A 55,146-nucleotide genomic window follows, 5' to 3' on the forward strand; every position below is an offset into this window, starting at 1 on the left:
TGCACGGCGAGGACCTGCGCGGCGCGCCCTTCATCGAGCGATTCGGCCATCTGCGCACGGTCGCGCCGTCGATGCCGTGGATCAGCCTGCTCGAACTCGAGCTCACGGCCGAGGGCAAGCGCCGCCGTGCCGCCGAGCTGCTGGCCGCGCACGGCGAAGGCTATGTGCTCAAGTCGCTCGACGCACCCTTCGCCGCGGGCCGCAGCACGAGCAGCCTGAAGTTCAAGTTCAACCAGAGCGCGACCTGCGAAGTGATCCGTGTGAACGCCCAGCGCTCGGTGGCCGTGGGACTGCGCGACGTTGGCGGCGAGATGGTCGACCTGGGCAACGTGACGGTGCCGCCCAACGAGGCGCTGCCGGCCGTGGGCACGCTGGTGGAGGTGCGCTATCTCTACCGCTATGCCGGCGGCAAGTTCGAGCAGCCGGTCTACAAGGGGCAGCGGCCGGACATGACCTCGGAAGACGCTGTGTTGTCGCAGGTCACGCGCATCAAGGACCGAAGCGCGGCGGCTGGCGACGACGACGCCTGACGCCGGCCATTCAGCCTAGCGCCGCGCGCAGCCTGGCAGCGAGCCGGTTGGCCTCGGCGGCGGTCGCGATGTTGGTGAAGCCCATCAGCAGGCCCCGCGCGCCGGGCCCCGAGACGCCGCGTGCCGACAGCGGCTGGCAATTGAGCCCGGCCTGCTGCGCGCGACGGGCCAGCGTCACGTCGTCTTCCTCGTGCCCGTCGAAGCGCGCGATGAGGTGCATGCCGCCGCTGCGCAGGTCGACGCGCACCGAATCGCCGAAAGCCTTCTGCAGTCCGGCCACCAGCATCGCGCGGCGGCGCGCGTAGAGCAGGCGCATCTTCTTCAGGTGGCGCGGGAAGTGGCCCTCGCGCATGAAGTCGGCCACCGCTGCCTGCGTGCTCTGCGGGCTGCCGTTCGACCATGTGCGCGCCGCTTCCTCGAAGCGCGGGCACAGCGATTCGGGAACGACGAGGTAGCCCAGCGCCAGCCCGGGGAAGAGCACCTTCGAGAAGCTGCCGGCGTACAGCACGCGGTCGTGGCCATCCAGGCTCTTGAGCGCGGGCAGCGGTGCGCCGGCGTAGCGGTACTCGCCGTCGTAGTCGTCCTCGACGATCCAGGCGTTCGCCTTCGAGGCCCAGTCGAGCAGCTGGAGCCGCCGCGCGAGCGTCATCGACACGCCCAGCGGTGCCTGGTGTGAAGGCGTCACGACAGCCATCCGGGCTTCGGGCGCCTTGCGCAGGCCGCGCGCGACGACGAGGCCGTCTTCGTCCACGGGCACCGGCACCGTGCGATGGCCGGCGGCGCGCAACACCTCCTGCGTCGGCGGAAAACCGGGGTCCTCGATCCATACGCGCTCGTCCTTCTTCAGCAGCGTGCGCGCGACGAGCGCGAGCGAGGCGCGGTAGCCGCCCGTCACCAGCACCTGCGAGGCATGGCACGAGACGCCGCGCGACACCTGCAGGTAGGCCGCGATGGCTTCGCGCAGCGGCGGGTAGCCGCCGGGGTCGCCGTAGAACATGTCGGCCGCGTTCATGGCCCGCGCGCGGCGGGCGGCGAGGCGCGACCACAGCTTGCGCGGAAACGCATCGAGCGCCGGGATGCCCAGCTGCATGAGCGGTGGCTCGCCCGGGTGCTTGAGCGCATCGGGCGCCGGCTTGTCGATGCCGCGGGGCGGCTCCCGCCTTGCCGGCCGATGCTGCGGCAGCGATGGCGACACCACCGTGCCCGCCTGTCCGCGAGAAGAGAAATAGCCTTCGCCGGTCAGCTGGTTGTAGGCGGCCTCGATGGTGCCGCGCGCCACGCCGAGCTCGGCCGCGAGGCTGCGCGCCGAGGCGACGCGGTCGCCGGGGCGCAGCGTGCCTTGCTCGATGGCGCTGCGGTAGCGCTCGTAGATCTGCCGGAACAGCGGCGTCTTCCTGGCCCGGTCGATTCCCGGTACGTCCTTCGGTGCTTGGGGCTGGGTCATCATGGCCTGGTCGTTTTGGCGAATCTTGGCTCTTTTGGATGGGGCATCGTAGACCTAAGCTCGTCCTCATGGACAGCCTGGAAGGAAGAATGCAATGAGCGAGAAGGTATTTCTGGCGGGAGCGACCGGCGCGGTGGGCGTCGCGCTGGTGCCGATGCTGATCGAGGCGGGCTACACCGTTCACGGCAGCACCCGGCGCGCGGACCGGGTGGGCGCATTGGAGGCGATGGGCGTGCACCCGGTCGTCGTCGACGTGTTCGACGCGGCGGCCCTGCGCGAGGCGCTGGTGCGCATCGCGCCCTGGGGCGTGATCCACCAGCTCACCGACCTGCCCAAGGACCTGGACCCGGCCCGCATGGCCGATGCCGCCGTGCTCAATGCGCGAGTGCGCACCGAGGGCACGCGCAACCTCGTGGCCGCGGCGCAGGCGGCGGGCGCGAAGCGGCTGGTGGCGCAGAGCATCGCCTGGGCCTACGCGCCGGGGCCGAAGCCCTTCACCGAAGCGCAGCCGCTGGACATCGGGGCCGAAGGCGCGCGCCGCGTCAGCGTGGGCGGCGTGGCCGCCCTGGAGCAGAGCGTGATGGGCGCACATGGCATGACCGCCACGGTGCTGCGCTACGGCCAGCTGTACGGGCCGAACACTTCGACCGAGACATCCAGGGGCCCGAGCCCGCTGCATGTGGAAGCCGCCGCGCGAGCCGCCTTGCTGGCGCTGCAGCGCTCCATGGGCGGCATCTTCAACATCGCGGAGGACGGCAACGAAGTCAGCAGCGAGAAGGCGAAGCAGGCGCTGGGCTGGCGGGCCGAGGCGCGGTCGGGAGCCACGCCGTGAATGCGCTGCCGCTGTTGATGCAGCGCCGCGCGGGCATCGGCTTTGCCGCGCTGGCGTTCATGGCGGCGGGCTGGGCCTTGCTGCCGCATGCGAGCAGGCAGTCGACGGCGCGGCTCATCGACGACATCTGCAGCACCGTGAGCCGCCCGATGTTCTCGTCGGCGCCCGCGCCCGAAGGCTCCGCCGCCGCCGCGCGGCCGCGCACCTCGGTGAAGGTGATCTCCTGCGAGGCGCTGCCCCATGTGCCCGGCAAGTCGGTGACCACCGCCATCGTCGACTTTCCGCCCATGGCCTATTCACCGGCGCACCGGCACCCGGGCTCGGTGACCGCGATCATTCTCGAAGGCACGGTGCGTTCGCAGCTCGCTGGCGGACCGGCGGGCGACTACAGGCCGGGAGAAACCTTCTTCGAGCCGCCCGGCACGCTGCACCTGTTCGCGGAGAACCCCGATCCGGTGAAGCACGCCAGGCTGGTGTCGGTGTTCGTGACCGAGGAGAACTGCGGCCCGCTGGTGCTGCCGCCCTGATCAGGCGGTCGCTTCGAAGGCCGCGTGATACGCGACTGTGCCCGATGGCATCGTGCCGTTCAGGAGCAGCGCCTGGAAATACTGCGGCGGTACGCCGGGGTAGACCAGCGCGGGCGTTGCCGCGAAGCCGAAGCGGCCGTAGTAGGCCGGCTCGCCCAGCACCACGCAGCCGGCCGCGCCCAAATCGCGCAATGCAGCCAGCGCCTTGTTCACGAGCTGCGTGCCGATGCCTTGCCCTTGATGTTCGGGCGCAACCGAAACCGGCCCGAGCCCGTACCAGCCGGGCGAGTCGTCCGAGATGCGCACCGGCGATATGGCGACATGGCCGACGACTTGCCCGCCGGCAATCTCGGCAACGAGCGAGACGGAAAGCTGGCCGGCACTGCGCAACGCGTTGACGATGAATTGTTCGGTGCGGCTCGAGTGCCCGGCATCGAGAAATGCCGCGGCCGTCACTGCCTCGATGGCTGGCGCGTCGGACGCCGCTTCGTTCCTGATCGTGATGTTCATCGTGGTCTTGCGGCTGCCGGCTATCGCATCTTCTCGCCGTCGCGCACCGATTCGACAGCGCCGTTGTAGAACCGGACGATGCCGAGGAAGTTGCCCTGGCCCCGGTGGTACACCCAGTCTTCCATCGGCACGCACTGCTGCGTCACCACCTGCTGCGCCGGGCCGCCCGGGTAGGGCGAGAGCACCCACGCCACCTGCGGCCGGGGCACGCAGACGAACTCCTTCGACATCGGCTCGCCGCATTTCTGCACCACCGAGAACTTGGAATCGCCCACGCCGGAAAGCGTGCCGCCGCAGCTCAGCGACTGGGCCGATGCGCCGCCGGCATGCATGAGGGCGAGAAGACAGAAGAGGGCGCTTGCGGCGAATGTGCGCATGGTGCGAATGGACTCCTTGTGCGGGCTGGGACCGTGGCCGGCTCCGATAGTTTCCCCGGGCTTCATCAGGACCTCGGCCCGCGCAGTCTGGCGACTCCGAAGCCCAGTGCGATGGCCGCGCAAAGAAAGACAAGCAGCGTCAGCCAGATAGAGCGCGTGAACGCATAGGTTCCCAGCGCCGCGCCCGATGACAGCGCGACAGCCAGCCATTCGAGCACCGGGTCGATCCAGCTCCTGGGTTTGCTCTTGCGTTCCTCCGCCTGCCGGGCGTTTCCTTGTTTGCGAGGCGCTCGCTGCCTCGGGTCGGGAAAGATGGCTCTCACCGCCGGCGTGGGCCAGGGGCCGTCCGGCGAGGCGCCGATGCCCGCGAGCTGCCAGACCGGGTCGGTGTCATGGCGCGAGAGATCGGACACGAGCCCGGCGAGCGCGCCGGTGTCGTTCAGCTTGTCGACGAGGGCCAATTCGGAGCGAAGCCACGGCTCGGCATCGGCGGCATCGGGCAGGCCTTCGGTCCGCAGCAGGATGTGGTCCGCGAAGCCTTGCGCGGTCCAGGCCTCGAAGCCTTCGTAGAGAGGCCTGTATCGCTCGCCGATGGCCGCGACGATGGCTTCGCGCCGCGCAGCGAGCCGCGACAGCGCCGTGGCCTTGTCCGTGACTAGATAGGGGTAGGCGGCTTCGGGGCCGTAGTCCTGCAGGCACTCCTCGCGTTCGATGGCGCTGTCTTCGTCATCGATGTCGTAGGCCTCGACGAAGCGTGCGTGGCGAATGTCGCCTTCGCTGAAGAGCGCCCGCCAGAACAGCGGGAAGAAGGCGTTGGCCTCCAGTTCCCCGCCGTGGCCGAAGAAGCCGCGCCACTCGTTGCGGCTGCCTTCGGGCATGCGTGGCAGCTTCGAGCTGGAAAGGTAGACGGGGTGGGACATCTTTTTCTTCTTCGCTCCAGGATGGCCCCGGGAGGGGGCGGGCGCCATCTTACGGGCGGGTGCGCGGATTACGCCCTTGTAATCCGCGCGAAAGGCGGTGGCCGGATGGGCTTTCCAGAATCCGGTGCGTCGGTTTGACTTCTTTCTTATTCATTCGCCAATCGTCCATCGCGTCCATCGTCACTTCAAGGAGCATCGAATCATGAAACACGCATTCCTCGCCACCTCCGCCTTCGCAACGCTGCTGGCTTTGTCCGCCACCGGCGCGTCGGCCTCGGGCTCGCACAGCGACGCCATCGGCAAACCCGGCGTGGCCGCCAAGGCGACCCGCACGGTCGAGGTCGACATGACGGACAGCATGCGCTTCACGCCCGCCGACATCATGGTCAAGAAGGGCGAGACCGTGCGCTTCGTCGTGAAGAACTCGGGCAAGCTGAAGCACGAGCTGGTGCTCGGCACTGCGCAGGAACTGAAGTCGCACTACGCCGCGATGATGAAGAACCCCGAGATGGAGCACGCCGAGCCGAACATGGTGACGCTGGCGCCGGGCAAGACGGGCGAAGTCGTCTGGCAGTTCACGAAGGCAGGGAAGGTCGATTTCGGCTGCCTGCAGCCGGGGCACTACGACGCGGGCATGAAGGGTGTGGTGAACGTGGCCAGCGCCGCCGGCAAGTAGGCCGAGTGAACGAGGCCCACGTCGGGCGGTTCAGCCTCCGACGGGAGAGCACAGCTCGACCAGTGTGCCGTCGGGGCAGCGCACGTAGGAGACCACTTGGCCCCATGGCTTGGCAACTGGCGGCGAAAGCTCGGATGCGCCGGCCTCGATGGCACGGTCGTGTGCCGCCTGGACATCGTCCGTCACGAAGGCGACCTCGATGCCCAGCGGCTTGACCGACTCCGATGCCGCCACATGCCCTTGCGGAAAATTCGAGTCCGCAAATGCATGCGCGGCAAAGGCGAGTGTGGTCTCCCCCGTGGCCAGTTCGCCGTAGGTGCCGGATTCGTGGAGGAACCTCCTCGCGAAGCCGAATGCCTGTTCAAAGAACTGCAGGGAGTGGGTGACGTCGGGAACGTAGATGACGGTGTAGCCGAACTTCATGGTCGATGGTGCGTGCATGGGTGGTGAGCGACAGAAACGGAATTCCGCCGAGCCGCACTCTACTGAGCTACACGCGCGCATCGACAAGAATCCCCTTGAGTCCCAAGCGTCTCCTCCTTGCTTTCAGCTTTGCCGTGATTGTTTCCACCGCATGAACACCGCGGTTCTTTTTGCTTCGGGTTTTTACCTATCCGCGGGCTCACAATTCATCTCACAGACCAGCCCACGACAAACAAGCCAGTCTGGATGAACAGGCCCCGAGCGAGGTGGCTGCCCCCGAGAGGGACGGCGCCCCACCCAAGACCGGTTCGAAACCATCCCGTATGCAAAGAACTGAATTGAAGGAAATCCAAATGACCGCCTCGAAGCTCCTCTCCGCCATCTCCCTCGCCCTGCTGGCCGCTGCCGGTGCCGCCCATGCCGAAAGCTATGACGGCGTGCATCAGCTGACCTCGGCCGCCAGCCGTGCCGACGTTGCCAGCCAGGCTGTGGTCGCCGCGCGCAGCGGCAACCCGTATGCAGACGGCGCCAACCAAGGCCCCGTGCAACTGATCGCATCGACCACCAGCCGCGCCGCCGTCCGTGCCGAAGCAGTGGCCGCTGCCCACAGCGAGAACCCGTATGCCGAAGGCGTGACCTCGCGCGTCGCGCCGGTATTGGCCAGCGGCCTCGATCGCTCCACCGTGCGTGCCGCTGCCCGCGCGGCGGCCCGCGGTGACGCACTGCCGCTGTAATCGACCCCAGCGCTGGAAGAAGCGCAAAAGAAAAAGCCGGGCCCTGCGAAAGCGGGGCCCGGCTTTTTGTTTGCTTTGCTGAAAGATGCGTGCTCGCGTGCAATGGTCAGTAGACGCGCTCTTCGATCGGCCCGACGCGATCGGGATAGAAGGCCACATAGTCCTTGAGCTGCGAGACCGAGTCGTACGGCGACTCGTAGGTCCACACCGCATTCACCGAACGCTCGCCGCCGGCCGGGATGCTGTAGTAGTTGCACTCGCCCTTGTACGGGCAGTAGGTTGCGTGAGAGGTGCGTTCCAGCAGCGACATCTTCACGTCCTTGCGAGGGAAGTAATGCACGGTGCCGAAATGGGCTTCACGCACTGTCAGCGCCTCGCGGGTATCGGCGACGATGCAGCCATCGACCGACACCACCACGCGCAGCGGGTTCGGTGTGATGGTGATGGGATGGTCGGGGCCGGGGGTCTTGATGGTGCGCTCTGCTGTAGCGAACATGGAAAGCTCCTTAGTCCTCAGGTCAGATCGGGTGACACAAGAATCGGGGGATGCGCATATTGCCGCGACCGGATGTCGATTTGAAGTCCCCCGAAAATCAGCCCATTCCCGACGTGGTTAAAGGCCGAATGCCCGTCAGAAGCGCTCTGCAAGCCTTTCGGCTTCATTTCGCGCCCGGGCCAGCGAGGCCGCGACAGCCTGCGGCGATGCGAGCGTCGGTGCCGCCGCTATCTCGGCAACGTCGTGGATTCCGAGGAAGCCGAGCCAGGCGCGCATATACGGTTTCTGGAAATCCTTATCGTGCGACGGCATGCCTACCGGATAGTCGCCCGCACTCGAATAGACGAGGGCTGCACGCTTGCCGCGCAGCAGTCCGCTATAGCCTTCCTGGGGCGTCCAAAACCAGTTCTCGCCGGGCAAGGTAACGATATCGATGTAGTGCTTCAGTATGTAAGGAATGCCGAAGTTCCACATCGGAAGGCTGAAGACGTATTTGTCCGCGGCATTGAAGGCGCGCGCGAACTGCACGGCGCTCTGCCAGCGGCGCCTCTGGTCCTCGGTGGCACTGGTGGAGCGCAGCACCGCGAACTTGGCTTCGATCATCGTGGCGTCGAAGGCGGGCAGGTCCAGGTCCCAGAGGCGCAATGTCTCGACTTCCACCTCGGGATGCAGCGCCCGATGTTGCTGAAGGAAGTAACGCGCCGTATCCGCGGAGCGCGATCTCTCGCCGGAAGGTGATGCCTCGATGTGCAGGATGCGTGTGGTCACGATTGTGTTTCCTTTCCGCATCACCCATTGACCAGGCGCAGGCCCACGGTGCCGCCGATCACCATTGAGATGCATGCAAGCCGCGCGGCGGAGAGCGCTTCGCCGAAGAAGAGCACGCCCATGAGCACGACGCCCACCGAGCCGATGCCGGTCCAGATCGCGTAGGCCGGCCCCAGCGGCAGGTAGCGCAGCGCCCGTGCCAGCAGGTAGATGCTGAGCAGCGCGGTCAGCACGCCCACCACCGAGGGCACGAGCCGCGACCAGTCTTCCGATTGCTTGAGCGCGGCGGCCATCGCGATCTCGACCAGGCCCGCTGCCAGCAGAAATATCCAACCCATGAAAAAACTCCTTCGTTGTCGTTGGTTGCTGAAAAGAGGAACCGGATAATTCCGGCCCGGGCACCGAGCTACAAGTACGCACCTTCTGGTAACCATGGGAAATTCAAAGATGCCGTCGAAGAAGAACCTGGATGTGGCAGAGGCGGAGGCAGAAGCCGAGGCAGCCTCCGCCGACGTGTGGAGCGCGGACTGCCCCTCGCGCCGCGTCCTGGAACTCATCGCCAACAAGTGGGCGCTGCTGCTGATTCCGCTGCTGCGCGGCAAGCCGCAGCGCAACAACGAACTGCTGCGCAAGGTGGGCGGCATCTCGCAGAAGATGCTCACGCAGACCCTGCGCGACCTGGAGCTCAACGGGCTGGTGCTGCGCGAGGATCACCAGACCGTGCCGCCGCACGTCGATTACAGGCTGAGCCCTCTGGGCCTGTCCCTGAGCAGGACGCTGATCGCGGTCGACCGATGGGCCGAGGCCAATCATGCGCAGATCGATGCCGCGCGGGAGGAGGCGAGAAAGTGAAGATGAAGAACCCGCTCCCGTTTCTTGCCGTCTTTCTGTTCGCCGCCGCTCTCTCCGCGGGCGCATGGGCGCAGCAGCAACAGGCATGGCCCTCGAAGCCGGTGCGCGTGATCGTGCCCGCGCCGGCCGGCAGCTCGCTCGACCTGATCGCCCGCACGCTCGCCGACCGCCTGCGCGTGATGTGGAAGCAGCCCGTGGTGATCGAGACCAAGGCCGGCGCCGGCGGCCTGATCGGCATGGACACCGTGGCCAAGGCGCCGCACGACGGCTACACGCTGGGCATCGGCTTCAACGGGCCGATCGCCTTCGGACCCTACATGTACGCCCGCATGCCCTATGCGCCGGCGCGCGATCTCATCCCGATCGTGCTCACCACCTCGCAGCCCAACGTGCTCGCGGTGCAGGCCGACAACCCCGCGAACACGCTGCCCGAGTTCGTCGAATGGGCGAAGAAGCGCGGCAACAGGTTCAGCTACGCGTCGGTGGGCGCGGGCAGTTCGTCGCACCTCACGATGGAGCTGTTTCGCAGCGCGACGCACATCGAGGCGGTGCACGTGCCGTACTCTGGCTCGCCGCCGGCCGGTCTCTCGCTCGCGGCCGGCGACACGCAGGCGCTGTTCACGGTGGCGCCCGCGCTGCTGCCGCTGATCCAGGGGCAGCGCGTGAAGCTCATCGCCATCACGAGCGCGAAGCGCTCCGAGCTCATGAAAGACCTGCCGACCGTGGCCGAGTCGGGCTACCCCGGATTCGAATCGCTGGCCTGGAACGGCCTTTTCACCGCTGCCGGCACGCCGCCCGAAGTGGTGCAGCGCATCAACGCCGACGTCAATGCCGTGCTGCAGGAGCCCGCGGTGCGCGAACTTCTGGCCAACCAGGGGCTGGTGGCGGGCGGCGGTTCGCCCGAGGAGTTCAGGGCCTTCATCGATGCCGAGGGGCGCAAGTGGGGCGCGATCATCGCGAAGGTCGGCATCCGGCTCGACCAGTGAGCGGCAGGCGAGTCAGGGAAGCCGAAGGTTGATGAGCGACACTCCTGCCCCATACGGCAAGCCCCATCGAGGAGAGAAGAACATGGAACAGCAGCAACCCGCGACGCAATTCCCGCGCGACATTTACACAGAGCCGGAACCCGATCCGAACACGCTCGCCAACCTGGGCCCGCTCACCGCGCTGGCCGGCATCTGGACCGGCTCGGCCGGCCACGACGTGAGCCCGAAGGAGGACGGCCCCGAGGCCGAGGCCTACATCGAGCACGCGGAGTTCCAGCCCATCGATGCGCAGACCAACGGCCCGCAGATCTTCTACGGCCTGCGCTACCACCTGCGCATCGTCAAGCCCGACGACGTGGAGACCTTCCATGACCAGGTCGGCTACTGGCTCTGGGAGCCCTCCACCGGCGCGCTGATCCAGACGCTCACCATTCCGCGTGGCCTCACCGCCATGGCCACCGGCCGTGCGAAGGCCGACGACCGCATCTTCAGGCTCGAAGCCGTGCGCGGCAGCGAGAACAACGGCATTGTGGACAACCCCTTTCTGCAGCATGCGTTCAAGACGCTGCGCTACGGCATCGAGGTGACGGTGCACGACGACGGCAGCTGGTCGTACGAGCTCGAAACGGTGCTCGAAGTGCTCGGAAAGCCCGAGCCCTTCAGCCACACCGACCGCAACACCATGCGCAAGATCGGCGAGCCCACGCCGAACCCGACCGCGCTCGCCGCGATGAAGGCGCAGGCGGAGGCCGCGGTGGAGTCGGTGGTGGAAGCCGCAGTGGAGGCGGTGGCGGCGACCGGGAAGGCAACGGACAAGGCGACAGGGACGGGCACCGAGGCTGGCACCGAACCAGCCTGAACCGTTTTCGATTCCTCCTGAGGCGGCGAGCAGCGCTCGCCCGCCTTCAGTCCAGCCGCAGCGACCCGAGCCGCTCCACGATGAGGTCGTGCAGCGTCTGCGCCGCCACCGACAGGCTGCCCTCGCGCCGCTGCACCAGGTAGAGCGTGCGCGTGAGCGAAGGCAGCGGCAGCGGCCGCGTCACCAGCGTTTCGCGCTGGAAGTGGAAGAGCGTGAGCGCGGGCACCACGCTGATGCCCAGGCCGGCTTCGATGAGGCCCATCACAGTGGCGAGGTGTTCCACCTCGAACACCGAGTTCAGCCGCTGCGGATGCAGCGCCGCGTCGAGCGCCTGGCGCACGCTGCTGTTGCGCGTCATCTGGATGAACGGGTGCGGCGCGATCTTCTTCAGCGTCAGGCGCGGTTCGTGCGCGAGCGGGTGGTCGGCGCGGCACACGAGGTGGAAGCGGTCGGTGCACAGCCTGCTCGCGCGCAGGTCGCTGTCGGCCGTGCCGCCCGCGCCCGAGGCGGCGAGCGCGAAGTCGGCCTGGCCGCTGCGCACGAGCGCGATGCAGGCGTCCGACAGCGCATCGTCCAGGTCGACGCGGATGCCGGGCCACGCCTGCATGAACTCGGCGAACACCGAAGGCAGCCAGCCGGCCGCGAGCGAGGGCAGGGCGGCCACGCGCACACGGCCCTTGCGGCGCTCCACGTGATCGGCAAGGTCGTCCATGGCGCTGCCCATGTCGTCGAGCAGCCGGCGAGCCGAGCTTTCGAACAGCCGGCCTTCGGGCGTGAGCTGCACGCTGCGCGTGTCGCGATCGAACAGGCGCGTGCCGACGGCGTCTTCGAGCGTGCGGATCAACGCGCTGAAGGCGGGCTGCGAGAGATGGCTGCCCTGCGCCGCGCGCGTGAAGTTGCGGTGCTCGGCCAGCGCGAGAAAGGCGCGCAACTGGCGCGTGGAGAGGTCGGGCGTCTTTCGCATGTCTGTCCTGTCTCTGGTGCCGGTAGCTGGCTTCTTATTTGAAAAGCAGATCAATCGATCCGTATTTTCGATTTTACGGATGAGAACACGCTGCCTACAGTGCACGGCGATGAATCCCATAGACACGCCAACGCTGCTGATCGGCTGCGCCGCAGGCTTCTCGGGCGACCGCACCGACGCCGCCGGACCGGTGGTCGACACGCTGATCGCGCGGCTGGCCGCAGGGCCCGAAGGCCGGCGCGCCTTCCTGATCTTCGAGACGCTGGCCGAACGCACGCTCGCGCTGGCCCAGCTGCGCCGGCGCGACAACCCCGAGGCGGGCTACGAGCCGCTGCTCGACCCCATGCTGCGGCCCGTGCTGGCGCGCTGCCTGGCGCACGGCATCCGCATCGTCAGCAACTTCGGCGCGGCCAATCCACGTGCCGCTGCCCGGCACATCGCACGCATGGCGCGCGAGTTGGGCGCGAGCGCGCCGCGCATCGCGGTGGTGGAGGGCGACGACCTGTCGGGGCCCGAGCATCGCGCGATGTTCCAGGAAGCTCTGGGCGCACGGATGGAAGGCCTGCGCGTGGTCAGCGCCAATGCGTACATCGGTGCCGAGCCCATCGCCGCTGCGCTCGACGCGGGCGCGCAGATCGTGGTGTGCGGCCGCGTGGCCGATCCGTCGCTCACGGTCGGCCCGGCCATGTCGCACTTCGGCTGGCGCGCCGACGACTGGAACAGGCTCGCCCGCGCGACCATGGCGGGCCATCTGCTCGAATGCGGCGCGCAGGTGTGCGGCGGCTACTTCGCCGATCCGGGCTACAAGGACGTGCCCGGCCTGGAGTCCGTCGGCTTCCCCATCGCCGAGATCGACGCCGAAGGCCGCTGCACCATCGGCAAGGCCGACGGCACCGGCGGCCTCGTGAGCGAGGCGACGGTGAAGGAGCAACTGCTCTACGAGGTGCACGACCCGGCCGCCTACCTGACGCCCGACGTGGTCGCTGACATCTCCGAGGCCGAGGTGCACGCGCTCGACGGCGCCGACCGGGTGGCGCTCTCGGGCGTGCGCGGCCATGCGCGGCCTGAGCGCTACAAGGTCAACGTGTGCCATGAAGGCGGCTGGCTGGCCGAGGGCGAGATCTCCTACGCCGGCCCGCGCGCCGAGGCCCGCGCGCGGCTCGCGGCGGAAGTGCTGAGAAAGCGCCTCGACGGCCTCTCGCTGCGCGTGGACCTCATCGGCGCGCTGAGCATCTTCGGCGACGACGCCGGCCGCGCGCTGGCGGACACGCCCGATGCCGGCCTGCGCGACGTGCGCCTGCGCGTCGCGGCCTCGCACACCGAGCGCGCGCAGGCCGAGCGGCTGGCGCGCGAGGTGATGGCGCTCTACACCTGCGGCCCGGCGGGCGGCGGCGGCGTGCGCACCGCGCTCACGCCGCGGCTCAATACGCTGTCGTGCCTGCTGCCGCGCGAGGCGATACCGGTGCGCTTCGAGCTGCTCTCGCAGGAGGAACTGGCATGAAGAACGCGGCAGACACCATCGAAGTGCCGCTGTACCGCGCCGCCCACGGCCGCACTGGCGACAAGGGCGACCGCTCCAACATCAGCGTCATCGCCTGGCATGCGCAGCTGTATCCCATGCTGGTCGAGCAACTCACGCCCGAGCGCGTGGCGGCGCAGTTCCACCACCGCTCGCCCTCGCAGGTGCAGCGCTTCCTGCTGCCGAAGCTCGGTGCGATGAATTTCGTGCTCGACGCGGTGCTCGACGGCGGCGTCAACGACGCGTTGAACCTCGATGCGCACGGCAAGGCGCTTTCCTTCCTGCTGCTCGACATGCCGGTGCGCGTGCCGCGCGAATTCGAGCCGCTGCTGGCGGGGCCGTAGCAAAGACCTTCCCCTTTCTTTTTTCATCTGACCCATACGGAGACAAAACAATGAAGCTGTTCCCCCTCGCCGCGCTGACGGCCGCCATGGTGGTGGCATCGCTGCCTGGCCACGCACAGACTTTCCCGGAGAAGCCCATCACCTTCGTCGTGCCCTTCGCCGCGGGCACCGCCACCGACCAGATCGCGCGGGCGCTCGGCACCCAGATCACCGCCGAGACGAAGCAGGCCGTGGTCATCGACAACAAGGCGGGCGCCAGCGGCTTCATCGCCTCGCAGAGCGTGGCGAAGGCGCCGGCCGACGGCTACACGGTGCTCATCACCACCAACACCACGCACGCCGCCAACGAGCACCTGTTCAAGAAGCTGCCCTACGACCCGGTGAAGGATTTCGCGCCCGTCGCCGCGCTCGGCAAGGGCGGCCAGATCATGGTGGTGAACCCCAGCTTCCCCGCGAAGAGCGTGGCCGAGTTCATCGCGCTCGCCAAGAAGGAGCCGGGCAAGTACAGCTTCGGCAGCGGCAGTTCATCGAGCCGCATGGCGGGCGAGCTGCTGCAGCAGATGGCCGACATCAGGCTGCTGCATGTGCCTTACAAGAGCAACACGCTCGCCGTGACCGACCTGCTGGGCGGGCAGATCAACATGATGATCACCGACACCGCCACCGGCCTGCCGCAGGTCAAGGCCGGCAAGCTGCGCGCGCTGGGCTTCTCCAGCTCCACGCGCTCGGCGCTCGCGCCCGACGTGCCCACCATCGCCGAGGCGGGAGTGAAGGGCTACGAGATGGGCTACTGGTTCGCCGCCTACGCGCCCGCGAAGACGCCGCCGGCCGTGGTCAAGCGGCTCAACGAGCTGCTGGTGAAGGCCGCGAAGAGCGAAGCCGCGAAGACCGCGTTCTACGAGCCGACCGGCACGGAGGTGTTCACCAGCTCGCCCGAGGAACTGGCGAAGTTCCAGGCCGGCGAGTCGCAGAAATGGGGCCGCATCGTGAAGGCGGCCGGCATCGAGGCCGAGTGATCTGACGGCCCACGCGCCGTAGCGGGGATCGGCGCCGCACGCAGACAAAGACCCACAACGAAGGAGACAAACCATGAAACGCTGGAGCCTCAGGGCTGCCACGGTGGCTTCGGCCGCCCTTTTTCTTCTGAGCGCCTGCGGCGGAAGCGGCGGAGGAGGGGGCGGCCTGCTGCTGCCGCCGTCCACCGGCACGCCGCCTGCCACCACGCCGCCCGCAGCCGCCACGGCGCCGAAATACAAGCTCGCCATCACCGCGACGGAAGACGTGGCGGGCACCTTCGGCAGCGTCGGTGCCTACGAGAAGATCACCGGTACCTTCACCGGCGAGGTCGACCCGAAGGACGCGCGCAACGCGATCATCCAGGATCTGCAGCTCGCGCCGCTCAACGCCAACGGCAAGGTCGAGTACACCTCCGACTTCGTGCTCTTCAAGCCCAAGGACATGAGCAAGGCCAGCGGCGTGCTGCGCTACGACGCGCCGAATCGCGGCAACATCGTGAACCTCGATCCGTACTTCGCCTCGCGCGGCTACGTGTTCCTCACGGCCGCATGGCAGGGCGACGTGCCGGCGGCGGCCGGCAAGCTCACGCTGAAGGTGCCCGTCGCGAAGAATGCCGACGGCAGCAGCATCACCGGCACCTATCGCGCCGAACTGCTGCCCACCGCGGCCACCAACGATTCGCTGCCGCTGCCCGGCGGTCCGTTCAACGCGGCGATGCAGGCCTACCCGACCGCCAGCCTGGACAACACGAAGCCCGGCTACGTGCTCACGCGCCGCATCAACGAAGGCGATGCGCGCCAGCTCATTCCCGTGAGCGACTGGAAGTTCGCCAAGTGCAGCGCCGCCACGCCATTCCCGGGCACGCCCGACGAGACGAACGTGTGCCTGAAGGACAAGTGGGACCCGGCCTACCTGTACGAGCTGGTCTACGTCGCGAAGGACCCGAAGGTCATGGGCCTGGGCCTCGCGGCGCTGCGCGACATGATCAGCTTCTTCCACCGCGACGCGAGCGACTCGTCCGGCACGGCGAACCCGGTGGCCGCGGCGATCAAGAACACGATTGCCTCCGGCGTCTCGCAGTGCGGCAACTTCATGAAGACCTTCGTGCACCTGGGCTTCAACGAGGACCGCGCGGGCCAGAAGGTGTTCGACGGCGTGTTCGCGCAGATCGCGGCGCGGCAGACCAACATCAACATGCGCTTCTCGATCCCGGGCGGCGGCGGCGGCGTGCGTGCCGACCACACGGCCTTCGGGCAGGCCGGCACGCGCGGGCTCTCGAAGGACTACGTGGACGACGTGGCCCAGCGCCGTGGCGGCATCCTGTCGCGCTGCGAGGCCAGCGGCACCTGCCCGAAGCTCTTCATCGGCTTCAGCGGCACCGAGTTCTACGTGCTGCAGGGCTCGCCGCTGCTGACCGACGCCTGGGGCACCACCGACCTCGTGCAGCCCGCGAACGCCCGCGTCTACTACTACGCGAGCACGCACCATCTGCTGGGCCTGGCCTCGCTGCCGGGCCCGAGCGCCGGCGCGCTCTACGCGACCAACGGCAATGCCGGCGTGATCCCGGTGGTGCGCGCGCTTTACCAGAACCTGGAAGACTGGGTCGTCAAGGGCACGACGCCGCCCGACAGCCAGGTCCCGAAGATCGCCGAAGCCACACTCGTGCGGCCGCAGCAGGTCAAGTTCCCGGCCATTCCTGGCGTGAGCTACACGGGCCTGGTCAACAACTACTCGCTGCTCGACTGGGGCCCCAGCTACCGCCCGCAGGACGAGAGCGGCATCGCAACCCAGGTGCCGCCGGCCTACCTGGGCCGCGACTACGCGATCCTGGTGCCGCAGGTGGACGCCGACGGCAACGACCTCGCCGGCATCCGCAGCCTCGACGTGGCCGTGCCGCTGGGCACGAACACCGGCTGGAACTACACGAGCGTGCCGGGCCGCATCGACCAGGCGGGCCTGTTCGGCTCGTACTTCCCGTTCGCGAAGACGGCCGCCCTGCGCGGCGCCGATCCGCGCCCCTCGCTGCAGGAGCGCTACACCGACCAGGCCGGCTACGTGGCCGCAGTGACGGCGGCCGCCAACGACCTGGTGGCGAAGCGCTTCATGCTGCGCGTGGATGCCGATGCGGCCATCGCGAACGCGGTGGCGAATCCGGTGCTGCCCTGAGGCTGGCTCAGCCGGCGGTGTGCGCCGCGAAGCCCGTCTTGCCCGGCGCGATGTGCTCGCGCAGGGTGAGCGCGGGGATCTCGTAGTCGCCGGCATTCTGGCGACGGAACGGAATCGGCTCGGCGGTGAAGAGCGTGTCGAGCCGCTCGCCCAGTTCCTGCGTGATGCGCGCATACGCGGCCTCGTCGACCTTGTGGGTACGGTGCACCACGTAGGGCGGCAGCACGTCGAAGCCGGGGTAGTAGAGGATGCCGTGGTGGATCGGGAAGAGCAGGTCGTCCATCGGCCCGTTGATGCCGCGCGGCGCGTAGTGGGAGGCCCAGCCGCCGGTGGTCACGACCAGCATGGCGCGCTTGCCGGCCATGACGCCTTCGCCGAAGCGGTCGCCCCAGTGGGTGTCGGAGTGCTCGCCGACGCCGTATGCGAAGCCGTAGGCGTAGATGCGCTCGATCCAGCCCTTGAGGATGGCGGGCATCGAGTACCACCAGAGCGGGAACTGCAGCACCACCGCGTCGGCCCAGAGCAGCTTTTCCTGCTCGGCGGCGATGTCGGCGGTCTGCGTGCCGGCCTGGAAGGCCTGCTGCGAATCGAGGGCGGGGTCGAAGCGCGTGGCGGTGTCGCGCGCGGGAAAGTCGTCGGCGTCGAGCGCGGGTTTCCAGCGCATGGCATAGAGGTCGGACACGCGCACCGTGTGGCCGGCGGCCGTGAGGCGGTCGACCATGAAGCGGTGCAATGCGCCGTTGAGCGAAGCTGTTTCGGGATGGGCGAGTACGAGCAGGACGTTCATGATTTCTGGAAGGTTCGAGTGGAGATGCCCTCAGGTTAGGTGCCGTGGCGATATATTGGAAATGAATAGTCTGAATTCCAGGAATTGCCATGAACAATTTCAGCCGCCTCGACCTGAACCTGCTGGTCACGCTCGACACCCTGCTGGCCGAACGCAACGTCACCCGCGCGGCCGAGCGGCTGAACCTGTCGCAGCCCTCGGTGAGCGTGCAGCTCGCCAAGCTGCGGGAGGTGTTCGGCGATCCGCTGCTGCTGCCCGCGCAGCGCGGCATGCGGCCCACCGCGCGGGCCGACGAACTGCGCGAGCCGCTGCGCGAAGCGCTGGAGGCGCTGGGCCGCGCGGTGGCGCCGACCCGGCCCTTCGAGCCGGCCGGGGCCAGCACCACCTGGCGCGTCGCCGCGGCCGACTATGCCGAGTCGGCCATCCTGCTGCCGTCGCTGGCCGGGCTGCGCGCCGCGGCGCCGAACACGCGGCTGGCGGTGGTGGAGGCCGTGCCTTCGCGCATGGCGCGCCAGCTGGAGAGCGGCGAGATCGACCTGTTCTTCCACACCAGCGTGGGCGCGCCGCCGGGCCTGCACGCGCGGGTGCTCTTCAACGAGCGCTATGTGCTCGTCGGCCGAGCCGGCCATCCGCGTCTGAAGCGCCGGCCGACGCTGGCGCAGTTCTGCGCGCTGGAGCACGTGGTGGTGTCGCTGGCCGGCGGAGGCTTCGCGGGGCCCACCGACGAGGCGCTGGCCGAGAGGGGCCTGGCGCGCCGCGTGGTGCTGTCGGTGCCGCACTTTCTCTTCATGATGTCGGCGGTGGCCGGCACCGACATGGTCGCGATGCTGCCCGAGCGGCTGGCGCGCAGCGCACCCGGGCTGAGCGTGGTGCAGGCGCCGCTGGAGGTGCCGGGCTACGAAATGGCGATGCTCTGGCACGAGCGCCGGCATCGCGATCCTGCGCACCGGTGGCTGCGCGAGCAGATCGCGTCGAGTCTCTGAGCCGTCAGGCCACGCCCAGGACCCTGCCGGCCCCGGCCGTGCGCTCCAGCGGGAGCCAGAGCACGAAGCGAGTTCCTGCGGCGCCGGCCTCCCAGCTCACGGTGCCCCCGATTTCCTGCGCGCGACGCTGCTGGTTGCGCAGGCCGCGGCCGCCGCGGCGCAGGGCTTCGCTCACGTCGAAGCCGCCGCCGTTATCCTCGACGATCACGCACACGCCTTCGTCCACCACGGTGGTGCTCACGCAGATGGTGGTCGCGCGCGTGTGGCGCAGCACGTTGGCCACGCACTCCTGCACGATGCGCAGGATGTGCAGCGCGCCGTCCGGGTCCAGCCAGTCGAGGGCGGGCACGGGCTGCACTTCCCACTGGAGCGTGATGCCGGCGCTCTCGATGCGCGGCGCGAGGCGGAAACGCATGGTCGCCAGCAGCAGCAGCAGGTCGGCGTCGACGCTTTCCATGGAGTCGATCACCAGCCGCAGGTCTTCCATGCAGCCCTTGAGCACGTGGGAGATCTCGGCCTCCGTCATGGCGCCGCGCTCCACCGAGCGGATCGCGCTGATCAGCGATGAGCCCAGCCCGTCGTGCATGTCCTGCATCAGGCGGCGGCGCTCGGCGCTGAGCATGTGCTGGTTCTCGCTCGCGCGAAGGCGCTGGTAGCTCTGCTCCAGCTCGGCCTCGCGCTCCTTCAGCCGCAGCGCCAGCCCCCGGTTGAGCCGGCCCACCTCGGCGAAGGCGCCGGTGTAGCGCTGGAACATGATGTACGAGAAGACGAAGAACAGGCTGATGATGGCGTAGGGCGACATGTACACGCTCTCCGGGCTCACCAGGTTGTTCTGCAGCAGTCCGTCGTAGGAAGTGAGCGCGAGCGCGAACACCGTCCAGACCGCCACCAGCCGCCCCTCGGTCTGCTGGGTGACCAGCGACTTGCGCAGGTTGACGGTGAAGATCAGCACCGCCACGGGCAGTACCGCCAGGTTGAGCAGCGGCGTGAACAGGTACAGGCTGACGATCTTCGACGACAGGTGCGGCACCGTGGAGACGCTGCAGGCCACGGCCAGCGTGACCGCGATGCGGGTGAGCCACACCGAGGGCTGCTGGTGCAGGCGCTGCAGGAAGAGGTGGATGAGGATCACCAGCCAGAGCAGGCTGGAGACGGTCATCCATTCGAACCATTCGTCCGAGATCGGTATGTAGCTGCCGCCCGCGTAGTAGTGCAGCGTCCTGAAGAAGGCGAGCGCCGAGATGGCGAAGAACAGCAGGTAGAGCAGCTCGCGCCGACGGCCCACCCAGACCGCGAAAGCGAAGGCGCCGACCGCGAGGAAGGCGGCGCTGCCCATGAAAGGCAACTGCACCTGCAGCAACTGGCGGATCTGGTAGCGCCAGCTCAACGACTCTTCGCTGCCCACCCAGACGGTGGAGAAGCCGCTGCCGCTGTTGCGCAAGCGGTCGATGCGGATCAGCACGGTCTTCGGCGGCGGCGTGTCGGCGGTCGGGTTCAGCGGCAGCAGCAGCGGATGGTTGTAGCCGTTGTGGATGGGGCTGCCATGCGACTGGTAGAGCAGGGCGCCGTCGCCGTACACCGCGATGTGGCCCAGTGTCTTCCAGCGCGGGAGATAGAGCAGCTGAGGCTCGCGCACCGAAGCCCTGACGGACAGGTCGATGCGGTACCAGTCGGTCACGGTGCGTGCGCCGCTGCCTTCGTCGGGCACCAGCTCGCGTCCCACCGTGTGCGGGAGGCTGACCTTCCTCCAGCCTTTTTCGGGCAGTGCCGCCTCCTGCGCGTTGCGTGGAGGCGCGGTGTAGCCGCTGCCCGGCACGGAAAGCAGCTCGGCCCGGGTGATGTGGACGGCTTCGTCGGCTTCGAGTGACTGCTGCGCAACCGGCTCGGCGGCATTCGCGCAAGGCAGGAGTACCGGCGCGGCGGCCAGCAAAAGCTTTGCGATCCACCTGCCGATTCGCCAACAGCTCTTGCTGCCCCACCTCATAGATCGCTTTGCCTTGGAAGTCGCTTCTTTGTGGTTTGCAGCGGCCTGAAGCCGTTGCGGTTCGGCTCCATGCCATGGAGCCCGGGTCTCGCCCTCGCGAGCCGCGCGCAATTATGTTCTTGGGCAAATACGCGTGCGATTACGCCTGCTAACACGCCGGCGACCCCGGGCGAAGTGCGCGCGGGGAGCGGAAGAAGGCCGGCGCGGCATAGGCCGTCCGTCGAATGCACAGCGGCGGCGGCAGTCCCTAGCATGGGCATGCCGCGCTACCTTCTCCTTCCTGCTTTCATTTCTCTTCCAGGCCCGCCGATGAAACAGTCTGCCCTCATGGTCTTGCTTGCCCGCCTGGCGGCCGGTGCGCTGTTCTCGGCGGCCGCCGGCTCCTTCGCCGCCGAGCCGGCCAAGGACAACCCCCTCGTCGGCCGCTACGAAGGCTCGGTGCTCGACGGGTACAAGGCCGCCGCCTACGACGAGGTCGGCCTGATCAAGGAGCCGTTCCAGAACTGGGGCGGCGGCAAGCCCGACCTGCTCAAGGTGGAGGGCAAGGTCACGCTCTATCTATACAGGCTGCCCAAGGAGCGCTCGCTGCTGGAAGTGCAGCGCAACTACGAGTCCAGCCTCAAGGCCAAGGGCTTCGAGATCGTGTTCAGCTGCGGCACCGCCAACGGCTCGTGCTACAAGCCGCGCGACGGCAGCGTGGACACCACCACGCCCTACGACTTCGCGCTGGCCTTCGACCAGCCCGAATGGCCGCGCCTGGGCAGCCGGGGCGACTATGCGCGCAACTATTTCGCAGTGAGCGGGCGCTATCTGCTCGCGCGGAAGACCGGCCCCTCGGGCACCGTCTACGCCAGCATCGCGCTGGCCGAGCACAACGCCGAGGTCGGCAACCATGCCTTCGTGCGCGTGGTGGAGAGCAAGGCGATGGAGGAGAACAAGATCGTGTTCCTCGACGCCACGGCCATGCAGAAGAGCCTGGCGGAGACGGGGCGTGTCAATCTCTACGGCATCCTGTTCGACCTCGACAAGGACGTGATCCGCCCCGAGTCGCAGCCCACCCTCGACGAGATGACCAAGCTGATGCGCAACAACCCGCCGCTGAAGCTCTCGGTGGTCGGCCACACCGACGCGCAGGGCGAGGCGAAGCACAACGACGATCTTTCGAAGCGCCGCGCGCTGGCGGTGATCTCTGTATTGGTGAAGGCCGGCGTCGATCCGCGCCGCTTCACCACCCGCGGCGCGGGCGCCTCGGAGCCGGTGGCGCCCAACGACAGCGAGGCGGGGCGGGCGAAGAACCGCCGGGTGGAGCTGATCCGGCTCTGAGCCCGGCCGGGCGGGGCGCCTCAGATGATGGGCACGCTCGCTTCCTTCAGCACCCGCAGCACGAAGTGCGACTTGCTGTGGCGGATGCCCGGGATCTTGTAGAGCTTCTCTCGCAGCAGCCGCTCGTAGTCGCGCGTGTCGCGCACGGCGATGCGGATGTAGTAGTCGTAGTCGCCCGAGACCAGGTAGGCCTCCTGGATCTCCGGAATGGTCGCGAGCGTGCGGCCGAAGTCGTAGAGCGTCTCGTCGGTGTGGCTCTCGAGCGTGACCTGCACGATCACCGAGTCGTGATAGCCCAGCTTGGCCGGGTCGACGTCCACCGTGTAGCGCTTGATGACGCCCGTGGCCTCCAGTTTCTTGATGCGCGTCCAGCAACTGGTGGGCGAGAGGCCGACCTCGTTGCCGATCTCCTGCAGGGTCTTGCGCGAGTCGAGCAGGAGCACCCGCAGGATCGCCAGGTCGGTCTTGTCGAAAGATCCTTCGCTGTCGCTCGGTGTTTGCCGATTGGTTTTCATGAATCGAGCTTAAAGGGCCAAAAGAAAGATGCATATTCTGCGCCCGAAACGGAAGAATTGACGGCATGCGACTGCTCGACCTACCCCCCACGTCCTCCCCGTCCCTTCACCCCGACACGACGCCGGTTCGCATCCGCAACGGCGCCGAAGCCCTGCTCGACACCCTGGTCGAGTGCGGCGTGGACACCATCTTCGGGTACCCCGGCGGCGCGGCGCTGCCGCTGTACGACGCGCTGCACGGCGAACCCCGGCTGCGCCACGTGCTGGTGCGCCACGAGCAGGCGGCCGTGCACGCGGCCGAGGGCTATGCGCGCAGCACCGGCCGCGTGGGCGTGGTGCTGGTCACCTCGGGGCCGGGCGTGGGCAACACCATCACCGGGCTGCTGGACGCGATGAGCGATTCGGTGCCGGTGCTGTGCATCAGCGGGCAGGTCGCCACCGCCGTCATCGGTACGCAGGCGTTCCAGGAAAGCGACGCGCTGGGCATGTCGCGCCCGGTGACGAAGTGGAACCGCCAGGTCCGTGCCGCCGACGACGTGCCCGCGCTCGTGCGCCGCGCGCTGGAGATCGCTTCCACCGGCCGCCCCGGACCCGTGCTGCTGGACGTGCCGAAGGACATCCAGCTCCAACGCCTGGGCCGTGCCCCCGAGCCCGCCCCGCTGCGCGCCCTGCGCACCAGCCGTACCGCCTTGCCGCCGAAGGCCATGGTGCAGCGCGCGGCCGACCTGCTTTCCACCGCGCGCCGACCCGTCATCTATGGCGGCGGCGGGCTGGTCAACTCGGGGCCGGCGGCCTGCGAGGCCTTCACGAAGCTGGTGAACCTGATGCATGCGCCGTGCACGCTCACGCTGATGGGGCTGGGCGCCTTTCCGGCGTCCGATCCGAAGTTCATCGGCATGCTGGGCATGCACGGCATGCTCGAAGCCAACCTCGCGATGCACGAGGCCGACCTGGTGGTGTGCGTCGGCGCGCGCTTCGACGACCGCGTGACCGGCAAGCTCGACGAGTTCTGCCCGCACGCCCGCAAGATCCACATCGACATCGACCCCGGCAGCATCAACAAGGTGGTGCGCGTGGACGTGCCGATGGTGGGCGATTGCGCCGCGATCCTGGAAAGCCTGCTCGCGCTGCTGCCCGCCGAGGGCTTTGCGCCCGAGCGCCTGGCGCCGTGGTGGGAGCGCATCGAACGCTGGCGCGCCGTCGACTGCCTGGCCTTCGAGCCGAAGGCCGGCTCGATCCTGCCGCAGCAGCTGATGTCTTCGCTGCAGCGCGCCATCGCCGGGCTCGCCGGGCGCGACGCCATCGTGTCGACCGACGTGGGCCAGCACCAGATGTGGGCCGCGCAATACCTGCGCTTCGACAGCCCGCGCCGCTGGCTCACCTCGGGCGGTGCCGGCACCATGGGCTACGGGCTGCCCGCCGCCATCGGCGCGCAGATCGGCCACCCCGGCGCCCTGACCGTGTGCGTGAGCGGCGACGCCTCGGTGCTGATGAATATCCAGGAGCTTTCGACAGCGGTGCAGCACCGCGTGCCGGTGAAGCTGGTGCTGAGCAACAACGGCTACATGGGCATGGTGCGCCAGTGGCAGGAGCTGAACCACGGCAACCGCCTGAGCCACAGCTGGAACGAGGCGCTGCCCGACTTCGTGGCGCTGGCCAAGGCCTTCGGCTGGGGTGCGCGGCGGGTGAGCGACCCGGCGGAGCTGGAGGATGCTTTGGCCGAGTGCCTTGCCAGCGAGGGCCCGTTCTTCCTCGACGTGCAGGTCGAAGCGCAGGAAAACTGCTTTCCGATGATGCCCTCGGGGCATGGGCACCACCGGGTGATGCTGGCGAAGGACCGGTGGTACGAGGAGGTCTGAAAGTCTTGTCCCCTCTCCCTCTGGGAGAGGGCCAGGGTGAGGGCGCTGTGCCATCGATGAGGCGCGGCCTTGGCGTTGAGGCCGATGCCCTCACCCCAACCCTCTCCCCGAGCGGAGAGGGAGCAGTGCGCGTCAGACGCTCTGCAGCCGCACGTCGTTCGCCGGAATGGCGCTGAGCTCGGCCCAGTCCATCTCCTCCTCCAGTTGGTGGTAGGTGTCGTCCTCGATCTCGCCGGCGCGGCGCAGCGAGTCGAGCGCCTCCCGCTGCGCGCGGATGGCCACGGCGCGCAGCCGGTCGTGCGCGGTCTTGGCCTGCGGCTGGCGCTGGTCCTGCGCGAGGACGCGCGCGGCGCGGTATTCGTCGCGCACCGCATCGGCTTCGCGGCCGTCCTCGGCTTCGATGGCGGCGAGCGCCGCGTCCATCATCGCGGTGCGGGCGAGCGAGAGTTCCCTGTCCAGCGAGTCGTCGGGCTCGATCTTCAGCGCGCGGATCAGCGGCCCGATGGTGAAGCCCTGGATCACCAGCGTGCCCAGCACCACCGCGAACGCGCTGAGCACGATGAGATCGCGCCCCGGAAAGTTCGCTGGCAGCGCGAAGGCGGTGGCCAGCGTGACCAGCCCGCGCATGCCCGACCAGCCGACCAGCAGGCTGATGCGCTTGGAGGGCAGCGCAACCTTGCGTCCGCGCGCGATCAGCCGCAGCTTGTACCGGCGCATCGCCGCGCCATAGATCAGCACCCACGCCACCCGCACCGCGATGACCAGCACCAGCACGAGGCCTGCGAACTCCAGCGCATGCGCCAGCTGCGGCCCCGACAGGCGCGTGATGATGCCGCGCGCCTGCAGCCCCATGAGAAAGAAGGCCAGCACGTTGAGCGTGAACACCACCGCGCCCCACACCGCGTAGGAATGCACGCGGTCGCGGGGCGCATGGCGCTTCGGCGCGAACTGGCCCAGCGTCATGCCGAAGGCCACCACCGAGATGATGGGCGACAGGTGCAGCCGCTCGGCCACGATCCACGCGCCAAAAGTCATCACGAACTGGAAGATGATGGCCGAGCGCGTGCCCGCGAAGAGTGGCGCGCCGAAGTGCAGATTGAGCTTGGCGAAGGCGAAGCCCACCAGCGCGCCGCCCGGCACCGCCACCAGCAGCATCGGCAGCGAGCTCGTCATCGGCACGTGAGCGGCGCCGGCCGCCGACACCGCCACGCCGAACACCAGCAGCGCCACCGCGTCGTTGAGCAGGCTCTCGCCGTTGATGAGCGACAGCGTGCGCCGCGGAATGCGGAACTGCTGCATCACCGCCGCCGCGGCCACCGCGTCGGGCGGCGCGACGATGGCGCCGAGCGTGATCGCCGCGGCCAGCGGCAGCCCCGCGAAAGCCCAGCCGGCCCACGCGACCACTGCGGTGGTCAGCAGCACCGCCACCAGCACCAGCGAGACCAGCGACATCCAGTTGCGCCGCAGCTCGCGCGGCGAGGTGTCGAAGGCCGAGTCGAGCAGGGCGGGCGCGATGAAGAGCGCGAGCGCCAGGTGCGGATCCAGGCTCACGTGCGGCACCCAGGGCATCGCGCCCAGGCATACGCCGGCCAGCGCCAGCATCGACGGGTAGGGCAGCGCGAGGCGCCGCGAGAGCTGCAGCAGCAGGCAGGCGGCGATCAGCATGACGAGCACGTTCTCGAAGACGTCCATCGGGGCCTCGGTCTTGGTGTTGTTTGCCCCGAATACTAAGAGGTCGGGTTGTCGCGCCCGGCAAAAGAAGAAGGGGCCCGTGCGGGCCCCTTCCTCGTCAACGCATCAGCGCATCAGGACTTGACGAACGCCAGCAGGTCGGCGTTGAACTTGTCCTTGTGCGTGTCGGTCAGGCCGTGCGGCGCGCCGGGGTAGACGATCAGCTTGTTGTTCTTCACCAGCTTGGCCGAGGCCAGGCCGGCGGCGCCGATCGGCACGATCTGGTCGTCGTCGCCGTGCACGATGAGCGTGGGCACGTCGAACTTCTTCAGGTCTTCGGTGAAGTCGGTTTCCGAGAAGGCCTTGATCGAGTCGTAGGTGTTCTTGTGGCCGCCCATCATGCCCTGCGCCCACCACGAGTCGATGAGGCCCTGCGACACCTTCGCGCCGGGGCGGTTGAAGCCGAAGAAGGGGCCCGAGGGCACGTCCTTGTAGAACTGCGAGCGGTTCGCCAGCTGCGCGGCGCGCAGGCCGTCGAACACTTCGATCGGCAGGCCGCCGGGGTTGGCGGCGGTCTTCAGCATCTGCGGCGGCACGGCGGAGATCAGGGCCGCCTTGGCCACGCGCTTCGTGCCGTGGCGGCCGATGTAGCGCGCCACCTCGCCGCCGCCGGTCGAGAAGCCGACCAGGATCGCGTTCTTCAGGTCCAGCGTCTCGATGACGGTGGCGAGGTCGTCGGCGTAGGTGTCCATGTCGTTGCCGTTCCACGGCTGGCTGGAGCGGCCGTGGCCGCGGCGGTCGTGCGCCACGGTGCGGAAGCCCTGCGATGCGAGGAAGAGCATCTGCGATTCCCAGCTGTCGGAGTTCAGCGGCCAGCCGTGGCTGAACACGACGGGCTGGCCGGTGCTGGGGCCCCAGTCCTTGTAATAGAGCTCGGTGCCGTCCTTGGTGACGATGATGTTCTTGCTCATGGTTTGCTTTCCTTTCGAAGAGGCGTTGGCCGCGCCCGATGCGGGCGCGGCGGCGGATGCGGCGGATGCCGCGCTGGAGAAGCCGGTGCCCACGAGGGCGCCGGCTGCGACGCAGGCTCCGCCCAGCAGCAGGCTGCGGCGGGTGGGAGCGGTGGAGTCGATGGTCCGGGTGCGTTGTTCGGTCATGGTGCTTTCCTTTTGCTGGCAGGTCGAGTGGTGAAGTGGTGCGATGCGGTAAATGTCGTATGAATTAATATCGCATGCGATGTATTTGTCTTGAAAAAGCAGGAACGGCGAAGCTGCTGTGCATCACGCGTTCCTGTCGAGGCTTGTGCGCAGGCCCAGCAACCGGGTGCGCAGTTCGCCGATCTGTTCGGGGGAGAGCTCCATGGCCTGCGCCACGCAGCCCGGCAGCCCCTGTGCCCTGGCGCGCAATGCGCGCCCATCGGCCGTGAGCGACACGATGACCTGCCGCTCGTCCTTGGGCGAACGCACGCGCTGGATGAGTCCACGCGCTTCGAGCCGCTTGAGGAGGGGGGTGAGGGTGGTGGTTTCGAGCGCCAGGCGCGTGCAGATCTCGGAGACGTTGATCTCGTCCTTCTCCCACAGCACCAGCATGACGAGGTACTGCAGGTAAGTGAGATCGAGATCACGCAGCAGGCCGCGGTACACCTTGTTGAGGCTCAGCATCGTCGAGTAGACGGCGAAGCAGAGCTGCTCGTCCAGCGCCAGCGCATTGCTCGCCGGGGCGTCGGTGGATGGGGCGGTGATGCGCTTGGCAGGCATGGCGCGAATATTAGATCGCATGCGATCTAATGGCAAGCAATATTTATCGGCCGGACGATTTCTCAGGCTGGCGACTTGCGCAGGCCTCCAGGAGGCACGCCGAACCGGTCCCTGAAGCTTCGGCTGAAATGGCTCGCGTCGCCGAAGCCGTTGCGATAGGCGATCTGGGCCACGCTCAAATGGTCGAGCCGCCTGTTCCGCAGATCGTCTTTCGCGCGCTCCAGGCGGCGCATGCGCAGGTACGCGCCATATTGCGTGCGCTGCGTCTCGAAGAGCCGATGCGTGAGCCGCCTCGAGATGCCGAGCTCCCTCGATACCGCATCGACCGAGAGTTCCGGATCGCCCAGGTGCGCCTCGATGAAGGCCACCAGCCGCTGCCAGCGGTCGCGCTCGCGGTGCTTGCCGTCGGCCGCGTCTTCGTCCACCGATTCGCAATAGGCCGCAGCCAGCAGCGAGACGAAGGACTGCTCGGAGAAGTACGCCAGTGCCGGCAACGCCTGCGCATTGCCCGGAAACACATGCCCCATGTGCACACGGGCCGCCTCGGCCAGGCGCGAATCCGCCCGCGAGATCGAAGGCACGAAGCGGTCGTGCAGATCGGCGTAGATGCCGAAGAACCGGTCCGACGGCACCCGCAGCACCACCAGCCTGCCGGGCGTGGTCAGTGTGCAGGCCGAAGGAAGCCGCGTGGTGCGGAAGGTGATGTCGCCCTTGCGGAAAGGCATGCAGCGCCCGCCCTGCTCGATGGTGCCTTCGCCCTCGACCGCGATCATCGCGAGCACATCGCCCGCGCCGCCGATGGAAGCCAGCGCCGTGTCATGGCGAACCGCCAGCGGCGTGGAGGCGAAGCTGATCGCCAGCCCGCCGCCCACGAGCCGGCAGGCCTCCAGGCTCATGCGCGGGTTGCTGTCCCGCACGCTGAGCTCGCCGGGGTACACCAGCGAGTCGAGCGCATTCGAGTAGCCCTGCACGTCGCCCATGTAGAACGGACGGAAGCATGGCGCGAAGCTCAGGTCGGAGGCTGCTGCTGTGTCGTGGTGCATGGCTGTGTTTCCTGCCGCCGATGCGCATGCTTCGTGCCAGGCAGCGTCGGCAGGGGCAGTCTAGGCGGCCGACATCCGATCCGGGGCTGAGGCTTTCCACTAGTTGGCACGCCGGATCAATGCGCGTGCACCCACGCGCAAGAGCAAAGCGGGGGCTGCTTCATACATTGGCCGCACCCCCCACGAATGCACACAGGAGCCAACGCGTGAGCGACGACACCCGCACCACAACCCACGAAAGCCCCGCGCCGTCCCTCGACGGCCTCAGCTACGGCAATTGGACCGAGGCCGAGAAGCTCGCGCTGAGCTGCCGCATCCTCGCGAAGGAAGGTCATTGCGAAACCCTGGCCGGCCAGATCACCGTGCGGCAGCCCGACGGCAGCTTCCTGACCACGCCGCTCGCGCACGCCTTCAGCGAGATCCGCCCCGACTCGGTCATGCGCATCGACGATTCGCTGCGCGTGCTCGAAGGCCGCGGCGTGCCCAATCCGGCCGTGCGCTTCCACCTGTGGGTCTACAGGCGCAGGCCGGACGTGAACTGCGTGATCCACACGCATCCGCCATACGTCTCCGCGCTGTCGATGACCGGCGAGCCGCTGCAGATTGCGCACATGGACGCCACCCCGTTCTTCGACGATTGCGCCTTCCTGCCCGAGTGGCCCGGCCTGCCGATCGCCGACGTCGAGGGCGAGATCATCTCGGCCGCGCTCGGCACCAAGCGCTGCGTGCTGCTTGCCAACCACGGTTTCCTGGCCGCCACGCCGACCATCGAGGAGTCGCTGTACATGTCGGTGCTCATCGAGCGCGCGGCGCGCAACCAGCTGATCGCGCAGTCGGCCTACGGTCGCCTCAAGCTGGTGGACCCGGCACTGGCCAGGGAGTCGCACGACTTCCTGCTGCAGCGGAGCATCGTCAACGCCAGCTTCGCGATGTTCGCGCGGCAGATCACCGGGGAGCGCCCATGAACAGCATCGCCACCCCGTTGCAGGGCACCGTGGAGAAGAAAAAGCACCAGAGCGTCTGGAAGATCGGCGCCGCCACCATGGTCGGCACGGCCATCGAGGCCTTCGACTTCCTCGCCTACGGCACCGCCGCTGCGCTGGTGTTCAACAAGCTTTTCTTCCCCAACTTCGACCCCACCGTCGGCACGCTGGCGGCTTTCGGCACCTTCGCCAGCGGCATGCTCGCCAGGCCGCTGGGCGGCATCATCTTCGGGCACTACGGCGACCGCCTGGGCCGCAAGTCGATGCTCACGCTGAGCCTGCTGATGATGGGCATCTGCACGGTGCTGATCGGCCTGCTGCCGACCTACGAGTCCATCGGGCTGTGGGCGGCCGTGCTGCTGGTGCTGCTGCGCATCGGGCAGGGCCTTTCGTTCGGCGGCGAGCTCGGTGGGGCGATGCTCATGGCGGTGGAGCACGCGCCGCCGCGCTGGCGCTCGCTGGTCGGCAGCATGCCGCAGATGGGCGCTCCCATCGGCGTGCTGCTGTCCTCGGGCGCCTTCGCGCTGGTCACGCAGCTGCCCGAGTCCAGCTTCATGAGCTGGGGCTGGCGGCTACCCTTCCTTGCGAGCGCGGTGCTGATCGTGCTGGGCGTCTTCATCCGCATGAAGGTGGACGAGTCGCCCGAGTTCATGCAGGTCAAGGTCCACCGCAGGACGGCGGTGCTGCCGGCGCGCGAGGTGGTGGTGGCGCACCTCAGGCCCTTGCTGCTGACCATCGGCGGCAAGCTGGCCGAGGTGACGCTGATCTACACCGTGCTGGTGTTCTCGATCTCCTACGCGACCAGCCGGCTCGGCTTCTCGCGCTCCGATGCGCTGCACGCGCTGATCGCCGGTTCGGCGGCGATGGTCTTCACCATTCCGGCCAGTGGCTGGCTCGCGGACAAGGTGGGCGCGCGGCGGCTCTACGTCTTCGGCGGACTGCTGCTGGCGCTCATGGCGGTGCCGCTCTTCCAGGCCATCGGCAGCGGATCGCTCACGGCCTATACGGTGGCGATGGTGCTGGCGCTGTCGCTCAACTACCCGCTGATGTTCGCGCCGCAGTCCAGCCTCTATGCGGCGCAGTTTCCGCCCGAGCTGCGCTACTCGGGCATCTCCATCGGCATCCAGTTCGCGGCGGCCATCGGCGGCGGGCTGGCGCCGATCATCGCGGCGACGCTGGTGGCGAACTATTCGAGCATCGTGCCGGTGGGCGTCTACGTCGCGGTGCTGGGCGTGGTGGCCGCGGGGTCGGCCTGGCTGATGCGCCCTGTCGCGAACGAATGACCGGCCGCCCTCAGGAGTGCCCGTCCACCCGCATCTGGAAGAGGAAGTAGGGCGGAATGCAGGCGCCTTGCCCCTCGGGCTTGCCATTGGCCTGCGCGCAGATGTAGTCGTCTCGGCAGGACTGCTGCGCCGAACAGCTGCGCAGGTTGCCGGGGCGCGTGTGCTTGGCCAGGCATTCGCCGAAGGGCTTCTTCGCGGCCAGGCAGCTGCTGAAGTCGCTGAGGATCGCGATGCCGCCGCAGGTGCCGTTCGGGTCCCTGGGGTCGCAGGGGCCGGAGCACATGCCGCCCGGAAAGCCGACCGACGTTTTCTCGCACACCGAGGCCGCGCCTTCGCAGGCAACGGGCGGCAGCTTCTCGGCGCGATCGGTCCACGCGTTGGCCGACTGCGTGATGCGCGTGGGCTCGCAGCGCGCGCCGACCGTCGCGCGTCCGGCGGCGGCATCCGCTTCCATCGGCTCGGCCAGGGGCCGGAACGGATCGGGCCGCGGCGTGGAGAGCGCGGCCCGCACGTAGCTTTCGCGCCGCGCGAGCTCGTCCTGCACGTGCGGCGAGTGCGGCACCGCCAGCGCGTTGCCGGTGGTGAAGGTCCGAGAGGCGCCGCGCCGGTCGACACCCAGCAGGTGGAAGCCCGCGACCGCGCGGCTCTGGTGGCAGCCCATGCAGCTCAGGTCGTCGAGGCGGCGCAGCACCGCCTGCGGCGACTGAAGCGTGCGGCTGCCGGGCACGGCCTGCCATTCGCCGGGCGCGAAGATCTGCGCGAAGGGCCGGTTGGCCAGCCGTTCGAGTCCGCGCGGCGCGACCGAGATGGCTTCGGTCGCGAGGAACCTGTCGGGAATCTGCAGCGTGGCCTCGTCCAGCGCGCGCAGGTTGGCGGGTTGCCGAAGCCACTGCTGCAGTTCCTTGCGCAGCGGGGCATTGGCCTTGAGCCTGGCGACGTCGGGCGTGTTCTCCAGCGGTGCGATCTCGAAGCGCCTGGCGCCCGCGTTCCAGCGGAAGGCGCGCAGCATGTATTCAGCGTGGCCGCCCAGGTCGGGCCGCACCGCCGAGGGCCAGCGCACGCTCTGCAGGTTGGTGGTGAGCTGCGCGATGCGCGCGTGCTCCAGCCGCTTCGGCGCGAGCGGGCCATCGGCCGAGGTCAGCCAGCGGCCCAGCGCCTCGTCGGCCATCGCGGCCTGCGGCGGCTGCCATCGCTTCGCGGCGGCGGCGCAGCTCCCGTCTGCATCGGGCGCGTCGCCGCGCAGTTCGACGTTGACAGTCATCGGCAGGCGAGACTGCATCGCGGCCGTGCGATAGGCCAGCCGGTACACCAGCCGCGTTTCGCCGCAGGCGCCGCTCTGGAAGGGCCGGCGGTCCATGCGGTTGGCGACGCCGACCAGCTCGAAGAAGGCATCGGGGCTCGCGAGCCAGCGCGCGTCGAACAGCCGGTGCGGATAGCGCGAGATGCCCACGCCCGCCTGCCTGTCGCGCCGCTGGATACCGGAAAGGCTGGCGCCCAGCGGTTCGGTGATGGAGCGCCAGGCCGGAGTGCGCATCAGCGCCTCGTTGGCGGTGACGCCATCGGTGGACTGCGCCGATTCGCCGTACATCCAGCGCGCGAAGCCGGCGCCGGATTTCTCGGCAGCCTGCAGCGCGGCGGGCGAGGTGACGAGCAGCACCGGCTCCGCCGCTTGCGCCATGGGCACAGCGGAAGCGAGCGTCAGTGCGAGGAGGGCGGCGGGCAGGTGATGTCGGATGAGCGGCACGCGGCCGATTGTGCCGCCGTGCCGCCCGTCATCACGCGAAGGCCCGACCCGCTTCGGGCATTGCCTGTGCCGTGTCCAGCGCATCCAGCGCCGCCAGCGGCCGCGGCGTGGCTGCGAGCAGCGCCTGCGTGTACGCATGGCGCGGATCGTCGAACACCGCGTCGCGCGCGCCTTGCTCCACGATGCGCCCGCGCTCCATCACGATCACGCGGTCGGCGATCTGCTCCACGGCCGCGAGGTCGTGGCTGATGAACAGGCATGCGAATCCGTGGTGCTGTTGCAGGCTCTGGAACAGCTTGAGCACCTGCGCCTGGATCGTCATGTCGAGCGCCGACACCGGCTCGTCGGCCACCACGAAGGCTGGGCGCCGCACCAGCGCGCGGGCGATCGCCACGCGCTGGCGCTGGCCGCCCGAAAGCTCGTGCGGGTAGCGCGCGCCGAGGCCGTCGAGGCCGACCTCGTCCAGCGTTTCCTTCACGCGCCGGGTGCGGGCCGTCGCATCGAGCTCGGGCAGGTGGCGCAGCGGCTCGGCCACGATCTCCTGCACGCGCATGCGCGGGTCCAGCGAGGAGAACGGGTCCTGGAACACCAGTTGGCAAGCCAGCCTGAAGCGATGCAGTGCGGCGCGGCCGGCGCTGCGAACGTCCTCGCCGCGAAACAGGATCTGCCCGGCCTGCGAGGGCGCGAGCCGCAGGATGGCGCGGCCCAGCGTGGTCTTGCCCGAGCCGCTGCCGCCCACCAGCGCGACCATCTCGCCCGGATGGATGTCGAGGTCGAGCGAGTCGATCACGCGAACCGGCGCGTGGCGTTTGAAGAAGCCGGCGCGTGCGCCGGCGTAGCTCACGCACAGGCCGCGCACCTGCACCAGCGGCTGCCGCTGCTCGGCGGGTTCGGCCTTGGCCGCCTGCCGGCGCGGCAGCGCGTCGACCAGCTTGCAGGTGTAGGGCTGCCTCGGTGCCAGCAGGATGCCCGGCACCTCGCCGGTCTCGACCAGCCGGCCCTTCTCCAGCACGATGGCGCGCTGCGCATAGCGCCCCACCAGCCCGAGGTTGTGCGTGATGAGCAGCACGGCCGTGCCGTTGTCGCGCGCCAGGCCCACCATCAGGTCGAGCACCTCGCGCTGGCTCAGCGTGTCCAGCGCGGTGGTCGGCTCGTCGGCGATCAGCAGGCGCGGCTTCAGCAGCATCACGCTGGCCAGCATGATGCGCTGGCGCATGCCGCCCGAGAACTCGTGCGGATAGGCGTGCATGCAGCGTTCGGGGTCTGCGATCTGCACGCGGCGCAGCATGTCGACGATGCGCGCGCGAATCTCCTGCGCCGGCAGCTGCGTGTGCATGCGCAGCCCTTCGGCCATCTGCTCGCCGATGCGGTGCACCGGGTTGAGCGAGACCATCGGCTCCTGGAACACCATGCCGATGCCCGGCCCGCGGATGGGGCGCATGGCCTTCGCGTCGTGCGTGGCCAGGTCCTGCCCGTCGAACACGATGCGCCCGCCGGTCTGCGCAATGCCAGGCGGCAGCAGCTGCAGGATGGCACGCGCGGCCATCGTCTTGCCGCTGCCCGATTCGCCCACCACCGCGAGGAACTCGCCCGCCTTCACTTCGAAGGACAGGTCGTGCACCAGCGGCTGGGCGCCGTTGCGCAGTTCGATCTTCAGGTGCTCCACCGACAGCACGGTGGGGTTCGATGCGGTGTTCATGGCTTCTCCGTCCGCGGATCGAGCCGGTCGCGCAGCGATTCGCCCAGCAGGTTGATGCCCAGCAGCGTGAGCGCGATGCACAGGCCCGGCACCACGCACAGCCACACGGCCGAGGCCATGTAGGGCCGCGCGCTCGCGAGCATGTTGCCCCAGGTGGGCGCGGGCGGCGGCACGCCCAGGCCGAGGAAGCTCAGTGCGCTTTCCGACAGCAGCACCCAGCCGAACATGCTGGTGGCCAGCACCGCCACCGGCGCCATGCAGTTGGGCAGCACGTGGCGCCACATGGTGTAGAGCTCGCCGTTGCCGATCATGCGCGAGGCCTCCACGTACTCTCGCTCGCGCAGCGACAGCACCGTGCCGCGCACCACGCGCACCACCGAAGGCGCATAGGCCATGCTCAGCGCCAGCACGATGCCCCACTTGTTGGCGCCGACGATCACCATCACGCCCAGCGCCAGCAGCAGCCCCGGGAAGGCCAGCAGCGTGTCGTTGAAGGCCATCAGCACGCGGTCGGTCCAGCCGCGCACGAAGCCCGCGACCACGCCGACCACCAGGCCCATGGCAGTAGCCAGCGTCACGGTGAGCAGCGCCACCAGGCAGCTGGTGGCCGCGCCCTGCATCGCGCGGCTGGCTACGTCGCGGCCGAATTCGTCGGTGCCCAGCCAGTGCGCCATCGAAGGCGGCTGCAGCTTGGAGCGCAGGTCGATGCCCAGCGGGTTGTAGGGCGTCCACAGCGCGGCGGCCACGGCGACGGCCAGCAGTACCGCGACGAGCGCGCCGCCGATGAGGGTATGGGTCTTGAACTTCGTCTTCACTGCACAGTCACCCGCGGGTCGAAGAGGGGGTAGCACATGTCGACGATCAGGTTGATCACGACGTAGATGCAGGCGGTGAAAAGCAGGCAGCCCTGCAGCACCGGGTAGTCGCGCGCGAAGATCGAATCGATCATCAGCCGCCCCAGGCCGGGCAGGGTGAACACCGTCTCCAGCACCGCGATGCCGCTGAGCAGGTGCCCGAGGATCAGCCCGATCATGGTGAGGGTCGGGTTGAAGGCGTTGGGCAGCACATGGCGGCGCAGCACCTGCGATTCGGGCACGCCCTTGGCGCGCGCATGCGTCACGTATTCGAGCCGCAGGATCTCGATGGTGCTGGCGCGCGACATGCGCGTGAGCACGCCGGTCTCCACCAGCAGCAGCGTCGCGATCGGAAGAATCACGTAGAGCACGCCCTGCGAGAAGTTCTCCGACATCGGCACGTAGCCCACCACCGGCAGCCAGCCCAGGTACTGGCCGAAGAACATCAGCAGCAGCAGGCCCAGCCAGAAGCTGGGCATCGAAAGCATCAGCGTCGCGGCGCCGATGATGGCGAGGTCGGTGGGCTTGTCCTTGCGCCAGGCGGCGACGAGGCCGGCGGGCACGGCGATCAGCGAGGCCAGCGCCACCGCGACGAGCACGATGACCGCGCTGACGTGAAAGCGCTCCCAGATCAGCGGCAGCACCGGCAGGCCGTTGGTGGTCGATGTGCCCAGGTCGCCGGCCAGCGCGTGCTTCAGCCACACGAGGTACTGCACGGGCAGGGGCTGGTCCAGCCCCATCTGGTGGCGCATGAGCGCCAGCTGCGCGGGGTCGGCGCCTTCGCCCAGCATGAGCAGCACCGGGTCGCCCGGAATCAGCCGCATCAGAGTGAACACCGCGATGGAAACCAGCAGCAGCGTCGGGATCGTCATCGCGATCCGGCGCAGGAGATAGGCGGGCATTGCTCGCGCGGCTCCGTTCAGCCGGCAGCGGCCAGCCGCACGTTCCAGAACCTCGGCTTGGCCGGCGCCCAGCCCTTGAAGCCGACCACGTTCTTGCGCATGGCGGTGGCGTCGCTGGCGTTGAAGAGCACGATCATCGGCACGTCCTGCAGCATCTGCTTGTGCATCTCGTCGAACAGCACCTGGCGGCGCGCCTTGTCGCGCGTGACCATCGACTCCGCCAGCCGGGGCTGGGCGTAGGCGCTGTCCCAGACCTTGCGCGGCTGCGCGGCCTTGTCGCCGGACACCATCTCGAAGTTGAGCGAAGGATCGATGCGCGCCGAGTAGATGAAGGCCATGCTCTGGTACTGGCCCTTGGTGTAGCGGTCGAGCTGCGTGGCCCAGTCGAGCACCTCCAGCTCGATGTTGATGCCCGCCTCGGAGGCCATGGCCTGCACCAGCACGGCGGCCGAGTACAGGGCCTCGTAGCGCTTGTTGGCGATCATGCGGATCGGCTGGTTGCGGTAGCCCGCTTCGGCCAGCAGCTTCTTCGCGGCGGCGATGTCGCGCCTGAAGCCGCCGGCCTGCACTGCGTCGTAGTAGGGGCTGGACGAAGGCACCACCGAGTTGTTGACCGGCGATAGGCCCTCGGTGACGGAGCGCGCGATCTCGGGCGTGTCGAGCGACAGCGCCAGCGCGCGGCGGATGCGCACGTCCTTGAGCAGCGGGTCGCTGGTCTGCAGAAGCAGCGCGACCATCGACATCACCGGCGTTGTGTCGACCAGCACGTCGGAGCGCTTGCGCATCTCGACCACGTCGGCCGGGCTGGGGTTGACGAAGGCGTCGATGCCGCCGCTGTAGAGCGCGGCCTTGGCGGCGGCCGAGTCGGGAATGACGACGAAGCGCAGGTTCTCGATCTCGGCCTTCTTGCCGCCAGCCAGCCCGTCGCGCGGCTCGGCGCGCGAGGTGTAGCCGTCAAAGCGCGTGAGTTCCACGTACTGCCCGCGCTTCCACTCCTTGAGCTTGTAGGGCCCCGTGCCCACGGGCTCCTTCCACTGGCCGTCGGGGCCGACCGAGCTGCGATGCAGGATGGCGGCGCCGCCGCAGTCGGGCCGGGCCATCATCGTGAGGAAGAGGGCGCTCGCGCGCTCCAGCTTGAACACCACCGTCTTCGGGTTGGGCGCCTCCACCGAGAGCACCTTGGTCATGCCCTTGCCGTCGAACTCGGGCAGGCAGCGCCAGCCGCTGGCGGGCTTCAGATAGCGCTGCCAGTTCCAGACCACGTCGTCGGCCGTGAGCGTGGCGCCGTTCTGGAACTTCACGCCGTCGCGCAGCGTGAAGGTGTAGGTCAGGCCGTCGGCCGAGGTGTCGACCTTGCTCGCCAGCATCGGGCCCACCGAGGTGTCCTCACGCAGCGCGACCAGCCCCTCTGCCACGTGCAGCAGCACGTTGTCGGTGTTGTCGTCGCGGTTGCCGCCGGGGTCGGTGCTGCGGATGTCGGAGTTGATCTGGATGCGCAGCGTCTGGCCTGCGCCTGCGGCCGGCTGGGCGAGAGCAGGCACGGCGGCTGCCAGGCCGAACGCCAGGGCGGCGACCAGCGATGCTGGCGACTTGGAGGGTGGGCGAGACGGAGGAACGGGGACTTTCTTCATGGCAACACTCCTGGCGTGGGCGGGCTCGGCAGCGGTAGGGCGTTCGGGGTCAGAGGGAATATTCGGTGAAGCGATGGGCCCTGAAGGGCGCCGGGGCGATGCGCATCTTCCGTGCCGCCGGGTCCATCACGATGGTCGCCACCGTGGCCGACGAGGCGCCGCCAGGCCCCGCGCTCGGGCTGCGGCACACGGCGCGCGGCGCGCCGAAGCGGTCCTGCAGCGCGTCGAGCACGTCCTGCTCGCCGAGCAGGCCTTCGGCGCGCCGGTTGTGCAGCGCCTCGGTCACGCGGCGGTCGCGGTAGAGCGAGTCGGGCGTGGTCTCCAGGCTGCGGTCCACCACGCGCGCCAGAGCGGCCGGCGTCTTGAAGTGGTTGGCATGCACCAGGATGCCGCCCTCTGGCTGCTGCCAGAACACCTGCTCGGGGCAGGTCTCCAGGCTCACGGCCTCGCCCTCGGCGTGCGTGACGATCATGTTGTTGGAGATGGAACGTGCGGTGCGGCACACCACGCCAAGCGCGTTGGCGTACAGCTCCGACTGCAGGATCCCGCGGCGGATCAGCGCCAGCGGCACGCCCTGCTGCCTGCCGTCGCTGTCGGCCTTGATGAAGTTTCCGGTGACGGCGATGCCTGCGCTGTTGAGGCCGGCCCGCGCGAGCGTGCCTGCTTCGGCGAAGGTCAGCATCGACGGTCCCTTGGCGGGCTGGATGCGCAGCACGATGCCCAGCTCCAGGCTCTCCACGCGCCAGTCCCAGTTCTGTGCGTGGATGAGCCGGCCCTCGCGCGAGGCCGAGGGCATCACCACCACGCCGGTGCAGCCGTCGGGCGGCTCGGTGGCTTCGAGCTGCTGGAAGGCGTAGAGCATCTCGCTGCGCGCGTTCAGCGCCACGATGTCTTCCGGCGGCACGCCCGCGCCTTCGGCAACGCCCTCGATCTCGCGCAGCATGCCGGCGTCGAAGGCCTCGATCACCGGCATGAAGCGGCGCGCCAGCGCGCGGGTGCGGTCCCAGCTGAGGCCCACGCGCTCGAAGGCGGCGCGGTAGGTGCGCAGGCTCAGGTCGATGCGCTCGCCTGCCGCGCGGCCGTACTGCTGGCCGCACTGGCGGGCGTCGCCTTCGATGTCGTAGAGGGGGAACGATTCGATGTCCATGTCGGTCCGGTGCTTTCCTTGTTCGGTGTGTGATGCGTGTGTGCTTCAGGCTGCGGCGTCGGTCGGCCGGGCGGTCTGCGCGATGGCGGCGCGCAGGCTGTCGACGATCTGGTCGACGTGCCGGCGCTCCAGCGTGAAGGGCGGCGACAGCGCGATGGTGTCGCCCACGGAGCGCACCAGCACGCCGCCCTGGTCCACGCAGTGCTGGGCCACCGCCTGTGCATGCGTGCCCGCGCCCTCGGCCCAGGGCTGCAGCTCGATGCCGGCGAGCAGGCCGACGTTGCGCACGTCGATCACGCCCGGCAGGCCGCGCAGCGTGTGCAGGCATTCCTCGAAGTAGGGCGCGGTGGCCGCCGCCTGGGCGATCAGGCCGTCCTGCGTGTAGGCGTCGAGCGTGGCCATCGCCGCCGCGCAGGCCAGCGGGTGGCCCGAGTAGGTGTAGCCGTGCGAGAGCTCGATGCCGCTCACGCTGCCCTGCATGAAGGCGTCGTGCACCTCGTCGCGCATCAGCACCGCACCCATGGGCACCGCGCCGTTGGTCAGGCCCTTGGCGGTGGTGATGAGGTCGGGCGTCACGCCGAACAGGTCGGCCGCGAAGTTGGTGCCCAGGCGGCCGAAGCCGGTGATGACCTCGTCGAAGATCAGCAGCACGCCGTGCTTGTCGCAGATCTCGCGCAGGCGCCTGAGGTAGCCGCGCGGCGGCGGCAGCACGCCGGTGGAGCCGGCCACGGGCTCGACGATGACGGCGGCCACGGTCGACGGGTCGTGCAGCGCGAGCAGCGCCTCCAGCGCGTCGGCCTTCTCGATGCCGTGCGCCGGCTCACCGCGCGAGAAGGCGTTGCGCGCCAGGTCGAGCGTGTGCGGCAGGTGGTCCACGCCGTTGAGCAGCGGCCCGAAGGTGCTGCGCTGGCGGCCGATGCCGCCCACCGAGATGCCGCCGAAGCCCACGCCGTGATAGGCGCGCTCGCGGCCGATGAGGCGGTAGCGGCCCGCGTCGCCGCGTGCGCGGTGGTAGGCCAGCGCGATCTTCAGCGCGGTGTCGACCGACTCGGAGCCCGAGTTGGTGAAGAACACGTGGTTCATGCCCGCGGGCGCCATTTCGGCCAGCCGCTGCGCGAGCACGAAGGCAGCCGGGTGGCCGATCTGGAAGCTGGAGGCGTAGTCGAGCACGTCGATCTGCGCCTTCATCGCGGCGCTGATGCGCGGGTGGCGGTGCCCCGCGTTCACGCACCACAGGCCGGCGATGGCGTCGAGCACGCGGCGGCCGTCGGCCAGGTCGTAATAAAGGCCTTCGCTGCCGACGATGAGGCGCGGCGACTGCTTGAACTTGCGGTTGGGGGTGAAGGGCATCCAGAACGCGTCGAGCGACGCGGGGGAGGCGGGGGTGTCGGCAAGGGCCACGAGATGGTTCTCCGTTGGGAAGCGACCCGGCTCTCGGGTCGTCGTGGGGCCGATCTTGAAACTCGAATTGTATTTTTGGCGCGAGATGTACATGGTTTTTTCGGGCCAAAAATACAAAACCCGGGCGATGATCGGCGCCCAAGCCCCGCGATTCCGGAGAACCCCTGGATGGCTGCATCCCAGACGGACGACAAACCCCTTGCATCGCCCCTTGCGCCGGTCGCTCCGCTCGTCCAGCGCGTGAGCCGCTACGTGCTCGACCAGGCGCTGGCCGGCGGCTACGAGAGCGGCAGCCACCTCACCGAGGCCGAGCTCGCGAGCCGGCTCGGCATCTCGCGCACGCCGGTGCGCGCGGCGCTGCGCGTCCTGCACGAGCGGGCCTTGCTGGCCCACACGCCGAACCGCGGCTACACGCTGGTGGCCGACCGCCAGGCACTCGCCAAGGCCCGGCGCGAGATGCCCGAAGACGAGGAGAAGACGCTCTACTACCGCCTGCTGCGCGATCGCCTGGCCGGCAAGCTGCCCACGCGCGTCAACGAACTGGAACTGGCGCAGGCCTACGCCGTGCCGCGCCCGCTGCTGCGCACCGTGCTCACCACGCTGCTGCAGGACGGCGTGCTGCGCGGGCGCCACTACCAGCGCTGGGAGTTCACCGAGACGCTGGATTCGGTGGAAAGCGAGCGCGAGAGCTACCGGTTTCGCCTGACCGTCGAATGCGCCGGGCTGCGCGAGCCCGGCTTCAAGGTCGACCTGCAACGGCTGCGCGCCTGCCGCGAGCGCCAGCAGGGGCTGCTCGCGCAGGCTTCACGCTATTCGTGGATGGATTTCTTCGAGGCCAACGCGCAGTTCCACGAACTGCTGGCCAGCGCCTCGGGCAACCGCTTCTTTCTCGATGCCGTGCAGCAGCAGAACCGGCTGCGGCGCATGTCCGACCTCTCGGACTACCCGCTGGTGAACATCGACCTGCTGCACAAGTCCTGCCACGAGCACCTGGAAATCCTCGACTCGGTGGAGCGTGGCGACCTCGAAGCCGCCGCCGGGCACATGCGCCGGCACCTCAGCCGCGCCAGCGACCTGGTCGAGCAGCGGGTGACGGGCGTGCTGGGCGACTGACTTACCCTGCGGCGTTCAGCTTGCGGCGCGGCGAGATGTTCAACGTCCTGCAGAAGTCGTAGAAGGCTTCGAGCTGCAGCGACTTGTCGAACACCGCGTCCACCCCTGCGGAAAGCGCACCTTCGCGCACCTCGGAGGTGGCGTGGTTCATCAGCACCACCGTGCGCTGCGCCGGCGACTTGTGCTCCTGCAGATACTGCGCAACGGTGAGGCCGTTGCCTTCGGCCAGGAAGATGTCGATGACCGCCGCGTCCCATTCCTGCGGGTTCTTCCTGAGCCAGTCGATGGCGTCGACCGATGTGGTGGCGGTGCCGATCACGTCGCAATCGGAAAACTCCTGCAGGCCGTCGGTCAGCGTGGTGGCGATCAGGGGGTTGTCTTCTATCAGGTAGATGCGGGTCATTGTTCGCAGTCGGGGCTTCTCGTTCTGAGCGGTCTTCGTTCGTTCTCGTCGTCGTCGGCTTGTCTCGGGCCGATGCGGGCATTGTCCCTGCCGGGGCGGCGTGTCGAGTCGGACAATGCCTTCATCTGCCGTAGAACCCTGCGCTGGAGGATCACTGGCGTACAAGACGCGTCGGCATGCGCAGCCATATCGTGGGGTCTTCATCAACAACCGCCCGCACGGTACGCATGGCCACGCCGCAATCTTTTACGCCTCCTTTCACATCCTCCGGCCGCAGCGCGCTGGTGCAGGCGCCGCCCTGGCACTACGCGGGATGGCTCGTCAACGTGGCCTTCGAGTTCGATGCCGCGAACGGCGCCGTGCTGGTGCCGGCCGGACTGGGCACGGCCACCGGCAAGGGCTGCGTCCATTTCGCGGACTGGCAGTTCTGCGGCGACGACGGCCGCGAGCTGCTCGACCCGGTGTATGCGCAGTACCGCGAGACCATCGTGGTGCTCGAAATCGAGCAGAAGAAGCGCGGTGGCGGCGATGCGCCGCGCTCCTTCTATTGCCCGCTGATCTACGTCGATCAGGACGTCTCGCTTCTGCGCGGCTGGCTGCAGGGCTGGCCCAAGAAGATCGGGCAGACCTGGCTCACGCGCAGCATGCCGTTGATCCACCCGGCGGCCGCGCCGCTCGCGGCGGGAAGCCGGCTCGGTGCGAGTCTCAGCGTGAAGGAGCGGCGCCTGGTGGACGCGACAGTCACACTGTCGGGCGAGCAGACCGGGCGGCTGGGTTTTCTTTCCGCGCCGACCGTGGGCGCCGTCGGCTGGCCCGACCTGACACAGCCAGGCATCGCGGCGGTGCCGCGCTACCTGCGCGCCGACATCATCGACCGCGTCGAGCCCGGCTGGACCGCCGGCAGCGCTACGCTGAAGTTCCACGAACATCCGGTCGAGGAACTGGCATCGCTCGGCCCCGTGGAGGCCAACGTCGCCAGCGCCGGCTGGATGGGCATCACCGTGCGCGGTGCGATCGCCGTGTGACGCGGCCGGCCGCGCTACCCTTCGCGGGATGACCCGCAACCCGCCCTCGAACCCGCCGGCTTCGCACGTGATCGGCCTGCCGATGGACGGCGGCGCGCAGATCGAGGCCTTGTTCGCGGCCGACCCCAAGGCGCGCTTCGAGCTGCACTGGCATGCGGAGTGGAGCGTTGGCGCCATCCTCGAAGGCCGCTGCGAATTCACCTGCGCCGGCGAGCGGCAGGTTGCGCAGTCGGGCGACATCGTGCTGATGGCGCCCTTCATGCTGCATACGGCCGGCGTCAGTGCGCAGGGCTTTCGCATGGTGATGCTCTACGTGCCGCACGCCTGGGCGAGCAGGCGCCTCGCGTGGCCGCCGGGCCTGCGAGGCACGCTGAGGCAGGGCGTGTGGCGCGACGAGGTCATGGCAGGCGAGCTGGCATCCGCTGCGCAGGCGCAAGACGGTGCGCAGGTCGGCCGCTTGCTGGAAGAGATTCTTCGCGCGCAGGCCGATGGCGAACTCGTGCCGGTCGAGCGCCACATGGGCGATGCGCGCGTGGAAGCCGTCTGCGAGGCGCTGGCGACGGAAGATGCCTGCCGCATCGATCCGGCCGGGCTGGCGCAGCGACTGGGCGTGTCGCGAGAGCATTTCCATCGTCTGTTCCGACTGGCCGTGGGCATGACGCCGGCCCACTACGCTCGGCTAGCGCGCATCGGCCGAGCCAGGGCGCTGCTGCGCGAGGGCCACGCGGCGGCCGAGGTTGCTGCGCAATGCGGCTTCACCGACCAGGCGCACTTCTCGCGCTGGTTCCGCCGCTGCTTCGGCGTGACGCCGGGCAACTACATGGCCGGGCGGGAGCGGACGGAAAGGCGCGCGTGAGAAACTAGCGGGCTTGCCAGCCCGGCCCGATCGAGGTCAGGGCACCGCTGCCAACCACAGGAATCCCGCGTTTTGGAAGAGAAGGTCGTCTCCGTTGCACCAATGATGGACTGGACCGACAGGCACTGTCGTTACCTCCATCGCCTGCTCTCGCGCCACGCGCTGCTCTACACCGAGATGGTGACGACCGGGGCGCTGATGCATGGCGACGTGCCGCGCCATCTGCGCTTCAACGCCGAGGAACACCCCGTTGCACTGCAACTCGGCGGCAGCGAGCCGGCCGACCTCGCGCACTGCGCGAAGCTCGGGGAGGAGTGGGGCTACGACGAGATCAACCTGAACTGCGGCTGCCCCAGCGAGCGGGTGCAGCGCGGTGCCTTCGGCGCCTGCCTCATGAACGAGCCGCAGTTGGTGGCCGATTGCGTGAAGGCGATGGTCGACGTGGTCGGCATTCCGGTGACTGTCAAGCATCGCATCGGCATCGACAGGATCGAAAGCTACGAGTTCGTGCGCGACTTCGTCGGCAAGGTGAGCGAGGCCGGCTGCAACACCTTCATCGTGCATGCGCGCAACGCCTGGCTGCAGGGGCTGAGCCCGAAGCAGAACCGCGAGATCCCGCCGCTGCGCTACGAGCTGGTGCACCGGCTGAAGCACGAGTTTCCCGATCTGCACATCGCCATCAACGGCGGCATCACGGTCGACGCGCAGGTGCACGAGCATCTGCGGCTGCTCGACGGCGTGATGGTGGGGCGCGAGGCGTATCACAACCCCTGGTGGCTGGCCGGATGGGACGCCGAGTTCTTCGGCGCCGGCGAGCAGACGCTGACGCGCGAGGAAGTCGAGTCGCTGATGTGCGACTACATGGCCCGCGAGGCGGCCGAGCACGGCACGCACTGGTGGCCGATCGCGCGGCACATGCTGGGTTTGCGCAACGGTCTTCCGGGTGCGCGCCGCTGGCGGCAGGTCTGGAGCGACCATCGGCTCAAGACACTGCCCGCGCACGAAGTCATGGCGCTGGCGCGTGAGCCTGCCGCGGCGCAGGCAGCCTGAATCCGTAGCGCCGCGCGCGCTTCCGCCGGCACGGCATCGGGGGGCGAAATCGGCCTCCAGGCCTTTCCTGAAACGATGTTCCGAAATCGCTACTTCACGATAAGTGGCGCGTCAACCGTTTTTTGCTGAAAAATGAGGACATCAGGGACATAAAAAGGTTTGGATACATGAGTGACGCGATTGGCGGCAAAGAAGAAGTGAGCGCGCTCGCCAGAGGACTGGCTCTCCTGAGAGTCATCGGCATGGCATCGGCACCGATAGGCAATCGCGAACTGGCAGACACCACCGGCATCCCCAAGGCCACGGTGTCCAGGCTCACCGCAACGCTGGTGAGTGCGGGGTATTTACGACAGTCTCAGGACAGCGAGCGCTTCAGCCTCGGCCCCGCGCTGCTCGACATGAGCAGCCGCTACCTGCGCCATTTCGACCTGCGCACAGTGGCGCGGCCGCATCTGGCGGCGCTTTCGGAGGCGGCGGGCGTGAGCGTGCACCTTGGCGTGCGCGACGAGCTCGACATGCTGGTCATCGATTCGCTGCGGCCGCGCTCGGTGGTCATCAGCTCCCGCATCGAGGTGGGCACGCGCATGACCATCGCGACCTCGGCCGCCGGGCGCGCCTACCTGGCGGCGCTGCCCGAGGCGGAGCAGTCCGAGCTGCTGGCGCAGATCCGGATCGAGAGCGGAGAAAGCTGGGGCGTCATCGAGCCGGGCCTGATCTCGAGCCTGGACGAGTACGGCGCGCTGGGCTACTGCGGCTCCTTTGGCGAATGGAATCCGCACATCCACGCCATCGGCTTCGCCCTGGAAGGCCCACGCGGCGAGCGTTATTCCGTGAGCTGCGGAGGCCCCGCCTACCTGCTGCCCAAGGAAACCATGGTGGGGCGCATAGCTCCGCTGCTGCTCGAAACCGCCCAGCGCCTGGCCAACGAAACCGGCACCCTCAGCCTGGATTGACCTTATTCCCGCAGGGAGACAACGCGCCCGAGGATTCGCGAAATACCGCGGAGCCGGCTTTGCCCGGCCGCAGGTCTGGCTTCCTTTCCGGGGGATGCGAAGCGACCCGAGAATTCGCGGGATACCGCGGAACCGGCTTCGCCGGGCCGCAGGTATCGCCCCGTGAGGGGGTGGCGAAGCGACACGAAGTGCGCAAGCCTGGGGGCGGACCTAGTTCGCCGCTTCCAGCCCGTTCTGGAAGTGCTCCCGCATCCGGGCCATGGCCGCTTCCGCGTCGCGCGCCTCGATGGCTGCCATCACCGAACGGTGCTCGGCCAGCGACTCACCGATGCGGCCGGCCTTCAGCAGCGAGTTGTGCCGGTTGAGCTTCATTACCTTGCGCAGGTCGGCCACCATCTGGTCGCGCCACTTGTTGTTGGCGATGGCCAGCAACTGCATGTGGAAGCGCTCGTTCACGGCGAAGAAGTGCTCTCGGTCTTCGGGCGAGGCCGCCGCCTCCAGCTCGGCGTGCAGCGCCTTCAGCTCGGCGCGCTGGGCGTCGGTGGCACGCTCGGCCACCACGCCGGCGGCGTCGCTCTCCAGCAGCGAGAGCAGGTGGTAGACGTCAGCCAGGTCCTGCTCCGACACCTCGGTCACGTACGCGCCGCGCCGCACCTTCATCGTCACCAGGCCCTCGGCCGCCAGCACCTTCAGCGCCTCGCGCAACGGGGTGCGGCTGATGCCGTATTCCTCGGCCAGCTTGAGTTCGTCGATCCAGCTGCCGGGCTCCAGCTCGCGGCGAAAGATCCGCTGGCGCAGCAGTTCGGCGACCTCTTCGTAGAGGGCGCGGGGGGTGAGGGTGACGGCGGACATGGGCCGGACTGTACTTCAAAAAAGGCGTTTGAATTAATAATTATGGATCGGTTAGACTCGCGGCCGGCTTGCAGATCCCTGCAGGCGAATTTGCGAACACCCTGCAAGACTCTGCGAACGGCCCCTTCATGAGCAGCAAACCCGAACCTTCTTTCAAGCAAGCCGACCTCGAAGCCTGGGCCAAGGCCGCAGCCAAGTCCGCACCCGGCGGCGACCTGGGCGCGCTGAACTGGATCACGCCCGACGGCATTGCCGTGAAGCCGCTGTACACCGCCGCCGACCTGCAGGGGCTGAAGTACACCGACACGCTGCCCGGCTTCGAACCCTACCTGCGCGGCCCGCAGGCCACCATGTACGCGGTGCGCCCCTGGACCATCCGCCAGTACGCCGGCTTCTCCACCGCGGAGGAATCGAACGCCTTCTACCGCAAGGCGCTGGCCGCCGGCGGGCAGGGCGTGAGCGTGGCCTTCGACCTCGCCACCCACCGCGGCTACGACAGCGACCATCCGCGCGTGACCGGCGACGTCGGCAAGGCCGGCGTGGCCATCGACTCGGTCGAGGACATGAAGATCCTGTTCGACCAGATCCCGCTCGACAAGGTGAGCGTGTCCATGACGATGAACGGCGCCGTGCTGCCGGTGCTGGCGGGCTATGTTGTTGCGGCGGAAGAGCAGGGCGTGGCGCAGGACCAGCTCAGCGGAACCATCCAGAACGACATCCTCAAGGAGTTCATGGTCCGCAACACCTACATCTTCCCGCCCGCGCCGAGCATGCGGATCATCGGCGACATCATCGAGTACACGGCGCAGAAGATGCCCAAGTTCAACTCGATCTCGATCAGCGGCTACCACATGCAGGAAGCCGGTGCCAACCAGGCGCTGGAGCTTGCCTTCACGCTGGCCGACGGCAAGGAGTACGTGAAGACCGCGCTGGCCAAAGGCCTCGATGTGGACGGCTTCGCCGGCCGCCTGAGCTTCTTCTGGGCCATCGGCATGAACTTCTATCTCGAAGTCGCCAAGATGCGCGCGGCGCGCCTGCTGTGGTGCCGCATCATGAAGGAGTTCGAGCCCAAGAATCCCAAGAGCCTGATGCTGCGCACCCACTGCCAGACCTCTGGCTGGAGCCTTACCGAGCAGGACCCGTACAACAACGTGGTGCGCACCACCATCGAGGCGATGGCCGCGGTGTTCGGCGGCACGCAGAGCCTGCACACCAACGCGCTCGACGAGGCCATCGCGCTGCCCACCGAGTTCAGCGCGCGCATCGCGCGCAACACGCAGCTCATCATCCAGGAAGAGACCCATATCACCAACGTGATCGACCCCTGGGCCGGCAGCTACATGATGGAGAAGCTCACCCAGGACATGGCCGATGCGGCCTGGGCCATCATCGAAGAGGTCGAGGCCATGGGCGGCATGACCAAGGCGGTCGACAGCGGCTGGGCCAAGCTCAAGATCGAGGCGGCCGCCGCCGAGAAGCAGGCGCGCATCGATTCCGGCAAGGACGTGATCGTCGGCGTCAACAAGTACAAGCTCAAGAACGAAGACCCGGTGGAGATCCTCTCCATCGACAACGTGAAGGTGCGCGAGCAGCAGGTCGCGCGCCTGCAGAAGATCCGCGCCTCGCGCGACGGCGCCAAGGTGCAGGCCGCGCTCGATGCGCTCACCGAAGCCGCCGAGAACAACACCGGCAACCTGCTGGCGCTGAGCATCGACGCGGTGCGCCTGCGCGCCACGGTGGGCGAAATTTCCGATGCGCTCGAGAAGGCCTTCGGCCGCCACCGTGCCGACACGCAGAAGGTCACCGGCGTGTATGCCGCCGCCTACGACTCCGCCGAGGGCTGGGAAACGCTCAAGACCGAGATCAACGCCTTCGCCGAAGAGCAGGGCCGCCGCCCGCGCGTGATGATCTCCAAGCTCGGCCAGGACGGCCACGACCGCGGCGCGAAGGTTGTCGCCACCGCCTTCGCCGACCTGGGCTTCGACGTCGACATGGGCCCGCTCTTCCAGACGCCGGAAGAATGCGCGCGCCAGGCCATCGAGAACGACGTGCATGCCGTCGGCGTGAGCACGCTCGCGGCCGGCCACAAGACGCTCGTGCCCGCCATCATCGACGAGCTGCGCAAGCAGGGCGCCGACGACATCATCGTGTTCGTCGGCGGCGTCATCCCGCGGCAGGACTACGAGTTCCTCTACGACGCCGGCGTCAAGGGCATCTACGGGCCGGGCACGCCCATTCCCGCCAGCGCCAAGGACGTGCTGGAGCAGATTCGCGCGGCGGTCACGGCCTGAGGCACGCCGTCGTGAGCGATCTCTTGTCGCGGCTGTCGCTGCAGCCGGTGGATTCCAGCGATTTCGAGGCCATGCTGGCCCTGCGCATCGACGCGATGCGCCCTAGCCTGGAGCGCGTGGGCCGCTTCGACGTTGCCCGCTCGCGCGAGCGCCTGAGCGCGGGCTTCGTGGTGCCCTACATGCATCACATAGTGCTCGACGGCGACCAGCGCATCGGCTTCGTCACGCTCAAGCCCGAGGACAGCGACGCGCTGCGCCTCGACCATCTCTACCTGCGCACCGGCTTCCAGGGCCTGGGCATCGGCGAATGGGTGCTCGAATGGGCCAAGTCGCAGGCGCGCGAGCAGCGGCTGGACATCAAGCTCACCGCGCTCGTGAAGAGCGACGCCAACCGCTTCTACCTGCGCCACGGCTTCGTGCTCGAAGGCGGCGAGGGCGTCGACCTGCACTACCGCTGGCGCGTGGCGTCGGAGGCTGCGTGCTGAGCGACAAGGCGAAGGCTTTGGAGAACGCGATCGCCGGCACCGAAGGCATGCCGCAGCGGCGCGCCATCGCCAAGGCCATCACGCTGCTCGAATCGACGCGCGACGACCACCGCGCGCAGGCGGACGAGCTGCTCACGGCGCTGCTGCCACGCACGGGCAATTCGTTCCGCCTCGGCATCTCGGGCGTGCCGGGCGTCGGCAAGTCGACCTTCATCGAGACGCTGGGCCTGCTGCTGATCGGCAAGGGGCATCGCGTGGCGGTGCTTACCATCGACCCGTCATCTACCGTTTCGGGCGGCTCCATCCTCGGCGACAAGACCCGCATGGAGCGTCTCTCGGTCAACGAGCGCGCCTACATCCGGCCCAGTCCGTCGAGCGGCACGCTGGGCGGCGTGGCGGAGAAGACGCGCGAGGCCATGCTGGTCTGCGAGGCCGCCGGCTACGACATCGTGATCGTCGAGACCGTCGGCGTGGGCCAGAGCGAAACGGCTGTCGCCGGCATGACCGACATGTTCGTGCTGCTGCAGCTGCCCAACGCGGGCGACGACCTGCAGGCCATCAAGAAGGGCGTGATGGAGCTGGCCGACCTCGTCGTCATCAACAAGGCCGACATCGACAAGGACGCCGCCACACGAGCGCAGGCGCAGATCACTTCGGCGCTGCGGCTCTTCGGCCACCAGGGCAACCCCGAGCACGCGCATGCCGCGCATGACGCCCACAGCGGCGCCGAAGTGCGCTTCTGGCTGCCCAAGGTGCTGCAGCTCAGCGCGCTGGCCAACACCGGCGTCGACGCCTTCTGGGAGGCCGTTACGCAGTTCAGGCAACTGCAGACCGCCAACGGCCGCCTCGCGAAGCGCCGCGAGAAGCAGGCCACCGCGTGGATGTGGGAGCGCATCGACGCCGGCCTCAAGCAGGCATTCAGGCATCACCCCCAGGTGCGCGAGTTGCTGCCGCAGCTCACGCAGCAGGTGGCGCAGGGCACCCTGCCGGCCTCCACGGCCGCGCGCAACCTGCTCGCCGCGGCCGCCATCGCGGCCAGGCCATGAAGACAAGACACGGAATCCAGGACCACAGCTTCGAAAGCACACCATGCAAGAACTGATCGAACAACTCGAAAAGCGCCGCGCCCAGGCGCGTCTCGGCGGCGGGCAGAAGCGCATCGACGCGCAGCACGCCAAGGGCAAGCTCACGGCGCGCGAGCGCATCGAGCTGCTGCTCGATGACAACACCTTCGAAGAGTGGGACATGTTCGTCGAGCACCGCTCGGTCGATTTCGGCATGGCCGAGCAGAAGGTGCCGGGCGACGGCGTGGTCACCGGCTACGGCATGATCAACGGCCGCCTGGTGTTCGTGTTCAGCCAGGACTTCACCGTCTTCGGCGGCGCGCTCAGCGAGGCGCATGCCGAGAAGATCTGCAAGGTGATGGACCAGGCCATGAAGGTCGGCGCACCGGTCATCGGCCTGAACGACTCCGGCGGCGCGCGCATCCAGGAAGGCGTGGCCTCGCTCGGCGGCTATGCCGACGTGTTCCAGCGCAACGTGATGGCCTCGGGCGTGGTGCCGCAGATCAGCATGATCATGGGCCCCTGCGCCGGCGGTGCCGTGTATTCGCCGGCCATGACCGACTTCATCTTCATGGTGAAGGACTCCAGCTACATGTTCGTCACCGGCCCCGAGGTGGTGAAGACCGTCACGCATGAAAGCGTGACCGCCGAGGAACTGGGCGGCGCCATTACCCACACCACCCGCAGCGGCGTGGCCGACATGGCCTTCGAGAACGACGTCGAGGCGCTGATGATGCTGCGCCGCCTCTACAACTACCTGCCGCTGAACAACCGCGAGAAGCCGCCCGTGCGCCTGGGCAACAACGGCCTGGGCGACCCGGCCGACCGGCTCGACTATTCGCTCGACACGCTGGTGCCCGACAACCCGAACAAGCCCTACGACATCAAGGAACTCATCCTGAAGGTGGTGGACGACGGCGATTTCTTCGAGCTGCAGCCCGACTACGCGAAGAACATCGTGATCGGCTTCGCCCGCATGGAAGGCCAGACCATCGGCATCGTCGCCAACCAGCCGCTGGTGCTGGCGGGCTGCCTGGACATCAAGAGCAGCATCAAGGCCGCGCGCTTCGTGCGCTTCTGCGACGCCTTCAACATCCCGGTGGTCACCTTCGTCGACGTGCCCGGCTTCATGCCCGGCACCGGCCAGGAGTACGGCGGCATCATCAAGCACGGCGCCAAGCTGCTGTACGCGTACGCCGAGTGCACGGTGCCGAAGATCACCGTCATCACGCGCAAGGCCTATGGCGGCGCCTACGACGTGATGGCCTCCAAGCACCTGCGCGGCGACGTCAACCTCGCCTGGCCGCGCGCCGAGATCGCGGTGATGGGCGCCAAGGGCGCGGTGGAAATCATCTTCCGCGAGGACAAGAACGACCCCGAGAAGCTCGCCGCCCGCGAGGCCGAGTACAAGGCCCGCTTCGCCAACCCGTACGTGGCGGGCGCGCGCGGCTACATCGACGACGTGATCCTGCCGCACGAGACCCGCAAGCGCATCTGCCGCTCGCTGGTGATGCTGCGCGAGAAGAAGCTCGAGAACCCGTGGCGCAAGCACGGCAACATTCCGCTGTGAGCGAAACGGAGAAGAAGAACATGTTCAAGAAGATCCTGATCGCAAACCGTGGCGAAATCGCCTGCCGCGTCATTCAAACGGCCAAGAAGATGGGCATCCTCACCGTCGCCGTCTATTCCGACGCCGACAAGGAAGCCCGCCATGTCGAACTCGCCGACGAGGCCGTGCACATCGGCGCCGCGCCCAGCCGCGAGAGCTACCTGCAGGCCGACCGCATCATCGCGGCCTGCAAGAAGACCGGGGCCGAAGCGGTGCACCCGGGCTATGGCTTCCTGTCGGAGAACGAGGCCTTCGCCCGGCAGGTCGAGGAAGAGGGCATCGCCTTCATCGGGCCCAAGCACTATTCGATCGCGGCGATGGGCGACAAGATCGCCTCGAAGAAGCTCGCGAACGAAGCCAAGGTCAACACCATTCCGGGCTGGAACGACGCCATCGAGACGGCGGAGCGCGCGGTCGAGATCGCCAGGGACATCGGCTATCCGGTGATGATCAAGGCCTCGGCCGGCGGCGGGGGCAAGGGCCTGCGCGTGGCCTTCAACGACAAGGAGGCCTTCGAGGGCTTCACTTCGTGCCGCAACGAGGCGCGCAACAGCTTCGGCGACGACCGCGTGTTCATCGAGAAGTTCGTCGAGGAGCCTCGCCACATCGAAATCCAGGTGCTGGGTGACTCGCACGGCAACGTCATCTACCTGAACGAGCGCGAGTGCTCCATCCAGCGCCGCCACCAGAAGGTGATCGAGGAGGCGCCGTCGCCCTTCATCTCCGACGCCACGCGCAAGGCGATGGGCGAGCAGGCCGTGGCGCTGGCCAAGGCGGTGAAGTACCAGAGCGCGGGCACGGTGGAGTTCGTGGTCGGCAAGGACCAGAGCTTCTACTTCCTCGAAATGAACACCCGCCTGCAGGTGGAGCACCCGGTGACGGAGTGCATCACCGGCCTCGACCTGGTGGAACTGATGATCCGCGTGGCCGCCGGCGAGAAGCTGCCGCTGACGCAGGAGCAGGTGAAGCGCGAGGGCTGGGCCATCGAGTGCCGCATCAACGCCGAAGACCCGTTCCGCAACTTCCTGCCTTCCACCGGCCGGCTGGTGAAGTTCCAGCCGCCGGGCGAGACCATGTTCGCGAGCGACACGCAGCGCCTGAACGGCGTGCGCGTGGACACCGGCGTGTACGAGGGCGGCGAGATCCCGATGTACTACGACTCGATGATCGCCAAGCTCATCGTGCACGGCAAGGATCGCCAGCACGCGATCGCCCGCATGCGCGAGGCGCTCAACGGCTTCGTGATCCGCGGCATCAGCAGCAACATCCCGTTCCAGGCGGCGCTGCTGGCCCATCCGAAGTTCGTGGCGGGCGACTTCAACACCGGCTTCATCGCCGAGCACTATGGCAAGGGCTTCCACGCGGAGGACGTGCCGCACGCCGATCCCTCGTTCCTGGTCGCGCTGGCGGCGTACGTGCATCGCCGCTACCGTGCAAGGGCTTCCGGCATCAGCGGGCAGCTCGAAGGGCATGGCGTGAAGGTGGGCGAGCAGTTCGTCGTGGTCGAGTTGGGGCACGAGGGCAAGCATGTGCACCACCCGGTGTCCGTCACCGACTTCCACGGCAAGACTGGCGCGAGCTCGGTGACCGTGAACGGCAAGACCTACAAGATCGACAGCAGCCTGGCGCTGGGTTCGATCCGGGTGCAGGGCATCGTCAACGACAGGCCCTTCACCGCGCAGGTGGAGCGTGGCGCGGGCAAGAACCCGCTGGCGCTTCGTGTGTCGCACGACGGCACGCAGATCGAGGCGATGGTGCTCTCGCCGCTGGGCGCGCGCCTGCTCGAACTCATGCCCTACAAGGCGCCGCCGGACCTCAGCAAGTTCCTGATGTCGCCGATGCCGGGGCTGCTGGTGGAGGTGTCGGTGCAGCCGGGGCAGCAGGTGCGCGCCGGCGAGAAGCTGGCCGTCATCGAGGCGATGAAGATGGAAAACGTGCTGTTCGCCGCGCAGGACGGCGTGGTGGGCAAGATTTCGGCGAACAAGGGCGAGTCGCTCGCCGTCGATCAGATCATTCTGGAGTTCAACTGATGGGTGCCAACGACTTTCAACAGGCAGTCACGCTGCATCGCCCGGCCAAGATCGCGACGCCGCAGGGCCCGTGGTCCGTCGAGGCGATCCAGGCGCTGCTCGACAAGCCGCTGATGGACCTGCTCTTCGAGGCGCAGACCGTGCACCGCCAGCATTTCCCCGAAGGCGACATCGAGCTGGCGACGCTGCTGTCGGTGAAGACCGGCGGCTGTCCCGAGAACTGCGGCTACTGCCCGCAGTCGGCCGAGTTCGACACCGGCGTGAAGGCGCAGAAGCTCATGGAGGTCGACGAGGTGGTGCGCGCCGCGCAGGCCGCCAAGGACGCCGGCGCCACGCGCTTCTGCATGGGCGCCGCATGGCGCGCGCCCAAGGACCGCGACGTCGAGAAGGTGGCGGTGCTGGTCGAGGCCGTGAAGGGCCTGGGCATGCAGACCTGCGCCACGCTCGGCATGCTGGAGCCGCATCACGCGCACCAGCTGAAGGCCGCCGGCCTCGACTACTACAACCACAACCTCGACACCGCGCCCGAGTACTACACCGACGTGGTCGACACGCGCACTTATCAAGATCGGCTCGACACGCTGGCCAACGTGCGCAGCGCCGGCATCAGCGTGTGCTGCGGCGGCATCGTCGGCATGGGCGAGCAGCCGGTGCACCGCGCGGGGCTGATCGCGCAGCTGGCCAACCTGAATCCGTATCCGGAATCGGTGCCCATCAACAGCCTGGTGCGCGTGCCCGGCACGCCGCTGGCCGACTCGGAGCCGGTCGACCCGTTCGATTTCGTGCGCATGATCGCGGTGGCCCGCATCACCATGCCGACCGCGCGCGTGCGGCTGTCGGCCGGCCGCCAGCAGATGGGCGACGCGGTGCAGGCGCTGTGCTTCATGGCGGGCGCGAACTCGATC

At 68.3% G+C, this 55,146-nt stretch carries 52 protein-coding genes and 1 pseudogene (2 of these 53 running past the window's edge); 28 read left to right on the forward strand and 25 right to left on the reverse strand.

Annotation, left to right across the window (positions count from 1 at the left end; genetic code table 11):
• Positions 1 to 530: the 3' end of a DNA ligase gene (locus EJP67_RS01320; protein ID WP_126018614.1), read on the forward strand. Its footprint begins 562 nt before the window's first position; the window shows 530 of its 1,092 coding nt (coding positions 563–1,092); the start codon falls outside the window, past its left edge; its stop codon occupies positions 528 to 530.
• A 10-nt stretch (positions 531 to 540) separates the two neighbouring features.
• Here EJP67_RS01320 and pdxR read toward each other — a convergent pair whose 3' ends face one another.
• Positions 541 to 1,977, reverse strand: a complete 1,437-nt coding sequence (gene pdxR, locus EJP67_RS01325; protein WP_126018616.1) for a MocR-like pyridoxine biosynthesis transcription factor PdxR — start codon at positions 1,975 to 1,977, stop codon at positions 541 to 543.
• A 91-nt stretch (positions 1,978 to 2,068) separates the two neighbouring features.
• Here pdxR and EJP67_RS01330 point away from each other — a divergent pair, with 91 nt between their 5' ends.
• Positions 2,069 to 2,806: an NAD-dependent epimerase/dehydratase family protein gene (locus EJP67_RS01330; RefSeq protein ID WP_126018618.1), complete on the forward strand. Its 738-nt coding sequence runs from the start codon at positions 2,069 to 2,071 to the stop codon at positions 2,804 to 2,806.
• Positions 2,807 to 2,823: 17 nt separating this feature from the next.
• Positions 2,824 to 3,333 (forward strand): cupin domain-containing protein, encoded by a 510-nt coding sequence (locus EJP67_RS01335; protein ID WP_126020341.1) that lies wholly within the window; start codon positions 2,824 to 2,826, stop codon positions 3,331 to 3,333.
• On the opposite strand, the gene EJP67_RS01340 is transcribed toward EJP67_RS01335, so the two are convergent.
• The 3 genes from EJP67_RS01340 to EJP67_RS01350 all read right to left on the reverse strand — a co-directional run bounded on the left by EJP67_RS01340 (position 3,334) and on the right by EJP67_RS01350 (position 5,140).
• On the reverse strand, positions 3,334 to 3,843 hold the full coding sequence (locus EJP67_RS01340; protein WP_126018620.1) for a GNAT family N-acetyltransferase: 510 nt from the start codon (positions 3,841 to 3,843) through the stop codon (positions 3,334 to 3,336).
• A 20-nt stretch (positions 3,844 to 3,863) separates the two neighbouring features.
• Entirely contained in the window at positions 3,864 to 4,220 is a 357-nt protein-coding gene (locus EJP67_RS01345; protein ID WP_126018622.1) for a DUF2845 domain-containing protein, read from the reverse strand.
• A gap of 65 nt (positions 4,221 to 4,285) precedes the next feature.
• Positions 4,286 to 5,140, reverse strand: coding sequence for a hypothetical protein (locus tag EJP67_RS01350; protein ID WP_126018624.1), 855 nt, complete (start codon positions 5,138 to 5,140; stop codon positions 4,286 to 4,288).
• 202 nt (positions 5,141 to 5,342) lie between these two features.
• Here EJP67_RS01350 and EJP67_RS01355 point away from each other — a divergent pair, with 202 nt between their 5' ends.
• The gene (locus EJP67_RS01355; protein ID WP_126018626.1) at positions 5,343 to 5,816 is read left to right on the forward strand and encodes a cupredoxin domain-containing protein; all 474 of its coding nucleotides are present in this window, start codon (positions 5,343 to 5,345) and stop codon (positions 5,814 to 5,816) included.
• Between the two features lie 30 nt (positions 5,817 to 5,846).
• On the opposite strand, the gene EJP67_RS01360 is transcribed toward EJP67_RS01355, so the two are convergent.
• Positions 5,847 to 6,239, reverse strand: coding sequence for a VOC family protein (locus EJP67_RS01360; RefSeq protein ID WP_126018628.1), 393 nt, complete (start codon positions 6,237 to 6,239; stop codon positions 5,847 to 5,849).
• 353 nt (positions 6,240 to 6,592) lie between these two features.
• Here EJP67_RS01360 and EJP67_RS01365 point away from each other — a divergent pair, with 353 nt between their 5' ends.
• On the forward strand, positions 6,593 to 6,973 hold the full coding sequence (locus tag EJP67_RS01365) for a helicase SNF2 (RefSeq protein ID WP_126020343.1): 381 nt from the start codon (positions 6,593 to 6,595) through the stop codon (positions 6,971 to 6,973).
• A 106-nt stretch (positions 6,974 to 7,079) separates the two neighbouring features.
• Here the strand turns inward: EJP67_RS01365 and EJP67_RS01370 are convergent, their stop codons facing one another.
• The 3 genes from EJP67_RS01370 to EJP67_RS01380 form a co-directional block, all read right to left on the reverse strand.
• Positions 7,080 to 7,469, reverse strand: coding sequence for a DUF427 domain-containing protein (locus EJP67_RS01370; RefSeq protein WP_126018631.1), 390 nt, complete (start codon positions 7,467 to 7,469; stop codon positions 7,080 to 7,082).
• Between the two features lie 135 nt (positions 7,470 to 7,604).
• Positions 7,605 to 8,237 (reverse strand): FMN-dependent NADH-azoreductase, encoded by a 633-nt coding sequence (locus EJP67_RS01375; protein WP_240650460.1) that lies wholly within the window; start codon positions 8,235 to 8,237, stop codon positions 7,605 to 7,607.
• Between the two features lie 20 nt (positions 8,238 to 8,257).
• On the reverse strand, positions 8,258 to 8,575 hold the full coding sequence (locus tag EJP67_RS01380) for a DMT family transporter (RefSeq protein ID WP_126018637.1): 318 nt from the start codon (positions 8,573 to 8,575) through the stop codon (positions 8,258 to 8,260).
• Positions 8,576 to 8,669: 94 nt separating this feature from the next.
• On the opposite strand from EJP67_RS01380, the gene EJP67_RS01385 reads away from it, so the two are divergent.
• From EJP67_RS01385 to EJP67_RS01395, 3 genes are all read left to right on the forward strand, one after another.
• Positions 8,670 to 9,089 (forward strand): winged helix-turn-helix transcriptional regulator, encoded by a 420-nt coding sequence (locus tag EJP67_RS01385; protein WP_240650461.1) that lies wholly within the window; start codon positions 8,670 to 8,672, stop codon positions 9,087 to 9,089.
• Between the two features lie 2 nt (positions 9,090 to 9,091).
• The gene (locus EJP67_RS01390; protein ID WP_126018639.1) at positions 9,092 to 10,075 is read left to right on the forward strand and encodes a Bug family tripartite tricarboxylate transporter substrate binding protein; all 984 of its coding nucleotides are present in this window, start codon (positions 9,092 to 9,094) and stop codon (positions 10,073 to 10,075) included.
• Between the two features lie 82 nt (positions 10,076 to 10,157).
• Positions 10,158 to 10,934: an FABP family protein gene (locus tag EJP67_RS01395; protein ID WP_126018641.1), complete on the forward strand. Its 777-nt coding sequence runs from the start codon at positions 10,158 to 10,160 to the stop codon at positions 10,932 to 10,934.
• A gap of 46 nt (positions 10,935 to 10,980) precedes the next feature.
• Here EJP67_RS01395 and EJP67_RS01400 read toward each other — a convergent pair whose 3' ends face one another.
• Complete coding sequence (locus EJP67_RS01400; protein ID WP_126018643.1) at positions 10,981 to 11,898, reverse strand: LysR family transcriptional regulator; 918 nt, start codon at positions 11,896 to 11,898, stop codon at positions 10,981 to 10,983.
• A 109-nt stretch (positions 11,899 to 12,007) separates the two neighbouring features.
• Between EJP67_RS01400 and EJP67_RS01405 the strand changes: the two genes are divergently transcribed.
• The 4 genes from EJP67_RS01405 to EJP67_RS01420 all read left to right on the forward strand — a co-directional run bounded on the left by EJP67_RS01405 (position 12,008) and on the right by EJP67_RS01420 (position 16,944).
• Positions 12,008 to 13,399 carry an acyclic terpene utilization AtuA family protein gene (locus tag EJP67_RS01405; RefSeq protein WP_126018646.1) on the forward strand — a complete coding sequence of 464 codons (1,392 nt, stop codon included), beginning with the start codon at positions 12,008 to 12,010 and terminating at the stop codon, positions 13,397 to 13,399.
• Positions 13,396 to 13,761 (forward strand): AtuA-related protein, encoded by a 366-nt coding sequence (locus EJP67_RS01410; protein WP_165909529.1) that lies wholly within the window; start codon positions 13,396 to 13,398, stop codon positions 13,759 to 13,761. The genes EJP67_RS01405 and EJP67_RS01410 overlap by 4 nt, the downstream gene beginning before the upstream one ends.
• A 50-nt stretch (positions 13,762 to 13,811) precedes the next feature.
• Positions 13,812 to 14,777, forward strand: a complete 966-nt coding sequence (locus EJP67_RS01415; protein ID WP_126018648.1) for a Bug family tripartite tricarboxylate transporter substrate binding protein — start codon at positions 13,812 to 13,814, stop codon at positions 14,775 to 14,777.
• A gap of 73 nt (positions 14,778 to 14,850) precedes the next feature.
• Positions 14,851 to 16,944 carry an alpha/beta hydrolase domain-containing protein gene (locus EJP67_RS01420; RefSeq protein WP_126018650.1) on the forward strand — a complete coding sequence of 698 codons (2,094 nt, stop codon included), beginning with the start codon at positions 14,851 to 14,853 and terminating at the stop codon, positions 16,942 to 16,944.
• A gap of 7 nt (positions 16,945 to 16,951) precedes the next feature.
• Here EJP67_RS01420 and EJP67_RS01425 read toward each other — a convergent pair whose 3' ends face one another.
• A complete protein-coding gene (locus tag EJP67_RS01425; RefSeq protein ID WP_126018652.1) occupies positions 16,952 to 17,731 on the reverse strand; it encodes an NAD(P)H-dependent oxidoreductase in 780 nt (259 codons plus the stop codon).
• An 89-nt stretch (positions 17,732 to 17,820) separates the two neighbouring features.
• Between EJP67_RS01425 and EJP67_RS01430 the strand changes: the two genes are divergently transcribed.
• A complete protein-coding gene (locus tag EJP67_RS01430; protein ID WP_126018656.1) occupies positions 17,821 to 18,714 on the forward strand; it encodes a LysR family transcriptional regulator in 894 nt (297 codons plus the stop codon).
• 4 nt (positions 18,715 to 18,718) lie between these two features.
• Here EJP67_RS01430 and EJP67_RS01435 read toward each other — a convergent pair whose 3' ends face one another.
• Positions 18,719 to 20,644 carry a sensor histidine kinase gene (locus EJP67_RS01435; protein ID WP_240650462.1) on the reverse strand — a complete coding sequence of 642 codons (1,926 nt, stop codon included), beginning with the start codon at positions 20,642 to 20,644 and terminating at the stop codon, positions 18,719 to 18,721.
• Between the two features lie 363 nt (positions 20,645 to 21,007).
• On the opposite strand from EJP67_RS01435, the gene EJP67_RS01440 reads away from it, so the two are divergent.
• Positions 21,008 to 22,021 (forward strand): OmpA family protein, encoded by a 1,014-nt coding sequence (locus EJP67_RS01440; RefSeq protein ID WP_240650463.1) that lies wholly within the window; start codon positions 21,008 to 21,010, stop codon positions 22,019 to 22,021.
• 20 nt (positions 22,022 to 22,041) lie between these two features.
• Here the strand turns inward: EJP67_RS01440 and EJP67_RS01445 are convergent, their stop codons facing one another.
• Positions 22,042 to 22,536 (reverse strand): Lrp/AsnC family transcriptional regulator, encoded by a 495-nt coding sequence (locus EJP67_RS01445; protein WP_184641982.1) that lies wholly within the window; start codon positions 22,534 to 22,536, stop codon positions 22,042 to 22,044.
• Between the two features lie 65 nt (positions 22,537 to 22,601).
• Between EJP67_RS01445 and ilvB the strand changes: the two genes are divergently transcribed.
• Positions 22,602 to 24,395, forward strand: a complete 1,794-nt coding sequence (ilvB, locus tag EJP67_RS01450) for a biosynthetic-type acetolactate synthase large subunit (RefSeq protein ID WP_126018661.1) — start codon at positions 22,602 to 22,604, stop codon at positions 24,393 to 24,395.
• Positions 24,396 to 24,527: 132 nt separating this feature from the next.
• On the opposite strand, the gene EJP67_RS01455 is transcribed toward ilvB, so the two are convergent.
• The 4 genes from EJP67_RS01455 to EJP67_RS01470 all read right to left on the reverse strand — a co-directional run bounded on the left by EJP67_RS01455 (position 24,528) and on the right by EJP67_RS01470 (position 28,866).
• Positions 24,528 to 26,087, reverse strand: coding sequence for a cation:proton antiporter (locus tag EJP67_RS01455; RefSeq protein WP_126018664.1), 1,560 nt, complete (start codon positions 26,085 to 26,087; stop codon positions 24,528 to 24,530).
• A 113-nt stretch (positions 26,088 to 26,200) separates the two neighbouring features.
• Positions 26,201 to 27,223 carry an alpha/beta fold hydrolase gene (locus EJP67_RS01460; RefSeq protein WP_126018667.1) on the reverse strand — a complete coding sequence of 341 codons (1,023 nt, stop codon included), beginning with the start codon at positions 27,221 to 27,223 and terminating at the stop codon, positions 26,201 to 26,203.
• Positions 27,224 to 27,346: 123 nt separating this feature from the next.
• A complete protein-coding gene (locus EJP67_RS01465; protein WP_126018671.1) occupies positions 27,347 to 27,823 on the reverse strand; it encodes a MarR family winged helix-turn-helix transcriptional regulator in 477 nt (158 codons plus the stop codon).
• Between the two features lie 62 nt (positions 27,824 to 27,885).
• Positions 27,886 to 28,866 carry a helix-turn-helix domain-containing protein gene (locus tag EJP67_RS01470; RefSeq protein ID WP_126018673.1) on the reverse strand — a complete coding sequence of 327 codons (981 nt, stop codon included), beginning with the start codon at positions 28,864 to 28,866 and terminating at the stop codon, positions 27,886 to 27,888.
• 206 nt (positions 28,867 to 29,072) lie between these two features.
• Here EJP67_RS01470 and EJP67_RS01475 point away from each other — a divergent pair, with 206 nt between their 5' ends.
• Together EJP67_RS01475 and EJP67_RS01480 are read left to right on the forward strand one after the other, a co-directional pair.
• A complete protein-coding gene (locus tag EJP67_RS01475) occupies positions 29,073 to 29,831 on the forward strand; it encodes an aldolase (protein WP_240650464.1) in 759 nt (252 codons plus the stop codon).
• A 77-nt stretch (positions 29,832 to 29,908) separates the two neighbouring features.
• Positions 29,909 to 31,132 (forward strand): MFS transporter, encoded by a 1,224-nt coding sequence (locus tag EJP67_RS01480; protein WP_418131901.1) that lies wholly within the window; start codon positions 29,909 to 29,911, stop codon positions 31,130 to 31,132.
• 10 nt (positions 31,133 to 31,142) lie between these two features.
• Here EJP67_RS01480 and EJP67_RS01485 read toward each other — a convergent pair whose 3' ends face one another.
• The 7 genes from EJP67_RS01485 to aptA are packed head-to-tail and all read right to left on the reverse strand — an operon-like array spanning position 31,143 to position 40,510.
• Positions 31,143 to 32,876, reverse strand: a complete 1,734-nt coding sequence (locus EJP67_RS01485) for a hypothetical protein (protein WP_240650465.1) — start codon at positions 32,874 to 32,876, stop codon at positions 31,143 to 31,145.
• Between the two features lie 31 nt (positions 32,877 to 32,907).
• Positions 32,908 to 34,575, reverse strand: coding sequence for an ABC transporter ATP-binding protein (locus EJP67_RS01490; protein WP_126018680.1), 1,668 nt, complete (start codon positions 34,573 to 34,575; stop codon positions 32,908 to 32,910).
• Complete coding sequence (locus EJP67_RS01495) at positions 34,572 to 35,390, reverse strand: ABC transporter permease (protein WP_126018682.1); 819 nt, start codon at positions 35,388 to 35,390, stop codon at positions 34,572 to 34,574. The genes EJP67_RS01490 and EJP67_RS01495 overlap by 4 nt, the downstream gene beginning before the upstream one ends.
• Positions 35,387 to 36,331 (reverse strand): ABC transporter permease, encoded by a 945-nt coding sequence (locus EJP67_RS01500; RefSeq protein WP_126018684.1) that lies wholly within the window; start codon positions 36,329 to 36,331, stop codon positions 35,387 to 35,389. Before EJP67_RS01500 ends, EJP67_RS01495 begins: the two co-directional genes overlap by 4 nt.
• A gap of 17 nt (positions 36,332 to 36,348) precedes the next feature.
• Positions 36,349 to 37,962 carry an ABC transporter substrate-binding protein gene (locus EJP67_RS01505; protein ID WP_206169435.1) on the reverse strand — a complete coding sequence of 538 codons (1,614 nt, stop codon included), beginning with the start codon at positions 37,960 to 37,962 and terminating at the stop codon, positions 36,349 to 36,351.
• A gap of 49 nt (positions 37,963 to 38,011) precedes the next feature.
• Positions 38,012 to 39,109, reverse strand: coding sequence for a C45 family autoproteolytic acyltransferase/hydrolase (locus EJP67_RS01510; RefSeq protein WP_126018686.1), 1,098 nt, complete (start codon positions 39,107 to 39,109; stop codon positions 38,012 to 38,014).
• Positions 39,110 to 39,154: 45 nt separating this feature from the next.
• Entirely contained in the window at positions 39,155 to 40,510 is a 1,356-nt protein-coding gene (gene aptA / locus EJP67_RS01515) for an omega-aminotransferase AptA (RefSeq protein WP_240650466.1), read from the reverse strand.
• Between the two features lie 168 nt (positions 40,511 to 40,678).
• On the opposite strand from aptA, the gene EJP67_RS01520 reads away from it, so the two are divergent.
• On the forward strand, positions 40,679 to 41,623 hold the full coding sequence (locus tag EJP67_RS01520) for a GntR family transcriptional regulator (protein ID WP_165909530.1): 945 nt from the start codon (positions 40,679 to 40,681) through the stop codon (positions 41,621 to 41,623).
• 1 nt (position 41,624) lies between these two features.
• Here the strand turns inward: EJP67_RS01520 and EJP67_RS01525 are convergent, their stop codons facing one another.
• Positions 41,625 to 42,026, reverse strand: a complete 402-nt coding sequence (locus EJP67_RS01525) for a response regulator (RefSeq protein WP_126018691.1) — start codon at positions 42,024 to 42,026, stop codon at positions 41,625 to 41,627.
• A gap of 176 nt (positions 42,027 to 42,202) precedes the next feature.
• Between EJP67_RS01525 and EJP67_RS01530 the strand changes: the two genes are divergently transcribed.
• The 4 genes and pseudogenes from EJP67_RS01530 to EJP67_RS01545 all read left to right on the forward strand — a co-directional run bounded on the left by EJP67_RS01530 (position 42,203) and on the right by EJP67_RS01545 (position 45,910).
• Positions 42,203 to 43,051, forward strand: a complete 849-nt coding sequence (locus tag EJP67_RS01530; RefSeq protein ID WP_206169436.1) for an acetoacetate decarboxylase family protein — start codon at positions 42,203 to 42,205, stop codon at positions 43,049 to 43,051.
• 28 nt (positions 43,052 to 43,079) lie between these two features.
• Positions 43,080 to 43,907, forward strand: a complete 828-nt coding sequence (locus EJP67_RS01535) for a helix-turn-helix transcriptional regulator (RefSeq protein ID WP_126018693.1) — start codon at positions 43,080 to 43,082, stop codon at positions 43,905 to 43,907.
• A gap of 69 nt (positions 43,908 to 43,976) precedes the next feature.
• A pseudogene (dusA, locus tag EJP67_RS01540) lies at positions 43,977 to 44,957 on the forward strand (tRNA dihydrouridine(20/20a) synthase DusA); the annotation flags it as partial.
• Between the two features lie 167 nt (positions 44,958 to 45,124).
• Positions 45,125 to 45,910: an IclR family transcriptional regulator gene (locus EJP67_RS01545; protein WP_126018697.1), complete on the forward strand. Its 786-nt coding sequence runs from the start codon at positions 45,125 to 45,127 to the stop codon at positions 45,908 to 45,910.
• A gap of 210 nt (positions 45,911 to 46,120) precedes the next feature.
• Here the strand turns inward: EJP67_RS01545 and EJP67_RS01550 are convergent, their stop codons facing one another.
• Positions 46,121 to 46,762: a GntR family transcriptional regulator gene (locus tag EJP67_RS01550; protein WP_126018699.1), complete on the reverse strand. Its 642-nt coding sequence runs from the start codon at positions 46,760 to 46,762 to the stop codon at positions 46,121 to 46,123.
• A 128-nt stretch (positions 46,763 to 46,890) separates the two neighbouring features.
• Here EJP67_RS01550 and scpA point away from each other — a divergent pair, with 128 nt between their 5' ends.
• The 6 genes in view from scpA to bioB are tightly spaced (at most 47 nt apart) and all read left to right on the forward strand, a layout consistent with a single transcriptional unit that may run on beyond the window.
• On the forward strand, positions 46,891 to 49,053 hold the full coding sequence (gene scpA / locus EJP67_RS01555; RefSeq protein ID WP_126018701.1) for a methylmalonyl-CoA mutase: 2,163 nt from the start codon (positions 46,891 to 46,893) through the stop codon (positions 49,051 to 49,053).
• Positions 49,054 to 49,064: 11 nt separating this feature from the next.
• Positions 49,065 to 49,538, forward strand: a complete 474-nt coding sequence (locus tag EJP67_RS01560; RefSeq protein ID WP_019653178.1) for a GNAT family N-acetyltransferase — start codon at positions 49,065 to 49,067, stop codon at positions 49,536 to 49,538.
• 47 nt (positions 49,539 to 49,585) lie between these two features.
• Positions 49,586 to 50,584 (forward strand): methylmalonyl Co-A mutase-associated GTPase MeaB, encoded by a 999-nt coding sequence (meaB, locus tag EJP67_RS01565; protein WP_206169454.1) that lies wholly within the window; start codon positions 49,586 to 49,588, stop codon positions 50,582 to 50,584.
• Positions 50,585 to 50,627: 43 nt separating this feature from the next.
• Entirely contained in the window at positions 50,628 to 52,172 is a 1,545-nt protein-coding gene (locus tag EJP67_RS01570) for an acyl-CoA carboxylase subunit beta (RefSeq protein ID WP_019653176.1), read from the forward strand.
• A 20-nt stretch (positions 52,173 to 52,192) separates the two neighbouring features.
• Positions 52,193 to 54,241 (forward strand): acetyl-CoA carboxylase biotin carboxylase subunit, encoded by a 2,049-nt coding sequence (accC, locus tag EJP67_RS01575; protein WP_126018705.1) that lies wholly within the window; start codon positions 52,193 to 52,195, stop codon positions 54,239 to 54,241.
• A protein-coding gene (bioB, locus tag EJP67_RS01580; protein WP_126018707.1) for a biotin synthase BioB crosses the window boundary here: on the forward strand, positions 54,241 to 55,146 show its 5' portion. The gene runs 123 nt beyond the window's last position; the window shows 906 of its 1,029 coding nt (coding positions 1–906); its start codon is at positions 54,241 to 54,243; its stop codon lies off the right edge, out of view. Before accC ends, bioB begins: the two co-directional genes overlap by 1 nt.

It is taken from the genome of Variovorax guangxiensis (genome assembly GCF_003952165.1).
GTDB lineage: Bacteria > Pseudomonadota > Gammaproteobacteria > Burkholderiales > Burkholderiaceae_C > Variovorax > Variovorax guangxiensis.

What these genes read in the sequence shown, in the direction of transcription:
- pdxR (WP_126018616.1), bottom strand. Translation starts at nt 1,977, where the DNA reads ATGATGACCCAGCCCCAAGCACCGAAGGACGTACCGGGAATCGACCGG.
- EJP67_RS01330 (WP_126018618.1), top strand. Translation starts at nt 2,069, where the DNA reads ATGAGCGAGAAGGTATTTCTGGCGGGAGCGACCGGCGCGGTGGGCGTC.
- EJP67_RS01335 (WP_126020341.1), top strand. Translation starts at nt 2,824, where the DNA reads ATGCAGCGCCGCGCGGGCATCGGCTTTGCCGCGCTGGCGTTCATGGCG.
- EJP67_RS01340 (WP_126018620.1), bottom strand. Translation starts at nt 3,843, where the DNA reads ATGAACATCACGATCAGGAACGAAGCGGCGTCCGACGCGCCAGCCATC.
- EJP67_RS01345 (WP_126018622.1), bottom strand. Translation starts at nt 4,220, where the DNA reads ATGCGCACATTCGCCGCAAGCGCCCTCTTCTGTCTTCTCGCCCTCATG.
- EJP67_RS01350 (WP_126018624.1), bottom strand. Translation starts at nt 5,140, where the DNA reads ATGTCCCACCCCGTCTACCTTTCCAGCTCGAAGCTGCCACGCATGCCC.
- EJP67_RS01355 (WP_126018626.1), top strand. Translation starts at nt 5,343, where the DNA reads ATGAAACACGCATTCCTCGCCACCTCCGCCTTCGCAACGCTGCTGGCT.
- EJP67_RS01360 (WP_126018628.1), bottom strand. Translation starts at nt 6,239, where the DNA reads ATGAAGTTCGGCTACACCGTCATCTACGTTCCCGACGTCACCCACTCC.
- EJP67_RS01365 (WP_126020343.1), top strand. Translation starts at nt 6,593, where the DNA reads ATGACCGCCTCGAAGCTCCTCTCCGCCATCTCCCTCGCCCTGCTGGCC.
- EJP67_RS01370 (WP_126018631.1), bottom strand. Translation starts at nt 7,469, where the DNA reads ATGTTCGCTACAGCAGAGCGCACCATCAAGACCCCCGGCCCCGACCAT.
- EJP67_RS01380 (WP_126018637.1), bottom strand. Translation starts at nt 8,575, where the DNA reads ATGGGTTGGATATTTCTGCTGGCAGCGGGCCTGGTCGAGATCGCGATG.
- EJP67_RS01385 (WP_240650461.1), top strand. Translation starts at nt 8,670, where the DNA reads ATGGGAAATTCAAAGATGCCGTCGAAGAAGAACCTGGATGTGGCAGAG.
- EJP67_RS01390 (WP_126018639.1), top strand. Translation starts at nt 9,092, where the DNA reads ATGAAGAACCCGCTCCCGTTTCTTGCCGTCTTTCTGTTCGCCGCCGCT.
- EJP67_RS01395 (WP_126018641.1), top strand. Translation starts at nt 10,158, where the DNA reads ATGGAACAGCAGCAACCCGCGACGCAATTCCCGCGCGACATTTACACA.
- EJP67_RS01400 (WP_126018643.1), bottom strand. Translation starts at nt 11,898, where the DNA reads ATGCGAAAGACGCCCGACCTCTCCACGCGCCAGTTGCGCGCCTTTCTC.
- EJP67_RS01405 (WP_126018646.1), top strand. Translation starts at nt 12,008, where the DNA reads ATGAATCCCATAGACACGCCAACGCTGCTGATCGGCTGCGCCGCAGGC.
- EJP67_RS01410 (WP_165909529.1), top strand. Translation starts at nt 13,396, where the DNA reads ATGAAGAACGCGGCAGACACCATCGAAGTGCCGCTGTACCGCGCCGCC.
- EJP67_RS01415 (WP_126018648.1), top strand. Translation starts at nt 13,812, where the DNA reads ATGAAGCTGTTCCCCCTCGCCGCGCTGACGGCCGCCATGGTGGTGGCA.
- EJP67_RS01420 (WP_126018650.1), top strand. Translation starts at nt 14,851, where the DNA reads ATGAAACGCTGGAGCCTCAGGGCTGCCACGGTGGCTTCGGCCGCCCTT.
- EJP67_RS01425 (WP_126018652.1), bottom strand. Translation starts at nt 17,731, where the DNA reads ATGAACGTCCTGCTCGTACTCGCCCATCCCGAAACAGCTTCGCTCAAC.
- EJP67_RS01430 (WP_126018656.1), top strand. Translation starts at nt 17,821, where the DNA reads ATGAACAATTTCAGCCGCCTCGACCTGAACCTGCTGGTCACGCTCGAC.
- EJP67_RS01440 (WP_240650463.1), top strand. Translation starts at nt 21,008, where the DNA reads ATGAAACAGTCTGCCCTCATGGTCTTGCTTGCCCGCCTGGCGGCCGGT.
- EJP67_RS01445 (WP_184641982.1), bottom strand. Translation starts at nt 22,536, where the DNA reads ATGAAAACCAATCGGCAAACACCGAGCGACAGCGAAGGATCTTTCGAC.
- ilvB (WP_126018661.1), top strand. Translation starts at nt 22,602, where the DNA reads ATGCGACTGCTCGACCTACCCCCCACGTCCTCCCCGTCCCTTCACCCC.
- EJP67_RS01455 (WP_126018664.1), bottom strand. Translation starts at nt 26,087, where the DNA reads ATGGACGTCTTCGAGAACGTGCTCGTCATGCTGATCGCCGCCTGCCTG.
- EJP67_RS01460 (WP_126018667.1), bottom strand. Translation starts at nt 27,223, where the DNA reads ATGACCGAACAACGCACCCGGACCATCGACTCCACCGCTCCCACCCGC.
- EJP67_RS01465 (WP_126018671.1), bottom strand. Translation starts at nt 27,823, where the DNA reads ATGCCTGCCAAGCGCATCACCGCCCCATCCACCGACGCCCCGGCGAGC.
- EJP67_RS01470 (WP_126018673.1), bottom strand. Translation starts at nt 28,866, where the DNA reads ATGCACCACGACACAGCAGCAGCCTCCGACCTGAGCTTCGCGCCATGC.
- EJP67_RS01480 (WP_418131901.1), top strand. Translation starts at nt 29,909, where the DNA reads ATGGTCGGCACGGCCATCGAGGCCTTCGACTTCCTCGCCTACGGCACC.
- EJP67_RS01490 (WP_126018680.1), bottom strand. Translation starts at nt 34,575, where the DNA reads ATGAACACCGCATCGAACCCCACCGTGCTGTCGGTGGAGCACCTGAAG.
- EJP67_RS01500 (WP_126018684.1), bottom strand. Translation starts at nt 36,331, where the DNA reads ATGCCCGCCTATCTCCTGCGCCGGATCGCGATGACGATCCCGACGCTG.
- EJP67_RS01505 (WP_206169435.1), bottom strand. Translation starts at nt 37,962, where the DNA reads ATGAAGAAAGTCCCCGTTCCTCCGTCTCGCCCACCCTCCAAGTCGCCA.
- EJP67_RS01510 (WP_126018686.1), bottom strand. Translation starts at nt 39,109, where the DNA reads ATGGACATCGAATCGTTCCCCCTCTACGACATCGAAGGCGACGCCCGC.
- EJP67_RS01520 (WP_165909530.1), top strand. Translation starts at nt 40,679, where the DNA reads ATGGCTGCATCCCAGACGGACGACAAACCCCTTGCATCGCCCCTTGCG.
- EJP67_RS01525 (WP_126018691.1), bottom strand. Translation starts at nt 42,026, where the DNA reads ATGACCCGCATCTACCTGATAGAAGACAACCCCCTGATCGCCACCACG.
- EJP67_RS01530 (WP_206169436.1), top strand. Translation starts at nt 42,203, where the DNA reads ATGCGCAGCCATATCGTGGGGTCTTCATCAACAACCGCCCGCACGGTA.
- EJP67_RS01535 (WP_126018693.1), top strand. Translation starts at nt 43,080, where the DNA reads ATGACCCGCAACCCGCCCTCGAACCCGCCGGCTTCGCACGTGATCGGC.
- EJP67_RS01545 (WP_126018697.1), top strand. Translation starts at nt 45,125, where the DNA reads ATGAGTGACGCGATTGGCGGCAAAGAAGAAGTGAGCGCGCTCGCCAGA.
- EJP67_RS01550 (WP_126018699.1), bottom strand. Translation starts at nt 46,762, where the DNA reads ATGTCCGCCGTCACCCTCACCCCCCGCGCCCTCTACGAAGAGGTCGCC.
- scpA (WP_126018701.1), top strand. Translation starts at nt 46,891, where the DNA reads ATGAGCAGCAAACCCGAACCTTCTTTCAAGCAAGCCGACCTCGAAGCC.
- meaB (WP_206169454.1), top strand. Translation starts at nt 49,586, where the DNA reads ATGCCGCAGCGGCGCGCCATCGCCAAGGCCATCACGCTGCTCGAATCG.
- EJP67_RS01570 (WP_019653176.1), top strand. Translation starts at nt 50,628, where the DNA reads ATGCAAGAACTGATCGAACAACTCGAAAAGCGCCGCGCCCAGGCGCGT.
- accC (WP_126018705.1), top strand. Translation starts at nt 52,193, where the DNA reads ATGTTCAAGAAGATCCTGATCGCAAACCGTGGCGAAATCGCCTGCCGC.